This window comes from Alcaligenes sp. Me129 (assembly GCF_050487245.1).
Taxonomy (GTDB): Bacteria; Pseudomonadota; Gammaproteobacteria; order Burkholderiales; family Burkholderiaceae_B; genus Alcaligenes; species Alcaligenes phenolicus.
The window spans coordinates 57,372-114,301 of sequence record NZ_JBKQGX010000015.1 but is presented as its reverse complement, the minus strand read 5'-3'; the positions used below and the strand labels follow the sequence as shown (position 1 = coordinate 114,301).

Below are 56,930 nucleotides of genomic sequence, written 5' to 3'. Positions count from 1 at the left end.
CAGCAAGGTACGCAGCAAGGTGGACTTACCGCTGCCGTTGGGCCCGAGCAAACAAACGACCTGCCCGGTCTGTACGCGCAGATTCAAATTACTGGCGACTTGCTTGCGCCCGTAGCCTACAGCCAGATCAATCGCTTCCAAGCCTTGTTCGCTCATCGCTGCCTCGCACCACGAGCCAGCAACAGCAAGAAGCCGGGAGCACCCACCAAGGCTGTCAGCACGCCCAAGGGCAGCTCCAATGTGCCTATGCTGCGTGCCAAGGTATCGGTTAACAAGAGGAAGGCGGCGCCCACCAACAAGCAAACGGGCAATAGACGGGAGAAATCCGGGCCAACCAATAAACGGGCCGCGTGCGGGATCAGCAAACCGACCCAACCGATAATTCCTGCCAGAGCCACGCACACCGCCGTCATCAAGGTCGCGCAAACGATCAGCAGACAACGCAAGGCAGAGACGGGCATGCCCAAGGAGCGGGCCTCCTCATCTTGCAGCGCCAGGACATTGATACGCCAGCGCAAAAGCCAGACAGGGACGATGCACGCCAATACCATCAGCGCAGCCGGCCACACTTCGTAGGAACGTACGGCGCTCAAACCTCCCAATAACCAGAAGGTCATGGAGGGCAATTGAGAGTAGGGGTCGGCCAGGATCTTGATCAGCGACAGGGCGGCACCCAGCAAGGTGCCCACCGCCATCCCGGCCAGGACTAGAATCAGAATGGGTGGATGATGCCGCAGCATGCGCGCCAGACTCCAGACAATGCCCACCGCCAGAAGGCCGCCAACAAAGGCCGCCATCTGTACGCCGAACAAGGAAAAATTCAAATAAATAGCCAGAATCGCCCCCAGACCTGCACCCGAGGACACACCCAGGATATCGGGTGAAACCAGTGGATTGCGAAACATGGTTTGATACGCCGCGCCTGCGGTCGAGAGTGCCGCCCCCACCAGCAAGGCCGCTGCAATACGTGGCAGACGCAAATCCCAGACCACGCGTACGGCCTGACTCTGCCCCGCTTCTGGATCGCTACCAAAACCGGCGACCAGGGCGCGCAGCACTTCTGTTCCGGACAAGGGATACGCCCCCTGCCCCAGGGCAAACACCACCAATACGGCCAGAACCAGCCCCAGCAAAAGCAGCAATAGCCCGTAGGACAAACCTGACTTCATGCGCCTTGCTGCGAACCCAGCGGGTCCAGCCCTTGTACCAATCGCTTGACCTGCTCGTCGCTCAAGGACATGCCGTAAAAAGCCGAGTAAAACTCCTGCAACTCCGAATACATGCGTGGCATGGCAGAACTGCCTTCCAGCAGGGCATTAAGCCAGATCACCCCGGCCAGGCGATTGATACCCGGCGGGCCATCCAGCCAGCCAAAGGGCAAGGCGGGTACGCGGTACAAGCGTCCTTCCTTCACTGCCTTGAGCTGATTCCAGGGAGCCTGAGTACGGGCCAGCTCAAAGAAAGCATCATCCTGAGCAAACAGCATGTCCGGGTCCCAGGCCAATAATTGTTCGTAGGAAATACGGCCCAGGCGATTATCGGTTTTCTCGTCCCCCATCACCGTCAAACCGCAAAGCCGCAGCACCTCGGTATGAATGGATTGACCCATGCCGGTTTCCAGACCATCGTTACCGCGTGCCAAATAGGCTTTCAAGCCTTTGGCTCGGGGTCTGGCAGCTTGATGTGCGCTGTCCAGAATTGCCTGTGCACGCAAGGCCAATTGCTGGCCGCGTTCGGCCTGCCCCAGGATATGACCTGCCTGACGCAACTGCGCCGGACTGTCGTTCAGACGACCATCCAGCAAGACATAGGGCACACCCGTCTGCTCCTGCACGGACTTGGCGGCAGATTCGTAATAGGGATTCACATCACCTATATCCACGACCATATCGGGCTTCAAGGCCAGCAGGCTTTCCAGGGACAAGGTACTGCCCCGACCGGCCAGACGGCCAAGATACGGCAAGGAAAAACCAGCGGCCTGCATCATGCTGCGTGCAGCAGAAGCCAGCTGAAAAGGCCAACCTAAAAGCGCGTGGGGTGCCAGGCAATACACCAGCACCGAAGCGGGCGGACCGGCTGCCACCACCCGGCCAACATGGGCCGGATCGGGCAATTTGCCCGCCACGCTGATATGCAGATTGATCGGGGCGCTGGCTCCCGCCTGCTCAGGCCGGGCCAGCAAACGGGCATGAGGCGCCAAAACCGGCAGTGCCGCCAAGGCACGCAATATGTCACGACGCTTCATCCCGCCCTTCCTCTTTTAACTGCCAATAACAGCACGGCTTTAGAAACGATAGCTTCCGCCCACAAACCAGACACGTCCGGGCATGGGGTAGCCTTCTTTGTATTGATACAGCTTGTCGCCCAGGTTACGCACACCGGCTTCCAGGGTGATGTCCGAGTTCGGACGCCAGATACCCTTCAGGCCCAACAAGGCAAAGCCCGGTGTTTTTTCGTAGATCTGATCACCCTTATTGTTTGCATAGGAGTAGTAACGGCCACTTTCGGTTTCCACCGAACCCATCACTTCCCACTGCGCAGTGGGCTTCCAGCTCAGGTGAGCAAACAGGCGGTGATTGGGTGTATCCACCAGTTTGACGTCCGGGTCAGACTGGTTGCGACGATTCAAATATGTGTACGCCAGGCCTGCCGACCAATGAGCAGACAACTCCTGCTGCAAAGACAGCTCCAGACCCATTTGACGAGCCTTGCCGACGTTGGTGGCCTGATCACAAAAACCCACTGGACGGTACTTGTCACAACCGGGAGCCTGAATAACCGTGCTTTGAATCATGTCACGCACCTGGCTCAAGAACAGCGCCGATTCCAGCTGTGCACCTTCCCATGGCTGACCGCGCAAGCCCAGTTCATAGTGAATGGCGTGCTCGGGTTTCAGATCCGGATTAGGTTGGGCGTAGCCCATGCGGCTGGAGTAGCGATCTTTAATCGTGGGGAAACGAGTCTTGTAAGCCACGCTACCGTAGACCTGCATGGCATCGCTCCAGTCGTAACCCAGCTCCAGCAAACCGTTGGTGGCATCGGTATCGCCGGTTTCAAAGTTGTGCGCTTCTTTGGCTTTGCGACGTTCGTGGCTGGCACCCACGCGCAACTGCCACAGCTCACCCAAAGCAATACGGTCTTCAAACGCCAGAGACGTGGTCACGTCCTTATAGTGCTCAGTGCCCGATGGCTTGGGATCACGGTGCTGATCTTCCTTGTAGTGCAAGGCAAAATGCAGCTCGTGATTGTCCAGGCTGGTGTTGACCCACTCCAGAGCAGCACCACGGGTACGGTCCGTGTACTCGCTGGTCGGGCCAGTCAGGGTCGCGTATTGACCATCGCTATACATATCCAGACCGTTCTTGTACTTGTCTTCGTACACGCGGGTCTTGATCGTGTTGCTCTCGCCAATCTGGGTGGAGCTCAGGAAGTACAGGCTTTCCTTGTCCCAGTATGGCCAGCGCCAGTAGCGTTGACCCAGCTTGGCATCGTTCACGCCGGTGTAGACCGGATTGTCTTTCTGACCTTTCTGGTTCACGTAACCAATAACGTACTCATCCGTCGCATTGGGCGTGATACCCAATTTAAAAGACGCTTTCTTGTCCATTTGCGAGGCATTACTGCGCATGCCGCCGGTATCGGTAGGACGTGCTTTTTGATCTTCAAAGCCACGACCCAAGGGGAAGCTGCGTTCGCCTGACCAGGACAAGCCTGCCTGCATGTACCAGGAACCCTGATTGGTGCCAACGTTCAAGGCACTGTAGCGTTGATCGCCCGTAGCGTAACCGGCGCGGAACTCGCCTTCAAACTCTTTGACGGGTTTACGGGTCACCAAGTTGATGGCACCACCCATGATGTTGGGACCATACAGTAAGGAAGCTGCTCCCTTGGCCACGCGAATTTCGCTCAGGTCCATGGTGGTGAAACGGGTAAAGTCCACATAGCCGTCGTACGGCACGTACTGTGGAATACCGTCCAGGAACAAAGGTACCTGACGCGAATCGAAGCCACGCACATAGACCATCTGTTCGTTACGGGCACCGCCCGCCGACACAGTCACGCCGGGTTGCACACTAACGGCGGCACCCACATCGCGCAAATCAAAAGCCTGCATTTCTTTCTGGCTGACTGCGCTCTCCCCCAACGGAGCCTCGCGATCCAGGCTGGACTGAACAACCACTTTGCCCAGCTGAAACACGCGGTCATTGTTTTCCTGAGCCTGAGCCTGGCTAACTGCCAAGGCCCCCATCATGCTCAAGACCAATGCGCGCGGCACAAAACAGACGGACTGATGACGCGCTGCTGTGGCGCGTTTGGACTGATGTCTCATTCCCCTTCCCTATTCGATCTTTCTAATTGATTTATGAACTGACGCCACACAAAGATGCGGCACAAAAAAAAACGGACCCCAGGGGGCCCGTAAATAGAACCCATCATCGAGCGATGAGTGATGGTTCTTTCGAAAACACCGCTATATAGTAAAGCATATAGCGAAGAACAACAACTAGCCAGAAACTTTAAGGTTCAGGTTTTCCCGTCTTCCCAATTTGCGGCTTCTCGCCAACAATACGGCTGTACTGAGCATTTACATCAAAATGCTGCCAGCAAGGTGCCTGCACAAACGGGCACCCAAACGATCCCAAGACATCAGGACCCGCGCAAATACTGGCGCAAATCCACAGGAGCACAATTTATGTTTAAAGCCATGACGCGCGGTTCGGTCCGCCTGGTTGAACGCTATCTACCCGATCCGTATATTTTCGTCATCCTGCTCACACTGATTGCCGGTATTGCGGCCATGGCGTTTGAGCAACGCTCTCCCATGGAGATCATCCAATATTGGGGTAATGGCTTTTGGGGCCTGCTGACCTTTGCCATGCAAATGCTGCTGGTCTTGCTGACCGGTCACATGCTGGCCAGCACGCCACTGGTAAAAAGCTGGTTGCGTGGCCTGGCCTCGCTGGCCCGTTCGGCTGGTTCCGCCATCATTCTGGTGACCCTGGTGTCACTGGCGGCCAGCTGGATCAACTGGGGTTTCGGCCTGGTGGTCGGTGCCCTGTTCGCCAAAGAGCTGGCCCGTCAGGTCCGCGTGGACTACCGCTTGCTGGTTGCCAGTGCCTACTCCGGCTTTCTGGTCTGGCACGGTGGCCTGGCCGGTTCTGTACCACTGACCATTGCCACCTCGGGCCACTTTTCTGAAGACAAGATCGGCATCATCGGGACCTCCGACACCATCTTCGCCTTCTTTAACCTGGCCATTGTGATCGCCCTGTTCATTCTGGTGCCACTGATTAACCGTTTGATGTTGCCCAGTGACAAGGAAAGTATTTACGTCGACCCCAAGCTGCTGGAAGACACGCCAGACGACGTCAACCAGACCACCGATCGTCCAGCAGACCGTCTGGAAAACAGCCGTCTGATCTCCATCGTGATTGGTGTCGCTGGCCTGGCCTACCTGTTTGACTACTACGTGTTGCGCGGTGCGACCCTGAATCTGAACGTGATCAACTTCACCTTCCTGATTCTGGCCATCTTGCTGCATGGCACCCCTCGCCGCCTGCTGAAAAGCCTGGATGAAGCCATCCGCGGCGGTGCCGGGATTGTGATTCAGTTCCCCTTCTACGCAGGCATCATGGCCATCATGATCGACTCCGGTCTGGCTGCCAGCCTGTCCGAGTGGATGGTGTCCTTTGCCACGGCGACCACCCTGCCCTTCTGGACCTTCATGAGCGCCGGTCTGGTCAATATCTTTGTGCCCTCGGGCGGTGGCCAGTGGGCCGTACAAAGCCCGGTCGTGATTGCTGCCACACAGGCTCTGGATGCGGACATGGCGCGCACCGCCATGGCCGTTGCCTGGGGCGACTCCTGGACCAATATGCTGCAGCCTTTCTGGGCCTTGCCGGTATTGGCTATTGCCGGTCTGAAAGCCAAGGACATCATGGGCTTTTGCCTGATTCAGTTGATTGTCTCGGGTATTGTGATCTCGATTGGTTTGACCTGGTTGTAAGACAGGCTGGGATGCTTTCATCACACATCGCATCCTGACTGGCAACAAAAAACGCCCCGTGAATATCCATGGGGCGTTTTGCATTGAGCAGGCTGCAATCAGCCCAAGCATAAGCAAGACGCAAACAAGCCGCCACAAAGAAGGGCAATGACGATATGAGGGGGAATGAAATGAAGGTGGAGATGGTGGGCGGTACAAGGTTCGAACTTGTGACTTCCACCGTGTGAAGGTGGCACTCTACCACTGAGTTAACCGCCCGGAGCTTTAAAGAACTACAAAAGCTGCGAAGAAAAAAACTATAGCATGGCCCTGATTGATTTACAAGTTCAGGGCCAGCTCTTTTCTTAAATAATTACTCCGTTGCCGGGTTGAGCATCTCACGCCACATGGGCGGCTTCTTGTTCTGCTTTTCCAGCACGTCCATGTATTTCTCGTGCTCGGCCTGATCGGCTTCGGATGCGCGCAGCACTTTCAGCACGCTGGCGTCAAACTTGCCCAGGCTCAGATTGCTGCCATCCCCACCTTGCCCATCAGACTCGTCAAAGTCCATCAGCAAGGCGTCCTGGCCACGGGTCATGGCCAGCCAGACATCAGCCAGCAATTCCGAGTCCAGCAAAGCGCCGTGCAAGGTACGGTGAGAGTTGGAAATACCGTAGCGTTCGCATAGGGCATCCAGGGAGTTACGCTTGCCGGGGTGCATTTCCCGCGCCACCAACAAGGAGTCGGTGATGCTGTCGCAGTACTGCGAGAATGGGCCTTTACCTACCTTTTGCAGCTCGGCGTCCAAAAAGCGCGTATCAAAGGAGGCGTTATGAATAATGACCTCCGCACCCTGTACAAAATCCAGCACCTGATCCACCACATCCTTGAAACGTGGGTGGCCGGACAGAAATTCCGTGGTCAGGCCGTGAATTGCCAAAGCTTCAGGATCAGAGTCCCGGTCCGGGTTTAGATACAAGTGCAGATGGCGGCCCGTCAATTTACGATTGAACAGCTCTACCCCACCCACTTCAACAATGCGGTGCCCTTCACGAGGCTCCAGACCGGTGGTTTCAGTATCCAGAATAATTTGACGCATTCACTTTCCCTACAAATTCAATCACAGTAATGGCACTCGACAAGGAGGCTATACAAACAGCTTCCCCGCAGACGAGCACTACAGGTTTAGACAGAGGCCTCGGGCTTATCAATCAATTCCAGTTGCTTGTCCTGCCCTTCTTTCTTGCCCGCAATCAGCGTATAGGCCACCGGCACCACAAACAAGGTCAACAAAGTTCCCAGGGACAAGCCGCCCACCAGCACCCAACCAATCTGCTGACGGGATTCGGCACCCGCCCCAGAGGCATAGGCCAGCGGCAAGACCCCCAGCACCATGGCGCCGGTTGTCATCAAGATGGGGCGCAGGCGCATCTCGCAAGCGCGCACCACGGCATTGTACAAACTGGCCCCCGCTTCGCGTTGTTGAGTGGCAAATTCCACAATCAAGATACCGTGCTTGGTAATGAGCCCCACCAGGGTAATCAAACCAATCTGACTGTAAATGGACAAGGTCCCGCCCGACAGCCATAGGGCCAGCAAGGCCCCTGTCATGGACAAGGGCACGGACAGCATGATGATGAGCGGGTTGCGCCAACTTTCAAACTGCGCGGCCAGCACCAGATAAATAAAGGCCAGTGCCATCAGGAAGACCAGATAGATACTGCCCGAGGAATCCCGGAACTCGCGCGACTGGCCATCCAGGTCAGTCTGCACCGTTTCCGGCAAGGTCTTGCGAGCCACCTCATTCATGTGTTCGAGCACCTCACCCAAGGCATAGCCAGGGGCCACCGATGCTTCCACAATGACCGCCCGCAAGCGGTTGAAGTGGTTCAGCGATTGCGGCGATACGCTCTCGCGCACATTCAGGAAGTTGGAGGCCTGCACCATGCCACCATCTTTAGTGCGCACGTAAATATCCAGAATGTTTTGCGGGCTGGAACGAGCCTGCTTGTCTACCTGCACAATCACGTCGTACTGCTCGCCATCGCTCTTGTAGCGCGTGACCTGACGCCCACCCAGCATGGATTCCAGAGTGCGGCCTACCGCTTCCACCGATACGCCGGTATCGGCCAGCTTGTCGCGGTCTACATCAATACGGATTTCTGGTGTGTTCAAGCGCAAGTCCGTGTCCACGTTCAACAGCCCTGGATAGTCTCGCAGCTCAGCCAGAAAACCGTCCACGATCTTGGCCAGCTCCGGATACGGTGCCTGGCTCATGATCACAAACTCCACCGGCTTGGAAGTAGCCCGCTGTCCCAACGACGGCGGGTTAGTGGGGAAAGCACGCGCACCGGGAATGGCGGAGAAATGTGGTTGCAGTTCACGCGCAATGGATTGCTGGTTACGTGTGCGCTCCTCCCACGGCTTCAAGCGCAAAATTGCAAAGGAATCGGTGACGGTAGGGAAACCAATAATGGACTGGTACCCCTCTGTCTCCGGTATGCCGCGATATAGCTCTTCCACCCGCTCCACATTGCGCAGGGTGTAATCCAGCGTAGCGCCTTCGGGCGAATTCACAATCCCGAAAATCACACCTCGGTCTTCAATCGGAGCCAGTTCACTTTTGATGACCGTAAACAGCAGCCCACTGGTCGCGGCAACGGCCACACCAATGAACAGGACCAGAAAACGCCAGCGCAAGGCGCGAATCAGGATACGGCGGTAGCCTCGTGTCAGCCAGACCAGGAAATTCTCGATACCCTGGCTGACGCGGCCCACTTTCGCACCATGTGGACGCAGCATGCGCGAGCACATCATGGGCGTCAGGGTCAGGGCCACGAAACCGGACACCAGCACGGCAGCCGCCAAGGTCAGGGCAAACTCAATGAATAATCGCCCGGTACGGCCTGTGGCAAAAGCCAGTGGGGCATACACCGCCACCAGGGTTAGCGTCATGGCAATCACAGCGAAGGCAATTTCACGCACACCCAAAAAGGCAGCCTGCATAGCCGTCTTGCCCTCTTCGATATGGCGGTACACGTTCTCCAGCACCACAATCGCATCGTCCACCACCAGGCCAATCGCCAGCACCATGGCCAGCAAGGTCAGCGTGTTGATAGAAAAGCCCAGCATGTACATGATGGCGAAGGCCCCGATCAGGGAAATCGGAATCGTCACAATGGGAATCACACTGGCGCGGAAACTGCGCAGAAAAAACACAATCACCAGCACCACCAGCAAGATGGCCTCGGCAATGGTGGTGTACACCGAATCAATGGATTTCTGAATGAAGATGGAGCTGTCGTAAGACACGGACAACTTCATATTGCCCGGCAGGCTTTCGTTGATGCGCTCCACTTCTGCTCGTACGGATTTGGACAGATCCAGCGGGTTGGCGGTGGACTGTTTAGTCACGCCAATGTTCAAACTGTTTTGCCCATTGAATCGGGCCAGTACCCGTTCCTCGGCAGGCCCGATACGCACGTCGGCAATATCGGAGATGCGCACCGGATAACCGGCTGCCTGACTGATGATGATGTTGCGAAATTCCTCGGGCGTTTCCAGGTCGGTGGAGGAAACCACGGAAAACTCGCGGGCATCGGACTCGATACGACCAGCTGGAATCAGCACGTTCTGTTTGCGCAGAGCATCTTCCACATCCTGCACGGTCAGTTGGTAGGCCCCCAGGCGGGTGCGGTCCAGGTCGATACGCATGGCGGGCAAGCGCTCGCCAAACACGCGCACTTCAGCGGCACCAGGCAAGACGGACAAGCGCGTTTTAATGTAGCGGTTGATGTAGTCCGAGGCCTCCAGCATGCTGTAGTCGCCGGTATCCACACCTACATAAATAATCGGGGTGGAGTCTGCTTCCACCTTGTTGATGATGGGCTCGTCCACCTCGTCGGGCAGGAAACGTCGGGCACGCGATACCTTGTCGCGCACATCAGCCGCAGCGGCATCGGGGGCCCGGTCCAAATTGAATTTAATGTTGATCAGGCTGCGCTCGGAACGGCTGCGTGAAGTCATCACGTTCACGCCCTCGATCCCGGACAACTGATCTTCAAGAGGCTTGGTCACCTGGGACTCGATCACCTCTGGTGAGGCCCCTTTATAGTTGGTGATGACGGAGACGACCGGCTCGTCAATAGCGGGGTATTCGCGTACGGTCAGGCGTTCATAGGAAATGAACCCGACCAGCACAATCACCAAAGACAGAACCGTGGCAAATACCGGGCGACGGATACATAAGTCAGAAAGAACCATGATTCCGTCCTATTGCTGCGGCTGTGTTTGGACGTCGATCACTTCCTGAATATCGACCGGCACTCCGTCACGAACCTTTTGCAGCCCGGCCACCAGCACATTGTCACCCGCTTTCAGATCGCCCGTGACTTGTACCCAGCCCTGCTCGCGTACACCAACCTGCACCTGACGACGCTCGGCCCGACCATCTTTCACAATATAGATGTACTGATCCTGTCCCGAAGGAGCCAAGGCGGTTTCAGGCACCATCAAAGCCTGGTAACGCGACAGTTCAAGGCGTACCCGGCTGAACAAACCGGGGCGCAAAGCGCCATCTTCATTCGGGACCTGAGCCCGCAGCAAAATGGAACGGCCAGCCGTATCCACCGCCGGGCTGACAGCCAGTACCGAGCCATGGCGGGTTTCGCCCAGGAAGGCATCAAAGCGCAGTTCGACCGGCATGCCGGCCTTCACATCGGCCAGATATTGTTCAGGGATACGGAAGTCCACGTTCAAGGTCGAAACCGCTTCCAGCTGCACCAGATCCGTACCCGGCCCAACATAGTCACCCACCGAGACATTACGCAAGCCGGTCACACCATCAAAGGGGGCACGGATACGGGTCTTGTCCAGCTGCACACGCGCCAATTGCACTTCGGCTTGCTGAACAGCCAAGCGGCTACCGGACTCGTCTTTGGCCTGCTGGCTGATAAAGCCCTGACGGCTCAACTCCGAAGAACGCTTGTGTTGACTATTGGCCAGATTCAAATTTGCCTGTGCCTGATTCAGTTGCGCCTGCGCCATGGCCGGGTCCAATTGAATCAGGAGCTGGCCTTTCTTGACGGGCTGACCTTCTTCAAAGCTGATCGCTGAAATACGACCACTGATCTCGGGCCGCAGCACGACGGACTCTCTGGCCACCAGGGTTCCCACCGCCGCCACATCACGAATCAACTCACTTTGCCGCACGGGTAAAACTTCCACCCGCGTGGCGTCAGACTGCGCCCAACTGGGGCTGCTACTGGCAAACAGTACAAGAAACAGAGAAAAAATCGTGGGACGCAGCGTGGAAATCATGGGCGGCTTATCCTGACCGGCCAGGCCGGTGAAGCTGTCTGACAAAATATGACGGGTGGCTAATAGTACTATCAGCGGGCTACAACTCTGCCCAAGATCTTACAACTGCCTGGCAATTTCCACCCCTTCATTGGCCAGTTGATCCGCACGCTCGTTACCGGGATCACCCGCATGGCCACGCACCCATAACCAGGTCAGCTCATGTTTTGCGGCCTGCTGCTCCAACTCCTGCCACAGGTCGGCATTCTTGACGGGCTTTTTATCGGCAGTACGCCAGCCGCGGGCTTTCCAGCCGGGCAACCATTCGTTCATGCCTTTTTGTACGTACTGCGAATCGGTGTGTACCCGCACCTGGCAAGGGCGTTTCAAGGCTTTGAGAGCCTCGATCACAGCCATCAGTTCCATGCGGTTATTGGTAGTATTGGCCTCGCCACCGCAAATGGCTTTTTCACGTCCGCCATGACGCAACAAGGCGCCCCAGCCCCCCAAACCGGGGTTGCCCTTGCAGGCACCATCGGTCCAAATATCGACAACATCAGTCATGTCTTGCTAATTCCTTCATCGGCAGCGCGTCCAGCAACCACCATAGGCCGACGCACACGCCGACGGTTTTTCTTCCACTTGGGCCCGACCATACGCAAGGCCGGCGTGCGTTTGACCGCACTAATCATGTAGACGGCCCCCGCAAAGCTCCACCAGCGCGCACCGCTTTGCTCCATCCAGGACCAGCGGTCCAGCCAGGACTGCTGACGGCACAACGGTGCATAACAGCCCATCTGCGTACTTTGCACATCAAAGGACAAAAGCTTTAACCAGTCGCGCAAGCGCGAGGGTGACATCACATCTCCCGGCAAGGTAGGCGTGCCCCGCTCCAGACCCGGAATCCAGTCGTGGGCACCCCACAAACTCAAGGGGTTGAAACCCGTCAGGAGAATGCGCCCTTCTGGCACCAGAACGCGCTCGGCCTCTCGCAACACCTGATGCGGGTCGCTGGCGCTTTCCAATGTATGAGGCAGGATTAAAAGATCAATGCTTTGCGTATCAAAAGGCAGATGCTCGGGTTCGGCATAAACCAGGTTCGTCTGCTGAGCGGGCAAGACGCCGGCCTGAGCCGTACATACCTTGCAGGAGATGCGACTATGCGCCAGGAGGTCCCAATGCGGCAATCCAATTTGTATGGCATGATACCCGAAGGTGTTGACCACCTCCGCATCGATTCCGGCTTGTTCCCAAGCCCGCACATATCGCCCCGGTACGGTTTCCAACCACTGGGCAAATTGATCATTCAAAGTCTGCTCCACTGGCGCTCTCTCCCTCTACCATGATGAATGCATTTACCTGGCCTGTGCCAAGCGATGTTCGCCTGATTCCACTACCAGCCCTGAACGACAACTATATATGGGCTTTAAGTCGAAACGGTCATGCCCTGGTTGTGGACCCCGGCCAGGCCGCCCCGGTTCTGGATTGGCTGGAACGCGAGTCCTTACAACTGGATGCCATTTTACTGACACACCACCACGGTGACCACGTTGGGGGTGTCATGGATATCCTGGCCAAGCACCCGGCTCGCGTCTGGGGCCCCGCCAACGAGCGTCTGCCTGCCTGTGACGTGCGTGTCGGCCAGTCCGATAAGGTCGAGTTACCTACTCTGGAACTGACGCTGGACGTGCTGGACATCCCCGGCCATACCGCCGGACACGTTGCGTACTTTGGTCAAAATGAGGTAAAACAGCCCTTTGTTTTCTGTGGTGATACCTTGTTTGCTGCTGGTTGCGGACGCCTGTTTGAAGGCACCCCGGCACAAATGACGGATTCCCTGGGCAAGTTGGCAAAACTGCCATCGGACACCCTGATCTGCTGTGCGCACGAATACACTTTATCCAATTTACGCTGGGCTCTACAGGTAGAGCCGGACAATCCCCAACTGCATGAACGTTGGGAACAGGATAATCTCAAGCGTCAGCAAAACTTGCCTACGGTGCCCTCCACCTTGAAAACAGAATTGGCTACCAATCCATTTCTGCGTTGCGAGACGACTGCTGTTATCAAGGCTGCCGAGCACCATGCTGCCCAGTCCCTTAATAATCCTGTCGAGGTATTTGCCAGCCTGCGCGACTGGAAAAACAATTTCTGAAGATTCCGCAATGAACCTAATGAGACTTTTTGCGCTGCTATGCGCTTTCGTGCTGGCAGGCTGCGCCACAGGCCCCAAGGTCAGCCCTCAAAAAGCCGCCAAGACCTCCACCAGCATTGCCGCCGATACGTCTCGCACCATTGATCTGACCCACCCACCCAAAGACGCGTGGGACCGGATGCGCCGGGGTTTCTCCATCCCCAACCTGCATACCGATCTGGTTGATTACTGGACCAACTACTACGCTTCGCACCCCGAATCCATCCGTACCATGAGCCAGCGCGCCTCGCGCTATCTGTACCACATCATGGACGAGCTCGATGCCCGTGGCCTGCCTTCCGAACTGGCCTTGCTGCCTTTTGTGGAAAGTGCCTATAACCCCGTCGCCTATTCGCGCTCCCATGCGTCCGGTCTTTGGCAGTTCATCCCCAGCACCGGCACACAATACAAGCTGGAGCAGAACTGGTGGGTAGATCAGCGCCGTGACCCGGTCGAGTCCACTCGCGCTGCTTTGGACTATCTGTCTTACTTGTACGAGTTCCAGGGCGACTGGTATTTGGCCCTGGCCTCCTACAACTGGGGTGAAGGTTCGGTACGCCGCGCCATGGAGCGTAATGAACAGGCCAACCTGGATGTTGACTACTTATCGCTGAAGATGCCGGACGAAACACGTAATTACGTCCCCAAACTGCAAGCGATCAAAAACATTGTGGCTAACCCGGAGCGTTATGGCATCACCCTGCCTCCAGTCAGCAATACACCGTACTTCACAGCCGTACGCAAGAACAAGGACATTGACGTCGCGCTTGCCGCCGAGCTGGCTGAAATCTCCGTGGATGAGTTCAAAGCCTTGAACGCTGCCCACAATCGCCCCACAATCCCTGCCGATCGCGGCACCTTGCTGCTGCCCGCCAACAAGGTGGATATCTTCAATGCCAATCTGGCGGCCTACCAGGGCAAGCTCAGTAACTGGAAGGCCTACCAATCCAAGCGCGGCGAAAGCTATCTGTCCATTGCCCAGCGTCACGGCATTACCTTGTCGCAGCTGCGCTCCATCAACGGTTTGGGTAGCAAGAGTACCAAGGCCGTTGCCCAGACACTATTGGTGCCCAGCACCACCTTGGGTGAAGGCAGCCTGCAACTGGCTTCTCTGACCAATACACCTGCCGCCCCGGTAGCGCAAAGCACACGCCGTGCTCGTACGCAATCGGCCAGCGTCAACCGCAAGAATGACACTGTTGTTTTGCGTCGCGGCGCCAATGTGCGCACCCATACGGTTCGACAGGGCGATACACTTTACGCCTTGGCCAAACGGTACGACACTTCGGTGGCAGAACTGCGACGCCTGAACAATATCAAAGGCAGCTCTCTTTCCAGGGGGACACGTTTGCGTGTTCCCGGTTCCAATATTCGTGGCTAAGTCCACCCACTAATTACATAAAGGATTTTCAGCATGGGTTTCCTGCAAGGAAAACGCATCCTGGTCACAGGCGTCCTCTCGAATCGCTCTATTGCTTACGGGATTGCGCAAGCATGTCGCCAACAAGGTGCTGATATTGCCCTGACCTATGTGGGCGAGCGTTTTAAAGAACGTGTTGAAGGCTTTGCCAAAGAACTGGGCACGGATATCGTGCTGCCCTGTGATGTGTCTGAAGACGATCAGATCGAACAGGCCATGGCCTCGCTGGGCGAGCGCTGGGACGGTCTGGACGGTTTGGTGCACTCCATTGGTTTTGCACCCCGTGAAGCCATTGCCGGCAACTTCCTGGACGGCCTGTCGCGCGAATCGTTCCGCGTCGCTCATGACATTTCCGCCTACAGCTTTCCCGCACTGGCCAAGGCTGCCCTGCCCTTGCTGAAGGGCCGCAAGAGTTCGGTGCTGACCCTGACCTACCTGGGCGCTGAAAAAGCCATCCCTAACTACAACACCATGGGCGTGGCCAAAGCTGCGTTGGAAGCCTCCGTGCGTTACCTGGCGGTGGCGCTGGGCGAGTACGGCATTCGTGCCAACGCCATCTCGGCCGGTCCTATCAAGACCCTGGCGGCCAGCGGCATCAAGGACTTCTCCACCATTCTGAAATTCGTAGAGACGCACGCTCCCTTGCAGCGCAACGTCACCATTGAAGAAGTGGGCAATGTGGCCTCCTTCCTGATGTCCGAATTGGCCAGCGGTATCACAGGCGAAATCACGCACGTTGACGCCGGCTTTAACTGCATCGTTCCGGGTATGCAGGAGTAAAGGCCAGCATCAGATGCCTACAAGCATCCTGATGACAAAAAGGAACAGGCTTTTGCACTGTTCCTTTTTTTTGGCCCTGGATCAGCTGCAATTTGCGCTACTGGCTTCTTATATAAGCAATAAAAAACATAAATAAATCAGTACACTGACTTTCTCGTTTTCCCTAGTAGGATATAAAAAATAATCTGTGAATAATATTTATGTCAGTGCACTGACTATTAAAGCATAAAAAATCAATCACAGAACTCGATTCTCGAGGAGACACAATGTTCCAACGCCAACCGCGTCTGCTGGCCCTGGCTGGGCTTTTGCTGAGCTGTGCAATGCTGGCCCCCGCCACCGCCAGTGCTAATAAACCGATCGAAATTATCGTCACCTTCCCACCAGGAGGGGGCACGGATTTACTGGCCCGTCTGATCGGGAATTACTTCAACGAACAACTTGGCCAGCCCGCGATTGTGGACAACCGCCCCGGTGCCAGCGGCAATATTGGCGCTCGTATGGTGGCCCAGCGCCCGGCCGACGGTCAGTCACTACTGATGGTCAACAGCTCCTTTGCTGTCAATCCGGCCGTGTTCGACAAGCTGCCGTTCGATCCCAAGAATGACTTCACAGCTGTCTCCAACTTCGCCTTTGTTCCATCGGTCGTTATCGTGCCGGCCAACTCCCCCTACAAGACACTGAAAGACATGCTAACGGCTGCCAAAGAGAAACCGGGCGAAGTGTTCTTTGGCTCTTGCGGCAACGGTACTCCGCAACATCTGGCTGGCGAAATGCTCAACGAAGCAGCGGGCGTGGAAATGGCGCATATCCCCTACAAAGGTTGCGGTGGCGCTCTGAACGATGTGATGGGTGATCAGGTGGGCTCGGCCTTCGTCACTGCCTCCAGCACCCTGCCCTTCATTGAAAGCGGGAAGGTACGTGCCTTGGCTGTGACCTCGGCAGAGCGCAGTCCCCTGTTGGCCGATGTGCCTTCGATCGCCGAGCTTGGCTACCCAGGCTACGAGCTGAACCAGTGGCACGGCTTACTGGCTCCCGCTGGCACTCCCGAGCCTGTCGTGCAAAGACTGCATGAAGCAGTAGAAAAAATAATTGCGCGCGAAGACGTGCAAGCCAAGCTGACAAGCCTGGGCTACACCGTTGCCCACGACGGCCCCGCCCAGTTCCAGGCGATGATCAATGCCGACATCGATCGGTTTCGCGAACTGGCACAAAAAATTGGACTGACAATCAACTAAGGACCCACCATGAGCAAACTGAAGTTAAGCGTATCGATTGGCAATTACGACCGTACCCTGGCCTTGAAAGACGGACGTGTCGGCATTGAGGGCTGTGACATCAATGTCGTATCCCTGGAGCCCGAGGAAGCATTTCACCGTGCTTTTCGCTACGAGGAGTTCGACGTTACGGAAATCTCCATGAGCAGCCACATGATGACTACTGCGCGTGGCGACAATCAGTACGTAGGTATTCCAGCCTTTCTGTCACGCGTTTTCCGCCATTCCGGCATCTATGTGCGTACCGACCGTATCCGCAAGCCCGAAGATCTGAAAGGCAAAATCATTGGTGTGCCCGAATACCAGATCACAGCTAACGTCTGGATCCGGGGCATCTTGCAAGATGAGTTCGGTATCCGCCCCAATCAGATCAAATGGGTACGCGGAGGGATCGAAGAACCAGGCCGGGGCGAGCGCGCTCCCATTGATCTGCCAGATGACATCAGCCTGGAGCAGATCCCGGATGACCGCACCTTGTCGGACATGTTGGAAAAAGGCGAAATCGACGGATACATCGGAGCACGAGCACCTTCATGCTTTCTGCGTAACGCCCCCAATGTGGGCCGTCTGTTCGGAGATGAGTACGTGGAAGTAGAAAAAGACTATTTCCGCCGCACGGGCATCTTCCCGATCATGCATATGGTTGGCATCCGCAAGTCTCTGGTACAGGACAACCCCTGGCTGCCGGTCAGTGTGTACAAGTCCTTTCTGAAGGCCAAAGAGCTGGCCGTGCATGAACTGAACGAGTTGTGCCATCTGGCTGTCACCCTGCCGTGGATGGTGCACCATCACAATGAAGCCAAAGCCTTGATGGGAGAGGACTACTGGCCCTATGGCCTGGAGGCAAATCGCCACACCATCCAGACCTTTGCGCAGTACCACCACGATCAGGGCATGTCGCAACGCCTGGTCAAGCCCGAGGAACTGTTCGCGGCCTCCTCGCTGGACCTCTCCAAGATATAAGGCAAAACCGGCATGAAGGCTCCCGTTTTCAATTACTACGCCCCCGAAACGCTGGCTCAGGCACTGGGCTTGTTGGCCAATCAGGAAAACGCCCGTGTATTGGCTGGAGGCCAGTCCTTGCTGGCCATGCTCAATATGCGCTTTGCATTTCCGGACACGCTGGTCGATATCAACCAGTTGCCCGAACTGTCCTACCTGCAAGAGCAAGAGAATGGCGATATCGCGATGGGTGCCATGACACGCCAGCGCGACATTGAATTTTCCGAGCTGGTGGCAACACGTCTGCCGCTCTGGAAGGATGCAATCCTCAACGTCGGGCATCGCCAGACCCGTAACCGAGGAACAGTGGGCGGCAGCCTTTGTCAGCTGGACCCTTCTGCCGAAATACCGACAGTCAGCATGGCGATGGATGCTGTGTTGACCGTCGCCAGCATACGTGGAGAACGAACACTTTCAATGGCCGATTTCCCGGCAGCCTACATGACCCCCAACATGCAGGCTGACGAGCTGTTGATCCGCGTCCAGGTGCAGCCGTGGCCCGCCAGTCACGGCTGGGCTTTTCTGGAGTTCTCCCGTCGGCATGGCGATTTCGCCATCGTGTCCTGCGCTGCCTTGCTGTTGCTGGATGAAGCCGGCTTGGTGAGTCGCGTCAGCATCACCCTGGGCGGAGTAGGTGCATTTCCCCTTCGCATGACCGAGGCAGAAAACGCCCTGCTGGGCACCCCGGCCAGCCCCTCAGATATCGAACGGGCCGCCGAACTATGTGGCCAGGTCGATGCTTCCAGCGATTGTTATGTCCAGGGCTGGTATCGCCAGCGGCTGGCCAAAGAATATACGGCGCGCGCCCTGCGGCTAGCGCTCTCTCGTACAGGACAACGGCATGAATAACCCCCTTCCTTCGGGCAGTCGCCCCATCACCCTGTGTGTCAATGGCCAGAACCTGACAGCCCATGCCGAGCCTCGTGTCAATCTGGCCGATTTCCTGCGCCACGATCTGGGTTTGACAGGGACCCATGTGGGCTGTGAGCACGGCGTCTGCGGCGCCTGCACCGTGCAGATTGACGGCCACTCAGCCCGTAGTTGCCTGATGCTGGCAGTACAGGCCCAAGGCAAGCATATCCGCACCATTGAAGGCCTTGCCAACGAGCAAGGCTGCTGGCATCCCATCCAGGAAGCCTTTCGCGAGCTGCATGCCCTGCAATGCGGTTTCTGTACGCCGGGCATCCTGATGTCCGTCGTTGAGCTGCTGGAGAACCACAGCGATCCCAGCCCCGAACTGATACGCGACGTGCTGTCCGGTCATCTATGCCGCTGTACCGGCTACCAGAATATTGTGCGTGCGGTACAGAAAGCCGCTGCTGCGTTGAGGGCCCGCCATGCTCATGAATGATCCTCACCAGCAGGAACAAGCCGCCTGCGGTCTGGGGCACTCCTTTCTGCGCCTGGAAGATGAAGCCTTGTTAACCGGGCAGGCCCAGTTTCTGGATGACATCCCCATGGAGGGTGTATTGCATGCGTGCTTTGTACGTAGTCCTCACGCGCACGCACGCATTCGTTCCATAGACCTGTCGGCAGCCCGAGCCTTACCTGGCGTACACGGAGTATTTACCGCGCAAGACCTGATGGGCGAATTAACTCATTGGCGTATGCCATTGGGCTTTGCCTTTGCCGTACTTCCAGAAAATACCGTCCCCTTCGTCCTGGCACGCGAAGAAGTCGCCTTCGTTGGCGAAGCGATTGCCGTGATCGTCGCCCAGTCCCGTCACATAGCCGAGGATGCTGCTGCACTGGTGGCTATCGACTTCGAAGTCCTGCCAGCGATTTCTGACCTGCGTCTGGCTCTGGAACCGAACGCAGCGGTGGTACGCACCGAGCTACAAAGCAATAGCCTGCAAAACTACACGCTGGCCTATGGCGATATCGATGCCGCCTTCCTTGATGCAGACATCCTCATCGAGGAGTCATTTTCAGCCCACCGCGGCTGTGCTCATCCCATCGAAGGGCGAGGCGTGCTTGCACGACTGGACCCCGCCGGCAACGAGTTGACCGTTTGGTCATCCACCCAGATGGCACACGAACTGCACTACACCCTGGCCCTGATGCTGGGCCATCGCGAAGATCAATTACGTGTGATCACCCCCGACGTAGGCGGCGGTTTTGGGGCAAAGTTCATGATCTACCCCGAAGAAATCGTCATTCCAGCTGTCGCCCGCCTGCTACGTCGTCCCATCAAATGGGTAGAAGACAGACGCGAGAACTTCCTGACCTCTATTCAGGAGCGCGACCAGGTATGGTCAGTATCTCTGGCGGCCGATAAAAACGGGCGCATACGCGGCCTGCGTGGCAGTTTCATCCATGACCACGGAGCCTACACGCCGCAGGGCACCAACGTCCCCTACAACGCAGCCTCATCCATGACGGGCCCCTATGTCGTTCCAGCTTTCAGTCTGACTGCTGACGTGGTCTACACCAACAAGGTGCCAGTGGCTACCGTACGCGGCGCAGGCTATCCGCAAGCCGCTTTCGTCATGGACAGATTAATGGACCGGCTCGCGCAACAGATCGGCATGGACCCCATCCGCTGCCGCGAACTGAACCTGATTCCTGCCGCCAAAATCCCCTACACCAAGCCGCTGAAATCCAGGGCGGGTATACCACTGGTTATCGACAGCGGAGACTTTCCCCGCATGCAAGCCATGGCAGAGCAGGCGATGGACCGCGACGGTTTTGAACAACGACGACAGGCGGCCCTTGCTCAAGGCCGTTATCTGGGCCAAAGCCTGGCTAATGCCGTCAAACCAACCGGTCGCGGCCCCTATGAGTCGGCCACCGTCAAGATTTTCCCATCCGGTCGAATTGCCGTGTTCACGGGAGCCCTGGCCATGGGCCAAGGCATCAAGACCTCGCTGGCGCAGATTTGCGCAGCACATTTCGGCGTGGAACCCGCAGGCATAGACGTTCATGCCGGCGATACACGTCACATCGGTGTGGGGATGGGCGGTTTCGCAAGTCGCCAGGCGATTATGGCGGGTACAGCCGTTGAACAGGCCTCCCGGCAACTACGTCATAAAGTGCTGCTGGCAGCAGCGGCCGTGCTGAAAGTTCCTCAAGAAACCCTGAACATTTCTTACGGCATCGTGCGTAGCAGCGCAACTGACACAACCATCAGCCTGGCTCGACTGGCCATGGAGCTCAAAGGTGTGCCGGGCTACAGCCTGCCTATCAAGACAGACCCTGGTTTGGAGAGCACCGCTCATTTTCACTGCGACGAGCAAACCTACGCCGGATCCACGCACGCCTGTGAAGTGGAGGTAGATGCCAGCACTGGCGCTATCCACATCACACGCTATCTGGCTGTGCAAGATTGCGGCACGCTCATCAACCCGATGATCGTGGAAGGTCAGGTCGTTGGCGGGGTCGTCCATGGTCTGGGCAATGCCTTGTTCGAACAGATGGCCTACGACGCCGAAGGTCAGCCCTTGTCCACCACTTGTGCAGAATATCTTCTGCCCACCGCCCCGGAAGTACCAAATATCGAGGTGTTGTTCTGCCCCTCCCCCACGCACTTGAATCCGCTAGGAGTCAAAGGCGTGGGCGAATGCTCCACCATCGCCGTCGCCGCCGTCGTGATCTCAGCCGTGGAGCAAGCACTGTCACCGCTGAATGTGCGCATCAACGAGTTCCCACTCAGCCCTATGCGGCTACTGGAACTGATCGATCAGGCCACGCAACCGACACAATAAAACAGGAAAGCTGCCATGAATTTCAAAAACCGGTTTCACATTCCTCTACCACTGGATCAGGCATGGACGCTCATGCTGGATGTACCGCGCATCATGCCTTGCCTGCCCGGAGCCAAACTGACTGATGTCTTGGACGGCAACAAGTACCAGGGTTCGGTTTCAGTCAAACTCGGGCCGATCAAACTTTCTTTTGATGGCACTGCGGAGCTGGTCAACACCGATGAGGAAAATCATATTGCCTATCTGCGTGGCGCCGGTCTGGACCCCAAGGGACGCGGTTCAGCCAGCTCGGACTTCAGCTTTGCGCTGACACCGTCACCAGAAGGAGGGACCGACGTGGAGGTCAGCACAGAACTGACCTTGTCAGGAGCTGTGGCCCAATATGGACGCGGCAGCGGCATGATCGCCGAAGTGGCCGGGCAGATCCTGGGCCAGTTCGAGCGCAACCTTGCGCGCATGGTGCAGGGTGACGCCAATCCTGCACAGGGCTCTGACGCCCCCGCCTTCCCCAGCAGCCAGGGCATGACAGCCGCAGCTGGCGCTGCGGTTGCCAACATGCCCTCAACAGCTGCCACGCCAGTTTCCACTATCGAAGCCCAAGCCATCCTTTATCAATCCCAAGCCGTACTCGCTCAAACCCAGCAGCTACAGGCCCAGATGCAACAAACCCTGCTAAGGCTGCAAGCACGTGGCCGACAGGATGATGACTCTGCAGGCGAGCTCAATATGCTATCTATCGGTCTCAAAGCCTTCTGGTCGCAGATACGTTATCGAGTGGGAAGACTGTTCGGGCGCAAGGACCCCGCGTAAAGCTTACGAGGAAACTAAGCGCCTTGTACCCGGCGCTTAGACTGCCCCTGAAAATGCCAATCAGGTATCAATCGGCTGCCAACACGCAGTTATTAAAATCGCCTGACAAACTCTTGATTTAAAACAGAGAAACTTTCACCAAGAAAAAGCGATAAAGCAGCACACTGATTATATTTTTCAGCAAGTCGGGAAATAACTGAGAGATTGAGCATGGACAGCACCAGGTGGAAACGAATACAAAATAAGAATGCAGCGCCTACCTTTCCAAGTCTGGCGCTGTCCTCCCTATAATCGCCGACCTTGTTACTACCGCCCCGTTGGGGCTTATCCTGCCATCAAGCTGTGGCCTCACCAGTCACAGCTAATTGGTCACACTCTTGATGTCTGGCTTAAGCATGAAGAATCACACCGAGTTAAAGCAAGAGAAAGGACCGAAATCCGGCGAGGCCGAATCCCTCGGCCCAGTAAAAGAAGAAAATGCCGAATTATTTCGGCAAAAGCTGTGGTCGCGTTCCGGCTTTCTGGTTCGACGTCTGAACCAAATCCATTACGCCATGTTCTACGAAGAATGCAAAAGCGATATCACCCCTGTCCAGCACGGGGTACTGTCCGTCTTGATGGGCTCACCCTGGCTAGACCAAACTACCATAGGCTATGAGCTTGGTCTGGACCGCACGACCTCCGCAGAAGTTATCCGCCGTCTGGAAGAAAAAGGACTGCTGGGACGACGCGTCAACCCTGATGACCGCCGCTCGCGCCAAACCTACATTACCGAGGCCGGCCTGGCCGTCATGCAAGGACTGAGCGCTGGCATGAACAAGGCACAGGAGCGTCTGCTGGACCCACTGACGGCAAAGCAACGTCAGGTATTCATGGATATGCTGACCCGCATTGTGGAGCACAACAATCAATATGGGCGCGCTGCCCTGAGGAATATGTAGCCTGGTCGTAAATTTGAGCAAAACCCCGATATAGCTCACTTTTACTCCAGCCTTTATTCACCCTGCGCCCCCTCTCCCACAAAGTCGCTACGCAAAATGCCATGCCGCTGCAACTTGTCGTAAAAGGTTTTGCGCGGGATACGCAGATCCTGCAAGGTCGCCTTGATATCGCCACGATGGCGTGCCAGCGCCTGACGTATCTGCTGCGACTCGAACTGCTCCATGCGGGCGGGCAGGCTCAAGTCCTCGTTTTCCAGCTCCTTGATCTCCGGGTGCTGCACACCCAGCACTTCACGTTGCGCAAAGTGTGCCAGCTCGCGCACATTGCCCGGCCAGTGATGTGACTGCATATAGGCCAGACTGCGCGCATCGGGCATCTTTTGCGGCATACCGTACTTCTTGGCAGCCAGCGCCGCAAAGTGAGCGAACAGCATGGGGATATCCTCCTTGCGCTCCCGCAAAGGCGGCAGGCGCAAGGTAACCACGTTGAGTCGGTAATACAAATCGGCGCGGAAGTTCGCACGCTGGGCGGGGTCGGACAAATCCACCTTGCTGGCGGCAACGACGCGGATATCTACCGGGTGCTCTTCGTTGGAACCCAAAGGAGTTACGCAACGGGTTTCCAGCACACGCAGCAAGCGCACCTGTGCAATCATGGGCATGCTTTCGATTTCATCCAGAAACAGCGTGCCACGGTGTGCATGTTCAACACTGCCTACACGTCTGCGCTGCGCGCCCGTGAATGCTCCGGCTTCGTGGCCGAACAGCTCGCTTTCAATAATGGTTTCAGGCAAGGCACCACAATTCAGCGCCACAAAACGATGCTGTGCTCGGGCGCTCCAGCGGTGCAGCAACATGGCCACCACTTCCTTGCCTGTGCCGGTTTCCCCTTCCACCAGCACATCCACATCGGACTGTGCCAGATGCCGCAAGGTAGTGCGTAAATTGACCATGACCTCGGAATTACCCAGGAGCGCCGGGCCTTGACCATCCTCGTCCAGTTCTTCGCGCAAGGCACGGTTTTGCAGAACCAGACTGCGCTGCATGGCGGCATGACGTATTACCGTCAGCAGGCGTTCGGCCTGATAGGGCTTGGTCAGAAAATCAAAGGCGCCATCGTGCATGGCCTGTACGGCCATATCAATATCGCCGTGGCCGGTAATCAGCACGACGGGCTGCTCGGGATCGCGAGCATGCAAGGCTTGCATCAGCGCCAGACCATCCATGCCCGGCATGCGAATGTCCGTCACCACCACACCCGGATAATCCTTGGGCAAGCGACTCAGGGCCTCCTGCCCGCTGGCACAGGCCACCACTTTCAGGCCCGCCAGTTCCAGACTTTGCACCACGGCGGCACGCAGGTCCGCATCATCATCAACAAACGCGACTTCCATTCTTATCTCTCTCCCTGGCCCAGCTCGCTATCGGCATTGCGCAGCACGATATGGAACGTGGCGCCACCCAGGCGCGAAGGCCCTTCTTCCAAACGGCCACCCAGGGCCGCCACAATATCGTGCGAGATCACCAGCCCCAAGCCCACACCTTGACGGCGGCTGGAGCTAAAGGGCGTAAACAGGCGCTGGCGGATTTCCGGACTCAGGCCGGGGCCGTTGTCAGAAACCACAATGCGCACATGCTGCTGCTCGCTCATCACTTCAATACGAATGCGCCCCTGACGGCTCCCTTCCAGAGCATCAAGCGCATTACGCAGTAAATTCACAAGAACCTGTTCCAGGCGTACCGGCAAAGCCCATACACGCACAGATTCGTTCACGCCTTCCAGCTCCAGATCTACACCCTGTGCCCTTGCCCGGTGTTCCAATAATTGCCAGGCGCTATCCACGGCCGAGCGTACCCGTACCGGGCCTTCCTGCTCTTTGGGCTTGCGAGCGTAATGGCACAGCTGAGAGGTAATGCTGCCGATGCGTTGGGTCAACGTCTGGATGCGGGACAGGTTCTGCCGTGCCGTTTCCGTCTGGCCCTGATCCAGCAAACGCAAGGTGTTGTCGGCATAGACCTCAATCGCCGCCACGGGCTGGTTGATCTCGTGAGCCACCCCCGCCGTCACCTGCCCCAGAAAGGACAGCTTCTCGGCCTGCTCCAACTGTTCACGCAGATCACGTGCACGCGAACGGGCTTCCTGCAGGGCCTGCATCTCCTGTTCCAGGCGGCGACGCGCCACCTGCAACTGGGCGGTGCGGGACTCCACCGCTTCTTCAAGGGCATCACGCAGCAACTCCTGCCGCGCCTGGGCTTCCCGGCGCTGTTGATTGCGTTGCAGCGCCAAGGCCGTCAGCACCAGCGCCGCAAACAACAGCCCCATCACCGTCAGACGGGATTGAAAGGCCTGGGTCTGCAACGCAGCATCCATGGGAGCCATCGCGTGCAAAACCCAATCACTGCCTAAAACAGGCTGCTGCACATGCAAAAAGCGCTCCTGCCCCAGTGTCCAGAAGGAGGCCCGTTCGCCGGAATCCGACATATTCAAGCCCACTGACTCCAAGGGCTCATTACCAAACTGCTGACTGGCCCGCAGCTTGACCAGTTGCTCGGGCGCGGCTTGATCCAGACTATGCAAACGCCAGTCCGGTTCACCACTTAGCAGGATCACGCCATTGGGATCGCTTACAAACATGCGATCGCCATAACCTTCCCATTCTTTTTCCAGCAGATCGAATACCAGCTTGATGACGACCACACCAACCGGCTTGCCGTCCTGATCTTGCACCATGCGTGAAATGTACAAACCCGCCTTGCCGCTGGCAGTCCCCAAGGCAAAGTATTCCGCATGCCCCTGCTCCAGGGCTTTGGTGAAGTAAGGGCGGAAACCGTAATGATTGCCCACGAAGCTGTCGGGCTCCTGCCAGTTACTGGACACCAGCGTCTGCGAATGAATATCCAGCAGGTACAGAACAGGAGCGCCCGTATCTTCGGCCAATTGCTGGAACTTGCGATTCAAAGCCTCGGCATCACCATAGGCAGGATTGCCCATCAGGTATTGGCGCAGAGCCTCGTCCTGTGCAAGAGCAAAGGACAAGGTGCGGAATTTGTCTCGGATAGTCCTGATCCAGCCGGCATTACCGCGCATCAAGGAATCAAGCCGCTGTTCGCTTTGTGTCAGCAGACGAGCCGTGCCCAAATCGGCCGAACGCCAGAAGGCAAACAGCCCCAGTACGACGGCCAAGCTCAGCAGCAGCAACCATTCGAGCCTGAAGCGCCGCCGCATGCCCGAAGAAACCGGAATGGAGTTCATGAAACCTGTGCGAAATATCGCCAAAAATTAGTAATAGCTGTGCGGATTTTCGCACACATAAGCAGATAGCGGGGAAGTTTCCTGTCCGCAAGCCGCTTATTTACTGGTTTTCTGCCGGTGAACAGATTGGCACGGATGTTGCTTTAGTCATGAGCTTATGGGCCGGGACAAGGATTCCGGCGAGCTTAAACCGCCTGCCCACACACAATTCCAAGCAGGCCACCAGCTGACTGCCAGGTCGGCTACATCAAGTCACGGAGACGACATCATGATGGATATAAGCACAGGAGACCGTTCGGTACCGCAGATCGTCAAAATCAAGTGGTATCGAATTTTGTACGTACAGGTCATCATCGCCATCACTATCGGGATTTTGCTGGGCCATTTTTACCCCTCGCTGGGCGAGGGCATGAAGCCTTTGGGCGATGCCTTCATCAAGCTGGTCAAAATGATTATTGCGCCCGTCATTTTCCTGACGGTAGCCACCGGCATTGCCGCCATGACAGACCTGCAAAAAGTGGGCCGTGTGGTGGGCAAGGCCATGATTTACTTTCTGACTTTCTCCACGCTGGCCCTGATTGTAGGCTTGGTGGTCAGCAATATCGTGCAGCCCGGCCATGGCATGAACATTGACCCCAGCACCCTGGACCCCAGCTCTATCCAGGGCTACGTGCAGCAAGCCCATGACAGCACGCTGACGGGCTTTTTGATGAACATCATCCCCGCCACCCTGATCAGCCCCTTTACCGGCGGCGACATTCTGCAGGTGCTGTTTGTGGCCGTGCTGTTTGGTATTGCCCTGGCCGCTGTGGGCGATCACGGCAAACCCGTGCTGAAACTGCTGCAAGCCTTGATGACGCCTGTTTTCAAGCTGGTTGCCATCCTGATGAAAGCCGCTCCCATCGGGGCCTTCGGTGCCATCTCTTTCACCATCGGCAAATACGGGATTGAATCCGTGTCCAGCCTGGCGCTGCTGGTGGTGACTTTCTACGTCACCTCCGTGCTTTTTGTGCTGATCATTCTGGGTGCCGTGGCCCGCTACAACGGCTTTTCCATCACCAAGCTGATCCGCTACATTCGTGAAGAACTGCTGCTGGTGCTGGGTACCAGCTCCTCGGAAGCGGCTTTGCCTACCTTGATGCAGAAGATGGAACGCGCCGGGTGTGGCAAGTCGGTTGTGGGCCTGGTTGTACCTACCGGCTACTCCTTCAACCTGGACGGCACCAATATCTACATGACCATGGCGGCCCTGTTCATCGCCCAGGCTTGTGATATTCCACTAACCTTGCAGCAGCAGGTTCTGCTATTGCTGGTTGCCATGCTCAGCTCCAAAGGCGCGGCGGGTGTGACGGGGGCCGGTTTCATTACCTTGGCGGCCACCCTGTCCGTGGTGCCTTCAGTGCCTATCGCTGGCATGACTCTGATCCTGGGGATTGACCGCTTCATGTCCGAATGCCGTGCGCTGACCAATCTGGTGGGCAATGCGGTTGCCACCATTGTGGTTGCCCGCTGGGAAGGCGAACTGGATGCCGATCAACTTAACAGCGCCATGAATGGCGAGCTGCCACCACTGGATACCAGTGTCACCTTGCATCAGCGTGGTGACATGGAGATTCCCGCTCAAGAGGCCAGCGAGCCGCGCGCGACTGTTGCAGCCTGATTCGGGCACTTGAAAAGAAAGGCCGGTTTTCAATTGAGAACCGGCCTTTTGCTTGTCTGCATGTTCTGGCCAAGCTGCTCCCGCTCGTATTGCTTTGGGCAGGTCGTTAGCGACTCAGTCAGACCGAAGGAAACTGCACAATCTCGCTGTCTGGCGTCCAGGCAGGGTATTTATCCATGATGCTCAGGAACAAAGGGCTGGACTGAAAGTTCAGCAACCAGGTCGACAAGGCCGTCCAAGGCTGCGCATCAAACCAGCCCCTGTTCACTTGTGCGAATTGCCGCACAAAGGGGGCAATCGCCAAATCTGCCAGACAAGGACGCTGTCCCATCAGGTAGCCCTGCTGTTCGATGCGGGCATTCAGGCCCATCAATAATTCACTGGCTTGGGCTCTATGCAGGGCCGAAAAACTGGCTGCATCCGTGAATTGTTCATCCTCGGTATGGCGATCCGGGTATTTATAGCAATCCAGATGCCGCTTGAAAGGCCCGTCATTGGCCGCAATCAGGGCCAGCATTTGCTCGACATCGCCCTGCTCAGGCTGCAAATACTGCTTGGGATCTTGAATCGCCAAAGCCCAACGCATGATGTCCAGGCTTTCATCAATAACCTTGCCATCGGGCAAGACCAGCACCGGGACGGTGGCTTTGGGAGAGGCCAGGCGCAGGGCCTCGGGTTTGTCGCGCAGTACGACTTCGCGCAACTGACAAGTTACGCCGCTGGCCGCAATAGCCAGCCGTGCCCGCATGGCATAGGGGCAACGGCGAAAGGAATACAAAATGGGCAGATCAGATAAGGACATGCTCAATCCCGTTAAAAAGCCGCGCCACAGGCACGGACTTAAAGCGCTGGCGTTTATGCAAAGCGCCCTTCTGTAGCAGAAGGGCGGACTATAAACGACGCAGCGCCAGAATCAAGCTAGTAGAGGTAACACAGTGGCCCGATCAGGGCTAGGCGTCCTTGCCGTGCTGAGCCAGCAGGCGTTGCTCTTCCGCCTTGCGGCGGGCGGCTTCACGGCGCTCGGTCAACTCGTCCATGCTGACGCCAATGTGACGCTCTTCACGCTCGCGCGCCAAAGCCACTTGCTTTTGACGCTCACGGAAACGCTCGATTTGCTCGGGGGAACTGTGGCCGTGGCAGTAGGGACAGCTGACGCCTTCTTCGAACTGGGGCGAGGCTTTTTCCTCTTCGCTGATAGGCATGCGACAGGCACGGCAGAAATCATAATCGCCGGGTTCCAGACCGTGACGCACCGATACGCGCTCGTCGAACACAAAGCAGTCACCATCCCACAGGCTTTCTGCCGCTGGAATCTCTTCCAGATATTTCAAAATGCCGCCTTGCAGGTGGTAAACCTGATCAAAGCCTTGCGAACGCATGAAGGCCGTGGATTTTTCACAGCGGATACCGCCGGTACAGAACATGGCCACGCGCGGTTTGCCATGCAAGACACCGCCTTCCTTGGACTGCTCGGCCACCCACTGAGGAAACTCGGTAAAGCTTTGGGTCTTGGGGTTGATGGCACGGTTAAAAGTGCCAATACCCACTTCGTAATCGTTGCGGGTATCCACCACCACCACGTCCGGATCGCTGATCAGGGCATTCCAGTCTTCGGGAGCAACATACTCGCCCACCATTTCGGCGGTTTTCAGATCCGGTACGCCCAGGGTAACGATCTCTTTTTTCAGCTTCACCTTGAGGCGGTAAAACGGAGCCTTGTCGGCATAGGATTCTTTATGCACCAGGCCAGAAATACGTGGATCGGAGTTCAGATATGCCAAGACGGCACGAATACCCTCCTGAGGGCCGGCAATCGTGCCGTTAATCCCTTCGCGCGCCAGCAACAGCGTGCCCTTGACCTCGTGCTGCTCGCAAAAAGCAAACAAGGGGTCGCGCATTTGGGCGAAATCGGGCAATTCCACGAACTTATATAAAGCCGCGATCAGGTAGGTAGACATAGGTAAACGAATTCTCTGGATAGAAGCGGTGGCGCAGCCCGCAGGCGGTAGGACAGCGTAGGCCGTCGTACACTATACGCGACTGATACCCCTTGGGCCTTTGACGCCCGTCAAAAAAATAGGGCGGGCCGGGGATTCAACTTTAAAATCATAACGCTAAAGCCGTCAGGCCGCATCTGGCCCCGGTCCCTGTTTCACTTTGCACGAGAGCTATGGATTCCGTAACACAAGCAGTCCTCGGTGCCAGCATCTGCGGCTCCCTCCTCGGGCGGCAGTATGGCCGCAAGGCGGTCCTGTCCGGTGCCATCATCGCCACCCTGCCCGATCTGGATGTCTTCATTCAATATGGGGACCCGATTACCTCCATGGTCAGTCATCGGGGTTTCTCGCACTCTTTGTTTGTGTTGAGCGCGGCAGGCATCCTGGTCACCCTTTTATGGCGACTGCTGTTTCCACAAGCACGTGCCTCTGCGGGGAGGCTGGGGCTGGCGGTCTGGCTGGCGCTGATTACCCACCCTCTTCTGGATGCCTTTACCAGTTACGGAACGCAATTGCTGTGGCCTTTGGCCGCTACCCCGGCAACCTGGTCCAGCATCTTCATTATTGACCCGCTCTATACCGTGCCCTTACTGATCGCCACGATCATAGGCTTGATACGTGGGCCGGTACCCGCAACGATACGGGCCTGCAACTGGGCCTTGCTCTTGAGCAGCCTGTATCTGGCAGCCTCGGTAGGTGCCAAGTTCTGGGCCGAGCAACAGGCAACCGCACAGCTCAAACAAGAGCAGGTGGAAATCGCGCGGGTATACTCCGCCGCCCAACCCATGAACATCCTGCTCTGGCGTGTACTGGTGCGCGACACACAGGACCGGGAATGCGAAGTCATGGTGGGCCTGCTGGACCGGCTGCGTGCACCCAAGGGGCATCAATACGAATCCCTGTGCCTGCCCGTTCATAGCGACTACACCCAGCTGTTCCCCCCCTTGAAACAGCTGGAGCAACTGCGCTGGTTTTCGGACGATTGGCTGCGCTACGACATCATCGATGACCTGCTGGTGGTCAGTGATATACGCATGAGCCTGGGCCCTGGCCAGTACAGTTTCCGCTTTGTCGTAGCCGAACGCATTGCCGACGACACCTGGTTGCCGGTGATTCCGTATCGTTGGGCCAGTGGCCACAATATTGCTTTGCTAAAGCCCGTTCTGCGTCGTATTTGGGAGCCGACTCCACCGCTACCGCTACAAGAATGGGCCAAACGCATTGATGCCGGCGTGCCTATTCCCAGGGCAAGCCCAGACTTCCAGGACATGGATTAAGCAAGGCCAAAAACCAGAGACGGAGACGGGCCTGTGCAGGGTGGGCATAGCCAACTGTTGCTAGCCCGCCCGGCCGCGTGTAGCACGCACTCCTGAAACATAAGGTCCTAGCTTGATACAAAATACGAAGTGGTGAAGCTATAAAATTGCGTCCTGCCCGATAGGGGTTTTAACGTATTGCCAACGCATCAAAAGCACCAATCACTTTCATCATGAATTTAAAAAAACTATCTGTTTTCGCCACGCTGGGCCTTTGCATCGCTATTGCGGGCTGCAACAGCGAAGAAGCGACAGAAGCACCATCTCAAGCGGTCTCGTCCGAGCAAGGCTTTATCCAGAAATACAATGCCTATGTTGAAGTCGCCAATAGCTTGCATACGCCTTTCTACCGTGCGCTTTCCGATTATCAAACCGTCTACGAGCCTGCCGTGCGCTCGGGCAAGAAACTGGATAACTATTCCGTTGTTTCACTGGTAAGCATCAAGAACACCCAGGAAAAACTGAAATCCGCCTTGGCACTGGAAGCCAACATGCCGGAAATAGATGGACCAGCAAAGCAGTTTGATGACTCCTTGACCAAGCTGGCACCTCTCAATTCCGAGTTGAACAACTATGCCGAATCAAAAGAGTTTCTGACGGATGGCGGCAAAAAGGCAGCCGACAATAACGAGGCGTTCGTCAGCGCCCTGACAGAAGTCGTACAGGCAGAGGCTGCATTTCTCCAAGGTATTCAGAAACAGGATGAGATAAACATCCAGACCTCTTTCGATAAAGCTCCCAAGGACTCAATGGAGCATTACCGTTTGGGTGCCGTGCTGTTCAGCAAGCAGGCCATGAACAAGGTCGATGCTATTTTCGAGCAGCAGGGAGCAAAAGAGAGCATTCCCCCCTTCCAGGAAAGTCTTGACCAGGCAGCCGCGATGATCAGCAACTGGGATAAAAAATTCAAGGAAGAAACGCCACAAGGATGCCCAAGAATCATGTCGAAGATGAATGAATTCCTGGCTCAGGGCAGAAGCGTCATCCAGCATGCCTCTGAAGGCAATTACGTACCTCAGCAAGGCTCGATCAGCTGGCAGATCAATAACCCCATAAAAAATGACGCCAGCAGCTTGCAATTGAAATTCAATGCAATGATCGGGGCGCTTAACTATCCCCGCTGCTAATGGCGCCCAGAGACTGAGCTTGAAGCCGTAAATCTGGCGTCAGGCTCCAGTCTCAATGCAGGCAGTCATGCCGGCTCTGGCCGGCACGCTTTGTATTGAAGCGACCTACACAATCAGCACCCACGCTGCGCCTTTGGCTTAGTGCCTCCGAGGGGGCTTTTTACCGGGGGCGCCAAGCTTTGGGGCAGCACGGCGACAAAAAAAACCCTGGACGATTACGTCCAGGGTTTAAATTTACCCACTACGGTCACTACAAAATGACACCCGGCGCTCTGTCAAACCCGAGGATCACAAACAAGCCTTACTTCAGCATCCCTTCAACACGCTGGCGCAAGGCCGGGTCCTGCTGAATCGCCAGACTGATACCGTTGTAGTCCGCCAGATCCATGCCATTAGCACTGACCACGCCTACCAGGCGCTGGTCGGCTTCCTGAACAATAGCCTGACGCTCTGCATCACTTTTGGCCGCATCCAGACGCGGCTGATATTCCGAAGCAGTTTGAGCGACCTTCTTGTAGGTGCGCGCATATTGCTCCAGCTGAGAATCCGTAGGTTTAACGACCTGGGTGGCAGCAGGGGCTGCCGAGTTGGCCGGAGCCGCATTGCCCTGGGCCATCGCAAAAGGGCTGTACATGCCAAATGCGACTGCGGTAGCAGCAAGAAAAGCTTTAACTGAGGGCTGCATGGATAGAACCTCCTAAACAGAGTCAATGAACGACCATCATGACAAGAGCGGCAGCAGCTTACAAGTTTCTCAATGTAGTTTCGTGTATCTGCATGCCACCCTTCCCGTTACAGACTTCAGTCGCGCGAGTAAGGACGTCCGTTAAAGTCCACGGTTACCAAATTGCCGTCCATCTGGCCCATGCCGGGTGAATTGGCGGGCATGCCTGGCGCGGCCACTCCACGCACACTGCCATCATTCATCATGCGTTTGACGACCTTGGCAGGCACATGGCCTTCAATCAATTGCCCCGTCTCTTCAATCATCGCGGTGTGGCAGGACGCCAGGTTCTCCGGCACTCTCAAAAGCCGCTTCACGTCTTGAATCTTCACGACCTTGACCTCTTTGACCTCAAAGCCTTCATCGCGCATGTGCTGTGCCCAGCCCCCACAACAACCACAGTTAGGATCCTGGTACATCGTAATAACGGGACCCTCTGCCAACGCCATGGAACTGAAGGCCATCAGGCTGGCCGTCAACAATAAAGGTTTAATCACAATTACATTCCTGTTTTGCAGCGCCACGGCGCTCTGGTTGACACTCTCATGCACTTGACTAAGACTAGGCACTCGCAAAAAAGTTTAACAAAACACACTAATCCGTCCTGATCCGCTATGAGTCTTGATTCCGTCAAACAGTTTTTTAACGAACACGCTGCCGATATTCAGGTAATTGAAACCACCGAAAGCACAGCCACCGTCGTGCTGGCTGCTCAAGTGCACCAAGTCGAGCCGGGACAAATTGCCAAGACGCTTAGCTTGAAAGTGGGCGATAAAGTAGTGCTGCTGGTCGCTCGAGGTGATGCCCGTCTGGACAACAAGAAGCTGCGTACCGCCTTCGGTACGCGCGTAAAAATGCTGGACCTGGAAAGCACTGAAGCCTTGACGGGTCACCCGGTTGGCGGGGTCTGCCCCTTTGGTCTGGCTACCCCGCTGGAGATTTACTGCGATCTGTCCTTGCAGGACTACGACACGGTCTTGCCCGCAGCAGGCTCTATTAATTCTGCGGTACGCATCACCCCGCAGCGCCTGGCCGAGCTGACCAGCGCGCAATGGATTGATGTGACTCAGCCGCCCCCAGCTCAGTCCTGACCCCCACCTGCGATTGGATCAGAGGTTGACCTGCTGCCTTGTGCTCCCCAGGCACAGGCAAGCCTGCCCGTCGCTGACAGGTAAACAGATGTGTAAGTTGAATACGTACATGACCAGGCGACAAAAAACGCCATAAGAGCCCAGGGCATGGGGACGCGGCCATAAGGTATTTTCAGAAAATAAGCGGGTTCGTCCTTGCCATATCTGGTAACGAATGCCCTTTCTATCCTGATTAGGATAAGACATCGGATTTCAAATTAACTTTGTCTATCCCAGAGGAAAAAATGCCCCACCTATTATTGCTGGAGACAGATTCAGCTTTTATAAGCCTTTTTTTGGCACTGGCGCGGCAGATGAACTTTTCCGCCATCGCTGCAAATACGCCAGAAGATGTTCTGATCCGTTATCACCAGAAAACTCCTGATGCCCTGCTGTTTGGCCCCAGTGTCAGCGCCCTGCAGGCCCAGGAGTTGAGCCGTCGCATCGGACTGGATGCGGTGGAAAGCTATACCTTGCACGCCTACAGTGGCTCGACCCGGCAAGACCAGGCGCAATTGCGCACCTTGCTGGAGCAATTAAAAGCCAAGTATCAAAACGGTGCCTGTGCTTTTCAAGCCGAGCAGCATCATGACTTTGGCGAGTTTGTAGGCTGTTCCGCCCCCATGAAAAAACTCTATGAAGAAATCAGCAAAGTGGCCAGCACCGACCTGCCTGTGCTGCTGATTGGCGAGAGTGGTACCGGCAAGGAACTGGCGGCCCGGGCTATTCACCGCTGCAGCGCTCGCAAGGAGCAGGCGTATGTGCCCATCAACTGTTCAGCCATTTCAGAACAACTGATCGAAAGCGAGCTGTTCGGCCACGAAAAAGGCAGCTTTACCGGAGCCGAACGTAATCGGCAGGGCTACTTTGAACTGGCGGACCAGGGCACGCTGTTCCTGGACGAAATCACCGAAATGCCCATAGACGCCCAAACCAAGCTGCTGCGCGCATTGGAAAATGGCGAATACATGAAGGTAGGTGGCGACAAGTTGATCAAACATGATGCCCGCATCATCGCTGCGACCAATCGCCCGCCCATGCGCGCTATTGAGGACAAGAAACTGCGCGAAGATCTGTATTACCGCCTGGGGGTCTTTCCGATTCAAATTTCCCCCCTGCGTGAACGCGGCGACGATGCCGTCCTGATCGCCAAGCACTTGGTAGAACAGCTGAATCAGGAGCATCAGCAGAACCGCTCACTGAGCCTGGCCAGCATGAAGGAGATCGAGCGCTATCACTGGCCGGGCAATATACGCCAGCTACGCAATGCGGTACTGCGCAGCTATGTAATGAGCAACAGCGATCAAGTGGAAATCAATATGGAGGCCGACCCCATGGAATAAATGCTTGCCCAGTGTGGAACTGAGCAAGCTTGGCAAAAACTTACTGGGCAACGGCAGGCTTCATGGAGTCTGCCAGCGCATGAGCATGCCGCAAGTGTTGCTGCAGCATGGGCAAAGCGTCCTGAGCAAAACCCATGACTTCCTTGTCTTTACCATCCTTGATGTAGTCCTCAAAGAGCTTGATGGTGTCCTCATGCGCTTTGACTGCCGCTTCGTTGGCATAGTCCGCATCGAACTGTTCACCCTCCGCGCCCTCAAGCATGGAGATCTTGCCGCGCTGCATCAGGCTGGGCTCGGTGGGCAGCTCCACCTTGCGGGCCTGTGCCAGCGTCTGCAGTTCCTTGGCCAGCTGCTCGTGGTCGTCGATCATCATTTGTGCAAATTCGACCACTCTATCGTTGTTGCTGCGCTCCAGAGCCAGCTTGGCTGCCTTCACTTCAAAATGTCCCGATTGTGCCGCATCTCTCAAGAACCCTTTATCCGGAGAAAACAGCTCAATGGCAGAAGCACTGCGAACACTCAAACCCAATACCAGACCCGCCGCCAGCGCCAAACACATCAGATGTCTTACTCGCATCGCACACCTCCAAAAACGTCAGTCATTGCCTGAAACCAGAACATCTTTGCTGACCTGAGGCCAATCAGCATGGCCAGCAAAGCCTTGACGGTGTCCTAGCAAGGACCGTACCCGCGCCTTGAACCTTGGGGCAGGAACGGAACTTGCTATGTAGATAGCACAGGGCCTGGATCATCCCGGCAACTGTGTCCGAAGAACTGTCGGTTCTCATCACCAACCACAAGGAGACGCCACCATGAAGCTGGAAATGGTTCCGCAGCTGCACATGCAGCAAACCCTCTCGCAGCGACTGCAACAGTCCGCACAAATCCTGCAGCTCTCGGCGCAGGAGCTGCAAACGCTGGTACAAGACAGCCTGCAAGACAATCCCCTACTGGAACCCGCTCCAGAACCCGCCGCCCCCGTACGAGAGGGCCTGTCCCATCCTGTGTCCAGCCAAAGCGCTCACCTGATCGATAAGCACGACATAAGCCCGGCTCCGCGCAGCCGTGACGAACAGATCCTGGAGCATGTACGTTTGAGTCACGCCAGTGAGCGCTGCAAGGCCTTATGTGCCCTGATCGTGAACGCACTGGATGACAACGGTTACTTGCGCGATCACTTTGAAGACCTGCTCCCCGCCGGCTACGAAGACATCCCCCTTGCCGAATGGCAAACCGCGCTGGCGCTGGTCCAGTCCCTGTCTGTTCCCGGCACAGGCGCCCACTGCCTGTCCGACGCGTTGCGCTTGCAGATCCAGGCGCGTCAGTCTCTTGACCCGGTTCTGAAACAGAGACTGCTCAAGTTAGTGGCTACCGAGCTGCCTGCGCTGGCGCAAGCCGAGTGGTCACAAGTGCAGAGCCGCCTGAATCTGTCCGATGCAGACTTTCATCAGGCGCTGCGCGAACTGCAAAGCCTGGACCCCAACCCCGGTCTGGCTTATCTGGAGCCGTTCCGCCAAGCCATTACGCCAGACGTCCACGTCTACCGCGATGGCAAGCATTGGCGTGTGCTCGCGGACCCTCGCAGCCTGCCACGCGTTCAGGTGCATCAAGAATATGCCGCCACCCTGGAGCAACAGGCACGCACGCAACAGAACCGCCCTTTGCACAGCGCCCTGACTCAGGCTCGCTGGCTGGCCGAGAGTCTGGCGATGCGACGCAGTACGGTGTGCCGTGTCGCTGAATTCATCGTCCGGCACCAGATCCTTTTTTTCGAGCTAGGTGAGCAAGGCCTGCAACCCCTGCGCATCAGCGATCTGGCCAAGGAGCTGGATCTGCATCAATCCACCATCTCCAGAGCGACTGCCAACAAGTACATGAGCACTCCTTTTGGCACCTTGAGCTTCAGGCATTTTTTCTCCGGCGAGCTGGAGACTGATTTCGGTGGCAGTTGCTCCACCGCCCTGGTCAAGGAGCAGATACGCCGGCTGATTGCCAGTGAACCAGAGCGTCAGCCTTTAAGCGATGTCGACTTGCATCAGGCGCTGCGTCAGAACAGTGTGGAGCTATCCAAACGAACCGTCACCAAGTACCGCCTGCAACTGGGTATTCCCAATGCCCGCGAACGTTTGCAACGGGCACGCTTGCGTGCTGTCAGCGGGCAGGATGTGCACCCCTTGAACTGAGCGGGTACGCAATTTGCTGATTCTCCAACGAAGATCCCTTAATAAAACAAAGCGAGAATCAGCATGAGCAAAATCATTGTGGTGTCCGTACGCGTGGCCAGTTCCGATCAACCTTGCACAGGCGGGCTGGCCGTCGCGGTAGATCAATTGTTAAAGCACCCGCAGACCCAGGGCATCTGGCTGGGGTGGAACGGCCAATGTGATCCACAGCCGGGGGCGTTGCGTACCGAAGATCGGGGCACCTACCAAGCCGTCACCTTCTCCTTCACCCAGGAGCAATACGAACAGTTTTATTGCGGTTACGCGAACACCTGCCTTTGGCCCGCCTTTCACTACCGCCTGGACCTGATGGACTTCCAGACCCACCACTTCCAGCAATACCTGGAGATCAACCGGCAAATTGCCACTTACTTGCACCATATTGCCGAAGAGGACGACTTGATCTGGGTTCATGACTACCACCTGATGCCATTAGCCCATTTTTGCCGAGAGCAAGGAATGCAGCAGGCTATTGGGCTGTTCTTTCACACCCCCTTTCCGTGCCCGGAGATTCTGCGCTCCATTCCCCGCTATGAACAATGGCTGCCCATGCTGCACCATTACGACCAGATTGGCGTCCAGAGCCGTGGCGACCATCATGCGCTGACAGCCGCACTCCAGACCTTAGTGCCACCGCGTACGAGCGAGTCAGGCGCCCGTACCGTCAGCACAGACGTCTATCCCATCAGTATCGATGTGGATCTGGTTCAGGCTCTGGCCAAGGCCCCCTCATGGACCGACAGCGCCACACCAATCGAGCCAGTCAACGGGCCTGACACCATTATCAGTGTCGACAGGCTGGATTACACCAAGGGTCTGGCCTATCGGCTGCGCACCCTGGATACGCTGCACGGGCAAACAACGTATGTCCAAATCGCCCCCTCTACCCGCGGCGATATTCACGATTATCAAGTCATGCGTGAAGAGCTGGAAAGTCTGGCTGGGCAGATTAACGGTCAATTTGCCACGCCAGGCTGGAGTCCGGTGGTGTACATGAACCGCGCCTTTCCGGCCGGCCAGCTGATGCGCATGTTGCGCCGCGCCCGCGTCGGTTTTATCGCACCCTTGCGTGACGGAATGAATCTGGTGGCCAAAGAATATATCGCTGCCCAGGACCCCGCCGACCCCGGTGTCCTGGTTCTGTCCACCTTTACGGGCGCGGCACAATCCCTGCAAGGCGGCTACCTGCCCGTCAACCCATTTGATGCGGACGCCACCGCACGCAGCCTGTATCAAGCCTTGAACATGCCGCTAGAGGAACGACGCCGACGCCACCAGCATTTAATGATGCAACTGCGACAGCAGGACCTGAGGCAGTGGTGCGAACAGTTCCTGCATGATCTTGGCATCAGCTCGGGCTTGAATCAGGCCCATGACCCTCTGGCTGAGCTTCCAGCATCCTGACGCGTACAAATGCATCCGGTTGGTGCTGACCCAGATAGGCCACCAAGCGCTCGCGCAACAAACAGCGCAAGTCGAACAAACGGCCCGAGTCGGCGGCACTGACCAGAAAGCGCAACTGCATCCCCCACTCATTGGTATCGGTCACCTGCAACACCTGAACGCGCCCATCCCACAATTCAGAGGACTCGCACAAGTCCTTGAATGCCGCGTTCAAGCCCTGCATTTCAACCTTGTAGTCCACCCATAGAAATACCGTGCCCAGCAAAGAGGCGCTGCGACGGGTCCAGTTCTGGAAGACAGTTTCTACAAACCATTGCAAGGGAACGATCAGACGGCGCTCGTCCCACACACGTACCACCACATAAGTGGCCGTGATTTCCTCTATCCGGCCCCACTCCCCTTCCACAATCACCACATCGTCAATGCGTATGGGCTGGGTGAATGCGATCTGCAAACCGGCAATAAAGTTACCCAGCACCGGCCGGGCAGCAATACCGGCTACCAGCCCCGCTACCCCGGCCGATGCCAGCAGGCTGGTGCCCAGTTGCCGTGCGCCGGGTAGAACCATCAAAGCAAAGGACAAGCCCAGCAAGACCAGCAAGAAATGCACACTGCGTGCCAGCACGCGCGCCTGGGTGTAGATCTGACGCGAACGCAGATTGTCGGACACATTCAAGGGGTGACGCACCACCACAAGCTGGAACAGAGATTCAACTGCACTCATCAGCATCCAGGTCGTGCAGATAATCAGCACCAGCATGTCCCCAACGATCAGATAGGACTGCCACTTGGCCGAAATGGGGGCCAGCGGAATACATATCCGCAAAAATACGGCCAGAAAAAACAGCCGCGACGGCCAGCGTATCCGTTCGCTGAAAAACCGCAGAAAGTGCTCTGGCGAGGCCAGTCTTTCAATAATCTTGCCACCCAGAAAATGCACCAGCAGCAGTATCGCCCAGCCGCCCAGCAATAACAGCAGCCACATCCACCACGTCATTGACATCATGATTGCTCTCCTGAAAACCATGTCTCCAGATACAGCAACTTGTGTGCCGCGCCCCGCCCCCAGGCAGTCAGGCACGCTTTGTGCTGGGTCAGTCATAACCAATCACGTGATTGGTGTTCTTTCTCAAGGAGAGTTATATGACCCAGCACACAAACAAACAGGATCATAAAGATCAACGTGGCTTTGCCTCCATGGACGACAAAAAGCAGCGCGAGATTGCTGCTGAAGGTGGGCGTGCCTCGCACGAAAAAGGCACCGCGCACGAGTTCACCCCGGAAGAGGCCCGTGAGGCTGGCGCTAAAGGCGGCCGTGTAGCCCATGAACGCGGTACGGCGCACGAGTTCAACTCTGAAGAAGCTCGCGAAGCCGGCGCCAAGGGCGGTCGCGCCGCTCATGAAAAGGGCACAGCTCACGAGTTCACTTCCGAAGAAGCCCGTGAAGCCGGTGCCAAGGGTGGCCGGGCAGCCCATGAAAAGGGCACGGCCCATGAGTTCGACTCCGAGGAGGCCCGCAAGGCCGGCGCCAAAGGTGGCAAGGCCACCCAGGACCAGCGATGCTAAGCCTTAACCAAGCCCCAGTTGGACGCGGCGCACCCACCAGGGCCGCCGCGCCCTGTCCCATTCTTTGTCTATTTCAGGAGCCGTCATGACAACGCGTCAAACAGTGAAAGAGCAACGTCACCTGCAAGAACAGCAGGACCAGAAAGACAAGAACGGGGTCGGCCAGAACGAGCCCGTCACGCACGATAAGAGCCACCCAGGCAGCGACTACCCCACTCCCCCCCTGCCGCAACAACACCTGGAAAAGCCTGGGTGTGAAAGTGACCTGGACCCGGCCCCCCGCTACGAAGCCTCCAGCTACAAGGGCAGCGGCAAGCTGGAAGGAAAAGTCGCCGTGATTACTGGGGGTGACTCGGGCATAGGTCGAGCCGTTGCCGTGCTCTATGCCCGAGAAGGTGCCGATGTAGCGATTGTGTATTTGCACGAGGATGAAGATGCCGGACGCACTCGTCTGGCCGTCGAGGCCGAAGGCCGCCAATGCCTGACACTGCGCGGCGATGTGAAAGACCCTGAATTTTGCCGACAAGCGATTGAGCAGGTACTGGACCACTTCGGTCACCTGAATATTCTGGTCAACAATGCCGGCTTTCAGGAACATGCCCAATCCTTGCTGGACCTGACCCCGGAGCGACTCAATGAAACCTTCCACACCAATATCTATGGCTATATCTACATGGCCCAGGCCTGCCTGCCGCACCTTCACGCGGGCGATGCCATCGTCAATACCAGCTCGGTCACAGCCTTGCGCGGGGCCGCTCATCTGCTGGACTACTCCAGCACCAAGGGCGCCATTATTGCCTTCACGTACTCCCTGGCGGCCAACCTGGCGCCCAAAGGTATACGTGTAAACGCGGTCGCTCCCGGACCCGTCTGGACCCCCTTGAACCCCGCCGACTCCCCGGCCGAAAAAATCCCCGAGTTTGGTGCCGATACGGCCTTTGGCCGCCCCGCCCAGCCGGAAGAACTGGCGCCTGCCTATGTCTACCTGGCCAGCCCGATCACCGCCAGCTACATCACCGGCACCGTGCTCCCCATCACGGGTTACCCAGGAAGCTGATATGAATAACGCTCTGCATTTGGATCAGACCGCCTTGTTTCTGGATCTGGACGGTACCCTGGTCCCCTTGGCTGCGCGGCCTGACCAGGTATTTCTTCCCCCGTCCACCGCCGGCCTGCTGCTGAATCTGCACGCCGCCTGCGACGGCGCGGTGGCACTGGTTTCAGGCCGCGACCATGACAGCCTGCATATCGCCTGCACCAAGCTTCCGCTTGCCATGATCAGCAGCCACGGCGCAGCCATGTATGACGCCGAGGGTCAGGAATGCTGGAACATCCCGATCAACCCGGCTGAGCACCACAGCCTGTCCCGCTCTGTCGCCGCCCTGATCCACCCCTACTCACTGGTTTGGATGGAGCGCAAATCGCACGGTGTGGCTGTGCACTTTCGGCAACGCCCTGAAGTTGGCGAGGCCTTGGCCACAGAACTGCACGTGCTGTGCTCGGAATATCCCGGCTTTGATCTGATCCGTGGACATTGTGTCATCGAACTGCGCATGAGCGGCTTTGACAAAGGCCAAGCCCTGGCCCGGGCCCAACGCCTGCCCGCGTTCGCCGACCGCAAGCCCGTCATGATTGGCGACGACTTGACCGATGAGGCCGCCTTTGAGTTTGTGAACCAGAAAGGCGGGCTGAGCATACGCATCGGTCCTCAGGAGCCAGCCAGCGCGGCCCAGCTTTCCTTGCCACACCCCTCTGACCTGCTGACACTTTTGCAAACCAGTCTGCTGGAGACGCGCTTTTTCTCCGAGCTGGCACAGCGAACGCCCTCAGGCGCCAAAACGGTTGCGCCATGACTCGCTGACACTGGCCGCACTCTCTTTACTTAAAAGGATGGCCCCATGAGCAAGATACTTACCTCTACGCCCAAGACCTCCTTGCAAATCAGCCTGCCCAGCAAGGGCTGCAACAAGGGCGCGCTCCAAAGTCTGGAATTCATGGCCAGGGAACTGGCGCAATTCCTGGATCTGCCTCGAGTCCATATTGACTATGAAGACCAGCTAAAGCCCAGCTCCGGAAACACTTACTACCTCCCCCTGCAGACCTTGAGCCTGGAGCAGGCGCGACAACTGGGTATCGAACAGGCCTCCCAACTGTATGGGGGTGTAGTGCCATATGACTTTCTGGCCCATAAAACCGTCGCCCATCCCCTTCCCCATGACGATATGGATCGCCCGGAAGGCTGGAACAATGAGCTGGGCCTGGCGTTACGGCACACGGTCTTGCCAGGCTACAGCGTCTTTTCAAGAAACGACGCGCTACGCACAATGAGCCTTCTGGATGAAGCAGGCCAGACCGGCATACGGGCCAAACTGGCCAGTGCTAATGCAGGCAAAGGCCAGAAGGTGATCTACAGCCGTCAAGAGCTGGAAGAGCTCTTGAACCTGCCGCCGTGGCAGAGTCAACTGGAACAGGGTCTGGTACTGGAGGAGAACCTGCTCGATGGCGAGACCTTCAGCATCGGCCAGACCCAGGTGGGCGAGCATCTTTTTTCCTATATCGGCCAGCAGCACCAGACCACCAACCTGCAGCACGAGTCCGTATATGGCGGCTCCAGCTTGCTACTGGTTCGCGGCGGGTTTCAGCAGTTGCTGCAGCTCTCGGGCATGAAGCGCATTGAGCATCTGCTTGAGCTGACCATAAGCTACGAAAAAAACATCAGGCAGGCCTTTCCTGAACTGTATGCCTCACGTCGCAACTATGACCTCATCGTCGGTAAAAATGCGCGTGGCCACTACAAGGCAGCCGTACTGGAACATTCCTGGCGTTTCGGCGGAGCGTCCATTGCAGAGATTCTGGCCATCCGCACCCTGCAACGCCACCCTGAGCTCCAACATACCCACGCATGGACACGCGAGCGCTATCTGGACGATGCCAGCCTGGTGAAAAACTCCCCTCATCTTTACAGCCTCGACCAAGAAGACGAGGCTTATCTTGCCCGCTTCGGCGGCCCACTGCCATCATGAGTACGGAAATTTTCAACACCACCATCAAAGTGCCCCATCAGCACCTGGATGCACGCCTGCTAGTCCCCCAATCCCCTGTCCCTGGCATTTTGTTCGTGCACGGTTGGGGCGGCAGCCAGCACTTTGACCTGAAACGCGCCCACACCATTGCCGGTATGGGCTGCATTTGCCTGACCTTTGATCTTGCCGGGCACAATGCCAATCAGCACGAGCGCGAGAAAGTCACCCGAGAACAGAACTTTCAGGACATCTGCGCGGCCTTTGACACCTTGAGCAGCCACCCTATGGTGGACTCCAGCTCCATCGCCATTGTGGGGCACAGTTATGGCGCCTATCTGGCCTGCCTGTTAAGTGAATTTCGATCGGTACGCTGGCTCAGCTTGCTGGCTCCTGCCTTGTACCCGGACGACGACTGGCTGTCTCCAAAGGATCAGCTCAACCGAGAGTTGCTGCAGGACTACCGTCTGCATACTCATTCTCCGCAAGAGAACCGCGCCTTGCAGGCCTGCTCCAAATTCACGGGAGATGTTCTGCTGTTTGAAGCGGAATACGATGAGCTGATTCCCCGCCAGACCTTGCTAACGTATCGCCAAGCCTTCAGCCAGGCTCATTCCCTGACACATCGAGTGCTGGAAGGCAGCAACCACGCGCTGGACGAGAAAGTCGCCCAGCGTGATTACTCCGTGCTGCTTTATCGCTGGATTCAGGAAATGATTATTGGCGCCCGTATTGGGCACCTGCCCAACAACACCACTTGACTCACGCAACAGCCGGACGGTTGGCATAGCCGGAGACAAACTCCTTGGCCTGCCCGGTCTGCGGGTCGAAGACGTGACGGCGTACCTTGCCGATATCCGCACCATAAACGTGAATGCTGATGGACACCTGGTCGTCATACATATTGGAGACCTCGTGTATATCACCCACCGTGGGTGACACCACTTCCACCACGCCTGGTTCCAGAGTCTGTGTGTCTTGTTCTGTCATATGGCCGGTATCGGGATCACGGTCAAAAGGTCGGGAGCGTTCCGCGCCACGCAACATACCAATCAAGCCCCACACGGTGTGGTCGTGGATAGGGGTTTGCTGGCCGGGCCCCCACACAAAGCTGACCACGGAAAAGCGTTCCTGCGGACAGCAATACAGCAAGTACTGCTGATAAAACTGGGGATGGGGCTGGGTGTACTCCGGGGCCAGCCAATCGTCCTGGGCCACCAGTTCGCCCAGCAGGACACGGCCATCACGCAGGATATCCGCCTCGGCGACAGCCGGGCGGCCGGTCAATTCATTCATCCCTTGAATAAAACGCTCAAAACGGGGGTGCATAAGGGGATGTCTCCATAGTTGACTGGGCCTTGCGGCCCAATTCGTGAATCAGTTCTTATTTGTTCAGATACACCGGGGCACGTTTTTCTTTGAACGCGTTCATCCCTTCCTTGGCATCATAACTATCCTCGATCGCTTTCAGTTGCCGCATGGTGCGCGCCATCTGCTCGGACGGGCCGCGCGTCAGCACTTCATTATTGATAAAGCGCTTCAAGGTTTGCAAAACACGCGGCGACATCTTGGCCAAGTCCTGCGCCATACGCACAGCAGCCTGGACTTGCTCGCCTACCGGTACCACCTCATTGGCAAAACCCAGATCGTAAGCACGGCGGGCTTCCAGCGTGCGGCACAACAAGATCACTTCCATGGCGGCATGATGCGGAATGCGCGAGGCCAGGCCCGAGATGATGCCGCCAGTAAAGCCCAGCTTGGCTTCAGGGTAAGAAAACTTGGCACTCTCGGACGCTACCAGCAAGTCCGTCATCATGGCCATCACCAGGGCTCCCCCCACGCACCAACCGCTGACGGCCGCAATAATGGGCTTGTCGGTTTCAAAGCCTACCGTGGGAATGGCGCGCCACAACTCGGGCCACTCATTAATATCCGCCCCGGCAGAAAAAGCATCATTGCCTGCCCCGGTCAGCACGGCTACGCGGCGTGTGGGGTCTTCGTCAAAGGCCAGAAACGCCTGCTGCAGTTCCTTGACCACGGTAGCGCTCAAGGCATTGCGGCGATCAGGACGGTTGATCGTGAAGATGGAAACACCGTCATCATGGTTTTCTACAAGAATGCACTGATAATCCGACATGGTTTACTCCTCCTGGGTATTTTTCAAAGAATAGGTTTTGGTTTTATTCGCCTATGGACAGGCGGGCATCGACGGCGTGACAGCGGGTAGCCGCCACGATCAAGGGGTTGATATCCAATTCAAAGTTGGTGTCGCGCAAGTCGTGGGCCAGGAAGCTGACACGCACAATCGCATCGAGCACACCGTCACGATCCAGCATGCGTCCCCGGTACCCCTTCAGCAGCTTGTCGATCATCAAGGTAGATAAAAGTCGATCTGCATCAGCCAGGGTTAAAGGGGCCGCGGCAATCACCCGGTCCGACAGCATTTCCACCAGAATGCCGCCTGCACCAAACACCACGACCGGGCCAAACTGCGCATCCTGACGTGCCCCGATCAGCAGTTCCACATCCCCTTTGGCCATGGCCTGTACCAAAACGCCTTCCAGACGGGCATCTGCTTTATAGGCTTTGGCATTGGCGTAGAGCCGGGCAAAATCGCGTCGCAAGCTGGCGTCGTCGGCCACATCCAGCGCCACCCCACCCGCTTCGGTTTTATGGACGATGTCGGGAGACACAATCTTCATCACCACCGGATAGCCAATCTGTTCGGCCAGCACCACAGCCTGTTCCACGTCCTCGCACACCTGGCCCAGATTCACGGGCAGGCCGTAATGCGCCAGCAGACGTTTGGACTGATCTTCATTCAAAACACCGCGCGGCATGACCGTGGGCGCTTGGCAGGCACTGGGACGCAAGGCTTGCTGGCGCGGCACGAACCGAGCGTGACGCTTCCAGGCGGACAAGGCCAGCGCTGCTTCCAGGCTGGAGCTGGCATACGCATGGCCATGCTGGGCCAGTTTCTGCCGCAAAGGCTCGGATGTTGCGCCCGCATCAAACGCCACCATCACGGGCTTGGCCCAGTGCGGTTCGGGGTGGATGATTTTTTCAATCAGGGCCGCCATCCACTCCTGCGGACACATGGAAGCCGTGATCAATACCGCGTCACTTTGCTGATCCTGCATCAAGGCATCCAAAGTAGCGCGGGCCACTTCTGTGGAGTCCTGCGTCAGACGCGCTCCCAGATCAACCGGGTTATCCGCCTGCCCTGCCGGGTAGTGGGCAGCCAGAGCCTGCTTGGTAGTAGCGGAAAAACTGGACAGTTCCACGCCATGCTCAGCCAAAGCATCTGCAGCCAAGGCCCCACCGCCACCCGAAGGCGTCACAATCGCGACTTTGGAGATCTTGTTGCAGGTAAAGCGCACCATGCTGTTTGCCAGCAAGAGCATGGCCCCCATATCGTCCATCAGGCTGATGCCTTCATCGCGACAGACACTGGCAAACACATCATGGTCGCCCGCTACGCTGGCGGTATGCGAAAAGGCGGCCGCCTTGCCCGCACTGGAGCGCCCTGCCTTGACGGCCAGCCAGGGCTTGCCCGCGGCCTGCGCCCGACGAGCTGCGCGACGCAAAGCCTGGGTATCTTTAATGCCCTCTATATAAGTACAGATCACTTGCGTCTTGGGATCATCAATCAGGAAATCCACAAAGTCGCACAGATCCAGGTCAGCCTGATTACCCACCGAAAAACCGTAGGTAAAGCCACCGCCCATCGCCCAGGCCCGATCAAAATAGGTAGTCATCAAGGCACCGCTTTGGCTGACAAAACCAATAGGCCGTTCCGGCAGGCTGTCTCTGTCCAGCACCGGCGAAGAGCACAGCACCAGACTGCGGCTGGGGCTGATCATGCCCAGGCAATTGGGGCCGATCAGTCGCATGCCCGAGTCACGACAGATACGCAGCAAGGCCTGCTCGCGCTCCAGCCCGCGCTCGCCTGCATCAGCAAAGCCTGCGGAGATCACCAGCAAACCGCGTACCCCCATTTGGGCCGCAATCTGCGCCTGTTCCAGAACGGTATCGGCCCCCACCGTAAACACGGCCAGATCCGGAGCGCTATCCAGTGCAGCCAGACCGGGCACAGCGGGCAAACCAAACAAACTGCTGCGGCTGGGATTGATAGGCAGGACCTTGCCGCCATAACCGTGCTTGAGCAGCATACGGAACAGTCGCCCGCCAAACTTGGACTGATCTTCCGAGGCGCCGACCAAAGCTATGGATGCCGGGTCCAGCAAAGCGTCCAGCGTGCTGGCGCAAGTGACGGTTTCCATCACGTTTGTCTCCTGTTGGTGTTTCTGTGAGCGTTTAGTCATCGCTCATCTTGATGGTCTTGAGCAGCTCGCTGTAATAAGCCCGACTCTGCTCCAGATCCTTGGCATACGCATCGCCGTCTTTCCAGCTGGCACTGACACTGATGCGGTGGAAACGCTCTTGAGTCTGCGGCTCGGCCAGAATTTCTTCGGTAGCCTTGGCCAGCTTCTTCATGACATCGTCAGGGGTGCCAGCCGGCACCGCCAGCCCCCAGAACCCTTCAAAAGGCAGGGCCAGATCAAAACCGGCTTCTTTCGGTGTGGGCACATCCGGCAGTTCGGGATGACGCACGCTGGCATAGGTCACCAGGGCTTTGGCCTTGCCGCTTTTCACCAGCTCCAGCCCGACTCCATCAATAAAGAAATCGATGTGATTGCCCATCAAAGCCGTCATGGTGTCTGCCGAGCCTTTGAACGGCACATGCAGCAAGTCCAGTTTCTCGGCGTTTTCCAGAATCTCTCCAGCCAGGTGGCCGCCAGACGCAATACCTGCCGAACCATAGGTCAAGGTGCCGGGCTCCTTACGGGCCAGCTCGACAAACTCTTTCAGATTGGAGACGGGCAAATCATTGCGCACCGTCATGATGGGCAGGTAACCGGCCAGACTGCCTACAAAATCAAAGCCCTTGATCGGGTCATAAGGCACGTCGCGTATATAGGGCAGCACGGTAAAGGCGGTGCTGGTGGCCAGCAACAAGGTGTAGCCATCAGGTTTGGCGCGACCGACGATCGACGTGCCCAGCGAGGTGGTGCCGCCGGGCCGGTTTTCAATCACGATGGGAACGCCAAGCTTGACGCGCAGACGGTCGGCAAACAGACGCGCCAGATTGTCGCTGTTACCGCCTGGGGGATAGGGAACCACAAAGGTCACTTCACGGCTGGGATAGGTATCGGCCGCGATGGCCGCCGGGGCAGAAAAGCTGCTGACTGCCGCCAGTCCCGAGACCAGCACTGTGCGTAGAAACCCTGTGCGCGAAAAAAAAGAACTGAACATGATCCTTGCCTCCTGTGTGAGAGTTTTTCTCTCTTGGTGTTCCAATATATAGAACGCTGTTCTTGTTTTTGATATTAAAAATGCCGTGAGAACGGCTTGAATACAACAGACAGCAACAACACAAGCAACTTAGGACAACGGTTCAAATAGTGGGATATTTGATTTCAGGTGTCAACTATTAAACCCCTTCGGGATTTCCCCAGTTCGATCATCTGGTCGCATTGGGCTTGACCGCAACGAGCTTCTGGATAAAATGAAAACACTGCTTTTCCATGTCAATTTGAAGAACGCTGTTCCAAATATCAGAACACAAACCCTTAACTGATCGAAGGAATTCACTCATGTTCTCTGCCATCGTCATCGACAAAACCGACGGCCAATACAAAGCCAGCCTGCAATCCCTGGACGAGTCCGCCCTGCCCGAAGGCCAGGTTACCGTCCGCATCGACTACTCCACCCTGAATTTCAAAGACGGCCTGGCCATGACGGGTAAATCCCCCGTAGTGCGCCAGTTCCCCATGGTGCCCGGCATCGACTTTGCTGGCACGGTGACGGACAGCAGCGACCCGAATTTCAAGTCCGGCCAGAAAGTGGTGCTTAACGGCTGGGGCTTGGGTGAGGTCCATTGGGGCGGTCTGGCACAGCAAGCACGCGTGAAAGGCGATTGGCTGATTCCCCTGCCCGACGCTTTCTCCACCCAGCAAGCCATGATGATAGGCACCGCCGGCTATACCGCTGCACTGTGCGTGCGTGCCTTGCAGCGCCAAGGCGTCACGCCTGACAAGGGCCCGATTCTGGTGACAGGTGCCGCGGGTGGCGTGGGCAGTGTCAGCGTGGCCCTGCTGCATGCCCTGGGCTACACCGTCATGGCCAGCACAGGCCGACCTCAGGAAGAAAGCTATCTGAAGGCGCTGGGCGCCAGCGAGATTGTGGACCGCAACACCTTGAGCGAACCGGGCAAGCCACTGGGCAAGGAGCGCTGGGCCGGAGCCATCGACAGCGTAGGCAGCCATACCCTGGCCAATGTCTGCGCAGGCACGCAATACCTGGGCGCAGTCGCCGCTTGCGGTCTGGCCCAAGGCATGGATTTCCCCGCTTCCGTGGCCCCCTTCATTCTGCGTGGTGTGCAATTGATTGGGGTGGACAGCGTCCATTGCCCCAAACCCGAGCGCCTGGCGGCCTGGGACTTGCTGGCCAAGCATTTGTCTATCGAAGCCCTGGAGCGCATCGGCGCCAGCACCATCACACTTTCCCAAGCCATTGATCAAGCCGGCCAGTTACTGGAAGGCAAGGTACGCGGCCGCATCGTGGTTGATGTGAACGCATAAGGCCCTGTCGGCCCCCATCTACCTATCATGCTCTGGAGCTGATTCATGGATACGACATTGCCCCTGAACGGGGTTCGGATACTGGAATTTTGCAATGTGGCCGCAGGCCCGTACTGCGGTATGTTGTTGGCCGATATGGGGGCCGACGTCATCAAGATCGAACACCCCAAAGGGGGTGACACCTTGCGTAGCTGGCCGCCCATCAACCAAGGATATAGCGAGAACTTTGCTTCGCTGAACCGCAACAAGCGCTCGGTAACGCTGGATCTGAAGAACCCCGAAGATGTAGCCAAGGCACGTCAACTGGTACAGGATGCAGACGTCTTGCTGGAAAACAATCGGCCCGGCGTCATGCAGCGCTTGGGGCTGGATTATGAAAGCCTTAAGGCCCTGAATCCCAGACTGCTGTACTGCTCAATTTCTGCCTACGGACAAAGCGGCCCCCGCTCGCAGGAAGGCGGTTTTGACCTGACGATTCAGGCCATGAGCGGCGTGATGAGCGTGACGGGCGAAGCAGGTGGCGCCCCCGTCAAATGCGGTGTTCCACTGGCGGACTTTGCGGCCGGTTTGTATGCGGCGTTTGCCATCAGTGCCGCCTTGCCTCAAGCCCGCGCCACCGGTCAGGGCGCACATATCGATGTGCCCATGTTGGGGACCACCCTGGCCATCGCCGCACTGCAAACCTCAGAGTATTTCGGCAGTGGTCGCGACCCGGACAAGCTGGGCTCCGCCCACCCCCGTAATGCCCCCTACCAGGCGTTCCAGTGCAAAGGCGGTTACTTCGCCATGGCAGCGGGCAACGATGCGCTGTGGCGCTCCGTCTGTCAGGTTGTAGAACGCCCGGACCTGACCGAGGACGAGCGTTTCACCAGCACCACCCTGCGCGCCAAACATCAAGACGCCTTGCGTGAACTGCTGGAAGCCATTTTTGCGCAGCACGACTCCGAACATTGGCTGACGCAATTCCGTGCCCAAGGCGTACCCTGCAGTCCCATCAACCGCTATTCCGACGTGCTGCGAGACCCGCAGGTCGAGCACATGGAGTGGGTGCAAAACATTCGCCTGCCGGGCACAGACACCGAGACGCGCACCTTTGTCTCGCCCCTGCGTATCAATGGAGTGGGCTTGCCCGTCCGTATGGCCCCCCCGGCATTGGGCGAACATAACGACAGCATCTTGCACGGAGTTACCCCATGACAGAGCCGTATTGCAGCAGCAGTCCCGGCCTGAACGTGGACTGCGCGGGCAAAGTCTGGACACTGACGCTGAACCGGCCTGACAAGCGCAATGCCTTGTCGGCCGATCTGGTCGAAGCCTTGATCGCGGCCGTGCAGGCCGCGGAAAAGGCCCAGGCGGATCTGCTGATATTGCGTGGTGAGGGCCGCAATTTCAGTGCCGGTTTTGACTTCAGCGACTACGAGCAACAAAGCGAAGGGGACCTGGTACTGCGCTTTATCCGCATCGAAACCCTGCTGCAAATGCTGGCCCATACGCCTTGCGCCACGCTGGCCCTGGCGCATGGGCAGAACTTCGGCGCCGGGGTGGATTTGATTGCTGTTTGTCGTCAACGTATCGCCAGTGCCGATGCCCGCTTTCGCATGCCTGGATTGCAGTTTGGTCTGGCACTGGGAACAGGCAGACTGGCTGCCCTGATCGGCGGCCAGCAGGCTCATCAACTTCTGGCAGGAAGCCAGATTTTTGATGCTGCCAAAGCGGAGCAACTGGGTTTTATTAACGGCATACAAGAGCCCGATACATGGCCTGCTGTCATCGAGCAGGTTCAACAGACTGCGGGCTTGCTGGACGCCACCAGTCGCACCTATCTGCATCAGTTAACGGGCTGCCCACAACAAGCTGATCGGGATATGACAGCCTTGGTACGCTCTGCTTCCGCACCCGGCCTCAAACAAAGAATTGCGGCCTTCCGGCAAGCCGCAAAACCTTGAACTTTCTTTCCTGAATGGAACTGCCCCCAAAAACTGGAGACGCATCCAGATTTTGGGGGCAATTTGCATCCGGGCGGCTTCTTGCAGCCCGGACAAGCTGACTGGGGCTGTAGCAGCTTAACGGCCGCTATAGCCCAAACGGCGCGAGATCTGTGCCGCTGCCGTCATCAAGGTTTTACCGGCCTGAACCAGCCGGGCTTCCTCCAGACGTTCCGCAGGCCCGGAAATACCCAAAGCCGCCACCACCATTCCACGACTATCGTAAATAGGCGCAGCCGCCCCCACGACCTGCTCACGCCATTCGCCACGGTTAATGGCATAGCCCTGATCACGCACCTGCTCCAGCTCTCGGCGCAAATCACCAAACTTGACCAAACTGCGAGGCGTATAAGGCTTGAGGCGGTTCTTGACCAGATTCAAGGTGTCTTCACTGGCCCATGCCAGCATGGCCTTGCCGGTTGCAACACATTGCGCAGGCGAGCGCCCGCCTACCGTGGTGTAGGCACGCACGGGCTGCGGGCTGTCTATCTTTTCGATATACAGCACCTCGACCCCGTCCAGCAGCGACAAATGCACCGTTTCCTGGGTTTGCTCGGCCAGCTCTTTCATGAAAGACAAGGCTTCCACCCGCACATCCAGACGATTGGCCAGGCCCGAGCCCAGCTCCCAGAGCTTCATGGTCAGCTCGTAGCGACCCGTATCTTCATTCTTGCGTGCAAAGCCCTGGTGAACCAGGGCCTGCAACAGGCGATGCACATTGCTTTTATTGAGCATCAATTGATTGGCCAGTTCGGTGACACCCGAACCGCGTTCGTGCTTGGCCAGGGCTTCCAGGAGCACCAGGCCCTTAACAAAAGTCTTGTCCAATCGAATATCCCATCAGTCACTAAAAGTGCATGAATTGTCTCATGGAACAGAACCACGCCATAGCCAGACAAGCCCGTATAGCAAAGCAGCAAGCGGCTTTCGCAACAGTTCCATCCGCTTTTCAAGCAGACAGGCTTCAAGACTTGAACCTTAAACAACAAGCCTGCTACCCACCAAGGCCAAACACCGGCCAGCAGCACAGAGGTTTTTCCGCTTTCCAGCCCAGGCCAAATGCGTGTACAAAGAGCCTTGCCTTCTCTTTCTACTGCCCGGAGCCACATCCCGATGGACACCACTTCCCCGCCTCTTGCCCTTGCGGCCATCGTGCACGCAGGCAAAGGCAGTGCCGACGCCTTGCTACTGGAATTCGTGCAGGAATTGCGCGCGAAGAACTATCGCGTCTGTGGTCTGGTGCAAGGTCCGGAAATTCAGAAGGAAGACCATAGCCTGCGCACGGTGCAGGATCTGGACAAGGGCACGCTGTATCCCATTACCCAGAACCTGGGGGCGGAATCCACCGCCTGTTGCCTGGACATTGGTGCCTTGCTGGAAGCCAGCGAAGTACTGCGGCAGGCGCTGGAAAGCCCAGCTGATCTGGTGATTGTGAATCGCTTTGGAATCATGGAAGCGGACGGCCAGGGCTTTAACAACGAGATCATGGCCTTGATCGACCAGGGCTACCCGGTGCTGACTGTTGTGGCCCACACCTACCTGCCTGCATGGCGTGAGTTTACGGGTGGCCTGGCGGTGGAACTGGAGCCGGAGCGTCAGGCACTGTGGGACTGGTTCGAGAACAGCCGTCAGGCCGCCTGAAGGCCTCCAACGGGGCTAGCGTGATCCAATTTACGGAGCTGCCAGAATCAATCCGGCAGTTCCCTATCAAATTATCATGGCTAACAAATAGCCCTTCAAAACCCCGGCTAACCCCGCCTAGAACGCCCAGTTCAGCGACACATTCCCCGAAATATCTGCCCGGCTATTGCCCAGCAAACGGGTCCCTGCGGACACACCCAAACGCAAACGCTCGGAGCTTTGCAGCGTCAAGCCCGCCCGCAAAGCCAGCGCATGGCTATCGACACGCGCATAGCGACCATCAAAACCTGTCTGTGGTGAAGCCTCAAACTGTGCATATTGTGTCTGCTTGCGGCCCAGCAAAGCCTGCTCCCAGGAAGCGGAGACCCCGGTCTGTAAACGACGGCCCTGCTTCAACTCCCAAACCTGACTGACAGCCAGACCCAGCGACGCTTGCAAGGAATGGGCACGGGTCGAATCCAGCTGCAAGAGGCTACCCGCATCCCCCTCTTCACGTAAACCAGGGCGGCTGTAACGCAGATAGTCCAAAGCCAGAACCGGACCTATGCTGCCTGCCTCGCCCAAGGGCCAGCTATAGGCAGTCTGAAGACCCGCTGCAAAGGTATGGCCAGTCCAGTCAGATTTGGGATTGGCCTGATAGTCAGAAAACGCGATACGTCGGTTCAATTTGCCCTGTTCCAAGCCCATACGAACTTGCGCCAGACCTTGCCAGCCCTCACGAGCATCAGCACGGTACAAGGCATGCACACCGGCACCCAACCCCGTCAGCGTGCTCTTGGCCTGATAAGGGGCATCTATATTCAAGCTTTGCTCATTGGCGGTTGCATGGGCACCCAAGCTCCAATCGCTGCCTGCAGCGCGATGTTCCGCACCGAACACGACACCATAAGTCTGGCTGCGGTGGTCTACATCATTGCTGCTTAACTGCCAGTGATAACGGCCACCAAAAGGCTGGATGAAAGTCTGCCAGCCATCCTTGCCCAGGCCAGGGCGCTGACGCAGTTGCTCGGATACCAACTGCTCGCGACGCAAGCTGGCCGCCAATTGAGCCCCATAAGCACCAGCACTTAACTGATTGAGTGCGTCACCAATCTCGCTGCCATCCGCTGCGGAGAAGTCCAAAGCCTGGTAGACAGAGGCCAAGGGACGCTGTTTGTCAGTCGAAGCCTGCTCCAGACTGCGGCCCACGGCACCCGCATTCGGATTGCCTGCGTAGGGCGAATAAGCCGTTGCCTGACGGCTGACCGACCAGCCAGCGTTATTCACGTGCACGCTCAGGCTGGGCGAATTCAGGCTGGCAGTCAGCAGATCAAAACCACCCTGGGTCTGTGTGGCCTGAAAGACCGTGTTCTGGCTCAAGGACCAGCCATCGGCATACCAGTCAGGCTGCAATTGCAGCTTCAATTCACCAGCCAGTTGAGCCAGACCTTGCACTTCAATCCGGTCATGCTGACGCGTGTCGGCTTCGATCAATACCCGGCCTTCAGGAGCCTGAACAAAATCGCCTTGAATCGTCATCTGACCAAAGGAGTTACCCGGACTCAAGGTGCCGTGATTACTGAAATTACCTTCCGGATTGATGGCGTAACTGCTATTGCCGCTTAAGGTAGCACCCGCATCCACACGCAGGCCGAGCAGCTGATGCTGGCCATTGAGCGAGCTTTCGCCCCCTGCAATCACCACGGCCAAGTTGTCCGCGCCCTGAATATTGCCGTCATAACGCAGGCGGAAATCAGGATCGGCCTCTAGCGTGGCACGCCCTTGCTCACCTGCTTTCTGCCCAAAATTCACATGGGTGACAAACAGCTCGCCGTTGCTTTGACGAGTGGAATAGTCAGACAGGATATCGCCCTGAATCCGGGCACCTTGCATGACGTTGATATTCTCAACCTGTGCATTGCTGGAAATCTGGATAGCGGCTTTCTTGCCCGACAAGAGCCCGGCTAAATGGTAGTCCTTGATGAGTGCGCCCTGCAAAATCTCGGGCACATAGCCAAGCGGCTTGTTCTCCAACGGCGAGAACCATTGCCATGAACCATGATAACCATCCTGATTGCCCCTGGCGTTATTGCCAAAATCAAACAAGGCCGCCACCCCGTCCTCACCCTCCGCACGCACTTCGCCCTGCTGCACGATCGTGTGATTACGACCATAGCTGAACTGCAGACCACGACCAACCCAACCCTGGGCATGGATACGTGTGGAGGCCGGAATAATCAGTGTGTTTTCACTACCGTCCACCCGCACGCCTATACCGCCAGGGCCGGCGCCAAGCAAATCCGCCGCTTGGGTAATCGTATTGCGCTGGCCATAAATGTGCAGGCCCAAGCCCTGAGTCGCGGTGTTGTACTGCCCCGGCAGATACGCTGTACCCTCGGCATTACGCGCAAAGAAACCATTCTGATTGACCAGAGTGACGTCATCCCCGTAAACCGAATAACCATAGAAATTACGCCGGTCGATCTGCAAGCCCAGATCCTGCATCA

General features: G+C 57.0%; 50 protein-coding genes and 1 tRNA gene (2 of these 51 cut by a window edge). 27 read left to right on the top strand and 24 right to left on the bottom strand.

Annotation, left to right across the window (positions count from 1 at the left end):
* The 4 genes in view from ACLPGZ_RS15200 to ACLPGZ_RS15185 are tightly spaced (at most 39 nt apart) and all read right to left on the bottom strand, a layout consistent with a single transcriptional unit that may run on beyond the window.
* Positions 1 to 156, bottom strand: partial view of an ABC transporter ATP-binding protein gene (locus tag ACLPGZ_RS15200; RefSeq protein WP_060186721.1) — the 5' end (the start) only. Its footprint begins 612 nt before the window's first position; only the first 156 of its 768 coding nucleotides appear in the window; it begins with the start codon at positions 154 to 156; its stop codon lies off the left edge, out of view.
* Positions 153 to 1,169, bottom strand: coding sequence for a FecCD family ABC transporter permease (locus tag ACLPGZ_RS15195; protein WP_115634387.1), 1,017 nt, complete (start codon positions 1,167 to 1,169; stop codon positions 153 to 155). Before ACLPGZ_RS15195 ends, ACLPGZ_RS15200 begins: the two co-directional genes overlap by 4 nt.
* Positions 1,166 to 2,245, bottom strand: coding sequence for an ABC transporter substrate-binding protein (locus ACLPGZ_RS15190; protein ID WP_268379170.1), 1,080 nt, complete (start codon positions 2,243 to 2,245; stop codon positions 1,166 to 1,168). The genes ACLPGZ_RS15195 and ACLPGZ_RS15190 overlap by 4 nt, the downstream gene beginning before the upstream one ends.
* 39 nt (positions 2,246 to 2,284) lie before the next feature.
* Entirely contained in the window at positions 2,285 to 4,330 is a 2,046-nt protein-coding gene (locus ACLPGZ_RS15185; RefSeq protein ID WP_060186718.1) for a TonB-dependent receptor plug domain-containing protein, read from the bottom strand.
* Between the two features lie 363 nt (positions 4,331 to 4,693).
* Between ACLPGZ_RS15185 and ACLPGZ_RS15180 the strand changes: the two genes are divergently transcribed.
* Positions 4,694 to 6,007, top strand: a complete 1,314-nt coding sequence (locus ACLPGZ_RS15180) for a short-chain fatty acid transporter (protein WP_035273510.1) — start codon at positions 4,694 to 4,696, stop codon at positions 6,005 to 6,007.
* Between the two features lie 183 nt (positions 6,008 to 6,190).
* Here the strand turns inward: ACLPGZ_RS15180 and ACLPGZ_RS15175 are convergent.
* The 6 genes from ACLPGZ_RS15175 to ACLPGZ_RS15150 form a co-directional block, all read right to left on the bottom strand.
* Positions 6,191 to 6,265 (bottom strand) — tRNA-Val (locus ACLPGZ_RS15175).
* A gap of 94 nt (positions 6,266 to 6,359) precedes the next feature.
* Positions 6,360 to 7,085 (bottom strand): DNA polymerase III subunit epsilon, encoded by a 726-nt coding sequence (dnaQ, locus tag ACLPGZ_RS15170; protein ID WP_009460833.1) that lies wholly within the window; start codon positions 7,083 to 7,085, stop codon positions 6,360 to 6,362.
* An 86-nt stretch (positions 7,086 to 7,171) separates the two neighbouring features.
* Positions 7,172 to 10,249, bottom strand: coding sequence for an efflux RND transporter permease subunit (locus ACLPGZ_RS15165; RefSeq protein ID WP_009460831.1), 3,078 nt, complete (start codon positions 10,247 to 10,249; stop codon positions 7,172 to 7,174).
* A 9-nt stretch (positions 10,250 to 10,258) separates the two neighbouring features.
* Positions 10,259 to 11,305 (bottom strand): efflux RND transporter periplasmic adaptor subunit, encoded by a 1,047-nt coding sequence (locus ACLPGZ_RS15160; protein ID WP_009460829.1) that lies wholly within the window; start codon positions 11,303 to 11,305, stop codon positions 10,259 to 10,261.
* Between the two features lie 99 nt (positions 11,306 to 11,404).
* A complete protein-coding gene (rnhA, locus tag ACLPGZ_RS15155; protein WP_022983314.1) occupies positions 11,405 to 11,848 on the bottom strand; it encodes a ribonuclease HI in 444 nt (147 codons plus the stop codon).
* Positions 11,845 to 12,606, bottom strand: a complete 762-nt coding sequence (locus ACLPGZ_RS15150; protein WP_060186713.1) for a class I SAM-dependent methyltransferase — start codon at positions 12,604 to 12,606, stop codon at positions 11,845 to 11,847. The genes rnhA and ACLPGZ_RS15150 overlap by 4 nt, the downstream gene beginning before the upstream one ends.
* A gap of 23 nt (positions 12,607 to 12,629) precedes the next feature.
* On the opposite strand from ACLPGZ_RS15150, the gene gloB reads away from it, so the two are divergent.
* The 10 genes from gloB (at position 12,630) to ACLPGZ_RS15100 (ending at position 23,412) form a co-directional block, all read left to right on the top strand.
* The gene (gene gloB / locus ACLPGZ_RS15145; protein WP_035273550.1) at positions 12,630 to 13,439 is read left to right on the top strand and encodes a hydroxyacylglutathione hydrolase; all 810 of its coding nucleotides are present in this window, start codon (positions 12,630 to 12,632) and stop codon (positions 13,437 to 13,439) included.
* Positions 13,440 to 13,449: 10 nt separating this feature from the next.
* Positions 13,450 to 14,859: a transglycosylase SLT domain-containing protein gene (locus tag ACLPGZ_RS15140; protein WP_060186712.1), complete on the top strand. Its 1,410-nt coding sequence runs from the start codon at positions 13,450 to 13,452 to the stop codon at positions 14,857 to 14,859.
* 33 nt (positions 14,860 to 14,892) lie between these two features.
* Positions 14,893 to 15,678: an enoyl-ACP reductase FabI gene (gene fabI, locus ACLPGZ_RS15135; protein WP_009460819.1), complete on the top strand. Its 786-nt coding sequence runs from the start codon at positions 14,893 to 14,895 to the stop codon at positions 15,676 to 15,678.
* 266 nt (positions 15,679 to 15,944) lie between these two features.
* Complete coding sequence (locus tag ACLPGZ_RS15130) at positions 15,945 to 16,916, top strand: tripartite tricarboxylate transporter substrate binding protein (RefSeq protein WP_060186711.1); 972 nt, start codon at positions 15,945 to 15,947, stop codon at positions 16,914 to 16,916.
* Between the two features lie 9 nt (positions 16,917 to 16,925).
* Entirely contained in the window at positions 16,926 to 17,918 is a 993-nt protein-coding gene (locus ACLPGZ_RS15125; protein WP_035273485.1) for a substrate-binding domain-containing protein, read from the top strand.
* Between the two features lie 12 nt (positions 17,919 to 17,930).
* A complete protein-coding gene (locus ACLPGZ_RS15120; protein WP_429641626.1) occupies positions 17,931 to 18,806 on the top strand; it encodes an FAD binding domain-containing protein in 876 nt (291 codons plus the stop codon).
* A complete protein-coding gene (locus ACLPGZ_RS15115) occupies positions 18,799 to 19,308 on the top strand; it encodes a (2Fe-2S)-binding protein (protein ID WP_060186709.1) in 510 nt (169 codons plus the stop codon). Before ACLPGZ_RS15120 ends, ACLPGZ_RS15115 begins: the two co-directional genes overlap by 8 nt.
* On the top strand, positions 19,301 to 21,661 hold the full coding sequence (locus ACLPGZ_RS15110) for a xanthine dehydrogenase family protein molybdopterin-binding subunit (RefSeq protein WP_230940658.1): 2,361 nt from the start codon (positions 19,301 to 19,303) through the stop codon (positions 21,659 to 21,661). The genes ACLPGZ_RS15115 and ACLPGZ_RS15110 overlap by 8 nt, the downstream gene beginning before the upstream one ends.
* Positions 21,662 to 21,676: 15 nt before the next feature.
* Entirely contained in the window at positions 21,677 to 22,471 is a 795-nt protein-coding gene (locus ACLPGZ_RS15105) for an SRPBCC family protein (RefSeq protein ID WP_081055450.1), read from the top strand.
* A 380-nt stretch (positions 22,472 to 22,851) separates the two neighbouring features.
* Entirely contained in the window at positions 22,852 to 23,412 is a 561-nt protein-coding gene (locus ACLPGZ_RS15100) for a MarR family winged helix-turn-helix transcriptional regulator (protein ID WP_060186707.1), read from the top strand.
* A 53-nt stretch (positions 23,413 to 23,465) separates the two neighbouring features.
* Here ACLPGZ_RS15100 and ACLPGZ_RS15095 read toward each other — a convergent pair whose 3' ends face one another.
* Positions 23,466 to 24,806 (bottom strand): sigma-54-dependent transcriptional regulator, encoded by a 1,341-nt coding sequence (locus ACLPGZ_RS15095; protein WP_060186706.1) that lies wholly within the window; start codon positions 24,804 to 24,806, stop codon positions 23,466 to 23,468.
* A gap of 2 nt (positions 24,807 to 24,808) precedes the next feature.
* On the bottom strand, positions 24,809 to 26,665 hold the full coding sequence (locus ACLPGZ_RS15090) for a sensor histidine kinase (RefSeq protein ID WP_230940657.1): 1,857 nt from the start codon (positions 26,663 to 26,665) through the stop codon (positions 24,809 to 24,811).
* 268 nt (positions 26,666 to 26,933) lie between these two features.
* Here ACLPGZ_RS15090 and ACLPGZ_RS15085 point away from each other — a divergent pair, with 268 nt between their 5' ends.
* Complete coding sequence (locus tag ACLPGZ_RS15085; RefSeq protein ID WP_060186704.1) at positions 26,934 to 28,325, top strand: dicarboxylate/amino acid:cation symporter; 1,392 nt, start codon at positions 26,934 to 26,936, stop codon at positions 28,323 to 28,325.
* A 118-nt stretch (positions 28,326 to 28,443) separates the two neighbouring features.
* Here ACLPGZ_RS15085 and ACLPGZ_RS15080 read toward each other — a convergent pair whose 3' ends face one another.
* Together ACLPGZ_RS15080 and trhO are read right to left on the bottom strand one after the other, a co-directional pair.
* On the bottom strand, positions 28,444 to 29,127 hold the full coding sequence (locus ACLPGZ_RS15080; RefSeq protein ID WP_060186703.1) for a glutathione S-transferase: 684 nt from the start codon (positions 29,125 to 29,127) through the stop codon (positions 28,444 to 28,446).
* Positions 29,128 to 29,275: 148 nt separating this feature from the next.
* The gene (gene trhO / locus ACLPGZ_RS15075; protein ID WP_060186702.1) at positions 29,276 to 30,283 is read right to left on the bottom strand and encodes an oxygen-dependent tRNA uridine(34) hydroxylase TrhO; all 1,008 of its coding nucleotides are present in this window, start codon (positions 30,281 to 30,283) and stop codon (positions 29,276 to 29,278) included.
* A 212-nt stretch (positions 30,284 to 30,495) separates the two neighbouring features.
* On the opposite strand from trhO, the gene ACLPGZ_RS15070 reads away from it, so the two are divergent.
* Both ACLPGZ_RS15070 and ACLPGZ_RS15065 read left to right on the top strand, forming a co-directional pair.
* Positions 30,496 to 31,599, top strand: a complete 1,104-nt coding sequence (locus ACLPGZ_RS15070; protein WP_035273464.1) for a metal-dependent hydrolase — start codon at positions 30,496 to 30,498, stop codon at positions 31,597 to 31,599.
* A 212-nt stretch (positions 31,600 to 31,811) separates the two neighbouring features.
* The gene (locus tag ACLPGZ_RS15065) at positions 31,812 to 32,765 is read left to right on the top strand and encodes a DUF3829 domain-containing protein (protein ID WP_035273463.1); all 954 of its coding nucleotides are present in this window, start codon (positions 31,812 to 31,814) and stop codon (positions 32,763 to 32,765) included.
* A gap of 301 nt (positions 32,766 to 33,066) precedes the next feature.
* Here the strand turns inward: ACLPGZ_RS15065 and ACLPGZ_RS15060 are convergent, their stop codons facing one another.
* Both ACLPGZ_RS15060 and ACLPGZ_RS15055 read right to left on the bottom strand, forming a co-directional pair.
* Positions 33,067 to 33,450 carry a DUF4168 domain-containing protein gene (locus ACLPGZ_RS15060; protein ID WP_035273462.1) on the bottom strand — a complete coding sequence of 128 codons (384 nt, stop codon included), beginning with the start codon at positions 33,448 to 33,450 and terminating at the stop codon, positions 33,067 to 33,069.
* A 116-nt stretch (positions 33,451 to 33,566) separates the two neighbouring features.
* A complete protein-coding gene (locus ACLPGZ_RS15055; RefSeq protein WP_096917395.1) occupies positions 33,567 to 33,986 on the bottom strand; it encodes a DUF411 domain-containing protein in 420 nt (139 codons plus the stop codon).
* A gap of 117 nt (positions 33,987 to 34,103) precedes the next feature.
* On the opposite strand from ACLPGZ_RS15055, the gene ACLPGZ_RS15050 reads away from it, so the two are divergent.
* On the top strand, positions 34,104 to 34,580 hold the full coding sequence (locus tag ACLPGZ_RS15050) for a YbaK/EbsC family protein (protein ID WP_060186701.1): 477 nt from the start codon (positions 34,104 to 34,106) through the stop codon (positions 34,578 to 34,580).
* Between the two features lie 353 nt (positions 34,581 to 34,933).
* Positions 34,934 to 35,962 carry a sigma-54 interaction domain-containing protein gene (locus tag ACLPGZ_RS15045; RefSeq protein WP_239054640.1) on the top strand — a complete coding sequence of 343 codons (1,029 nt, stop codon included), beginning with the start codon at positions 34,934 to 34,936 and terminating at the stop codon, positions 35,960 to 35,962.
* A 40-nt stretch (positions 35,963 to 36,002) separates the two neighbouring features.
* Here ACLPGZ_RS15045 and ACLPGZ_RS15040 read toward each other — a convergent pair whose 3' ends face one another.
* Positions 36,003 to 36,539 carry a DUF4142 domain-containing protein gene (locus ACLPGZ_RS15040; RefSeq protein ID WP_226348433.1) on the bottom strand — a complete coding sequence of 179 codons (537 nt, stop codon included), beginning with the start codon at positions 36,537 to 36,539 and terminating at the stop codon, positions 36,003 to 36,005.
* Between the two features lie 235 nt (positions 36,540 to 36,774).
* Between ACLPGZ_RS15040 and rpoN the strand changes: the two genes are divergently transcribed.
* Together rpoN and ACLPGZ_RS15030 are read left to right on the top strand one after the other, a co-directional pair.
* Positions 36,775 to 38,145 carry an RNA polymerase factor sigma-54 gene (gene rpoN / locus ACLPGZ_RS15035; RefSeq protein ID WP_429641621.1) on the top strand — a complete coding sequence of 457 codons (1,371 nt, stop codon included), beginning with the start codon at positions 36,775 to 36,777 and terminating at the stop codon, positions 38,143 to 38,145.
* Positions 38,146 to 38,208: 63 nt separating this feature from the next.
* Positions 38,209 to 39,588, top strand: a complete 1,380-nt coding sequence (locus ACLPGZ_RS15030; RefSeq protein WP_429641619.1) for an alpha,alpha-trehalose-phosphate synthase (UDP-forming) — start codon at positions 38,209 to 38,211, stop codon at positions 39,586 to 39,588.
* Here the strand turns inward: ACLPGZ_RS15030 and ACLPGZ_RS15025 are convergent.
* Entirely contained in the window at positions 39,533 to 40,594 is a 1,062-nt protein-coding gene (locus ACLPGZ_RS15025; protein WP_035273455.1) for a mechanosensitive ion channel family protein, read from the bottom strand. The genes ACLPGZ_RS15030 and ACLPGZ_RS15025 overlap by 56 nt on opposite strands.
* 137 nt (positions 40,595 to 40,731) lie before the next feature.
* Here ACLPGZ_RS15025 and ACLPGZ_RS15020 point away from each other — a divergent pair, with 137 nt between their 5' ends.
* The 5 genes from ACLPGZ_RS15020 (at position 40,732) to ACLPGZ_RS15000 (ending at position 44,935) form a co-directional block, all read left to right on the top strand.
* Complete coding sequence (locus ACLPGZ_RS15020; RefSeq protein ID WP_429641617.1) at positions 40,732 to 41,154, top strand: KGG domain-containing protein; 423 nt, start codon at positions 40,732 to 40,734, stop codon at positions 41,152 to 41,154.
* An 85-nt stretch (positions 41,155 to 41,239) separates the two neighbouring features.
* Positions 41,240 to 42,211 (top strand): SDR family oxidoreductase, encoded by a 972-nt coding sequence (locus ACLPGZ_RS15015; protein WP_088452160.1) that lies wholly within the window; start codon positions 41,240 to 41,242, stop codon positions 42,209 to 42,211.
* A 1-nt stretch (position 42,212) separates the two neighbouring features.
* The gene (gene otsB / locus ACLPGZ_RS15010; protein ID WP_022983322.1) at positions 42,213 to 43,007 is read left to right on the top strand and encodes a trehalose-phosphatase; all 795 of its coding nucleotides are present in this window, start codon (positions 42,213 to 42,215) and stop codon (positions 43,005 to 43,007) included.
* A 45-nt stretch (positions 43,008 to 43,052) separates the two neighbouring features.
* Positions 43,053 to 44,177: a DUF3182 family protein gene (locus ACLPGZ_RS15005; protein ID WP_429641615.1), complete on the top strand. Its 1,125-nt coding sequence runs from the start codon at positions 43,053 to 43,055 to the stop codon at positions 44,175 to 44,177.
* Positions 44,174 to 44,935 (top strand): alpha/beta hydrolase family protein, encoded by a 762-nt coding sequence (locus ACLPGZ_RS15000; RefSeq protein ID WP_035273449.1) that lies wholly within the window; start codon positions 44,174 to 44,176, stop codon positions 44,933 to 44,935. The genes ACLPGZ_RS15005 and ACLPGZ_RS15000 overlap by 4 nt, the downstream gene beginning before the upstream one ends.
* Before the next feature lies 1 nt (position 44,936).
* On the opposite strand, the gene ACLPGZ_RS14995 is transcribed toward ACLPGZ_RS15000, so the two are convergent.
* The 4 genes from ACLPGZ_RS14995 to ACLPGZ_RS14980 are packed head-to-tail and all read right to left on the bottom strand — an operon-like array spanning position 44,937 to position 49,490.
* Positions 44,937 to 45,503: a cysteine dioxygenase family protein gene (locus ACLPGZ_RS14995; RefSeq protein ID WP_429641613.1), complete on the bottom strand. Its 567-nt coding sequence runs from the start codon at positions 45,501 to 45,503 to the stop codon at positions 44,937 to 44,939.
* Between the two features lie 55 nt (positions 45,504 to 45,558).
* Positions 45,559 to 46,311, bottom strand: coding sequence for an enoyl-CoA hydratase/isomerase family protein (locus ACLPGZ_RS14990; RefSeq protein WP_035273445.1), 753 nt, complete (start codon positions 46,309 to 46,311; stop codon positions 45,559 to 45,561).
* Positions 46,312 to 46,354: 43 nt separating this feature from the next.
* Entirely contained in the window at positions 46,355 to 48,457 is a 2,103-nt protein-coding gene (locus tag ACLPGZ_RS14985) for an acetate--CoA ligase family protein (RefSeq protein WP_429641611.1), read from the bottom strand.
* A 34-nt stretch (positions 48,458 to 48,491) separates the two neighbouring features.
* A complete protein-coding gene (locus tag ACLPGZ_RS14980) occupies positions 48,492 to 49,490 on the bottom strand; it encodes a Bug family tripartite tricarboxylate transporter substrate binding protein (RefSeq protein ID WP_051316466.1) in 999 nt (332 codons plus the stop codon).
* A 341-nt stretch (positions 49,491 to 49,831) separates the two neighbouring features.
* Here ACLPGZ_RS14980 and acuI point away from each other — a divergent pair, with 341 nt between their 5' ends.
* The 3 genes from acuI to ACLPGZ_RS14965 are packed head-to-tail and all read left to right on the top strand — an operon-like array spanning position 49,832 to position 52,764.
* Complete coding sequence (gene acuI, locus ACLPGZ_RS14975) at positions 49,832 to 50,818, top strand: acrylyl-CoA reductase (NADPH) (RefSeq protein ID WP_035273442.1); 987 nt, start codon at positions 49,832 to 49,834, stop codon at positions 50,816 to 50,818.
* 45 nt (positions 50,819 to 50,863) lie between these two features.
* Positions 50,864 to 52,015, top strand: a complete 1,152-nt coding sequence (locus ACLPGZ_RS14970) for a CaiB/BaiF CoA transferase family protein (RefSeq protein WP_060186692.1) — start codon at positions 50,864 to 50,866, stop codon at positions 52,013 to 52,015.
* Positions 52,012 to 52,764, top strand: coding sequence for an enoyl-CoA hydratase/isomerase family protein (locus ACLPGZ_RS14965; protein WP_060186691.1), 753 nt, complete (start codon positions 52,012 to 52,014; stop codon positions 52,762 to 52,764). Before ACLPGZ_RS14970 ends, ACLPGZ_RS14965 begins: the two co-directional genes overlap by 4 nt.
* A gap of 117 nt (positions 52,765 to 52,881) precedes the next feature.
* On the opposite strand, the gene ACLPGZ_RS14960 is transcribed toward ACLPGZ_RS14965, so the two are convergent.
* Entirely contained in the window at positions 52,882 to 53,631 is a 750-nt protein-coding gene (locus ACLPGZ_RS14960) for an IclR family transcriptional regulator (protein ID WP_035273436.1), read from the bottom strand.
* Positions 53,632 to 53,916: 285 nt separating this feature from the next.
* Here ACLPGZ_RS14960 and ACLPGZ_RS14955 point away from each other — a divergent pair, with 285 nt between their 5' ends.
* Entirely contained in the window at positions 53,917 to 54,444 is a 528-nt protein-coding gene (locus tag ACLPGZ_RS14955; RefSeq protein WP_060186690.1) for a DUF2478 domain-containing protein, read from the top strand.
* A gap of 117 nt (positions 54,445 to 54,561) precedes the next feature.
* On the opposite strand, the gene ACLPGZ_RS14950 is transcribed toward ACLPGZ_RS14955, so the two are convergent.
* Positions 54,562 to 56,930, bottom strand: partial view of an autotransporter outer membrane beta-barrel domain-containing protein gene (locus tag ACLPGZ_RS14950; protein WP_060186689.1) — the 3' portion only. Its footprint extends 919 nt past the window's final position; 2,369 of the gene's 3,288 nt are visible here — the last part of the coding sequence; its start codon lies beyond the right edge, outside the window; the stop codon is at positions 54,562 to 54,564.

Excerpts from the sequence above, each read along its gene's own strand:
- ACLPGZ_RS15005 (WP_429641615.1), top strand. The coding sequence starts at position 43,053 with ATGAGCAAGATACTTACCTCTACGCCCAAGACCTCCTTGCAAATCAGC.
- ACLPGZ_RS15090 (WP_230940657.1), bottom strand. The coding sequence starts at position 26,665 with ATGAACTCCATTCCGGTTTCTTCGGGCATGCGGCGGCGCTTCAGGCTC.
- ACLPGZ_RS15015 (WP_088452160.1), top strand. The coding sequence starts at position 41,240 with ATGACAACGCGTCAAACAGTGAAAGAGCAACGTCACCTGCAAGAACAG.
- ACLPGZ_RS15115 (WP_060186709.1), top strand. The coding sequence starts at position 18,799 with ATGAATAACCCCCTTCCTTCGGGCAGTCGCCCCATCACCCTGTGTGTC.
- ACLPGZ_RS15140 (WP_060186712.1), top strand. The coding sequence starts at position 13,450 with ATGAACCTAATGAGACTTTTTGCGCTGCTATGCGCTTTCGTGCTGGCA.
- ACLPGZ_RS15030 (WP_429641619.1), top strand. The coding sequence starts at position 38,209 with ATGAGCAAAATCATTGTGGTGTCCGTACGCGTGGCCAGTTCCGATCAA.
- ACLPGZ_RS15050 (WP_060186701.1), top strand. The coding sequence starts at position 34,104 with ATGAGTCTTGATTCCGTCAAACAGTTTTTTAACGAACACGCTGCCGAT.
- ACLPGZ_RS15165 (WP_009460831.1), bottom strand. The coding sequence starts at position 10,249 with ATGGTTCTTTCTGACTTATGTATCCGTCGCCCGGTATTTGCCACGGTT.
- ACLPGZ_RS15000 (WP_035273449.1), top strand. The coding sequence starts at position 44,174 with ATGAGTACGGAAATTTTCAACACCACCATCAAAGTGCCCCATCAGCAC.
- ACLPGZ_RS15160 (WP_009460829.1), bottom strand. The coding sequence starts at position 11,305 with ATGATTTCCACGCTGCGTCCCACGATTTTTTCTCTGTTTCTTGTACTG.
- ACLPGZ_RS14985 (WP_429641611.1), bottom strand. The coding sequence starts at position 48,457 with ATGGAAACCGTCACTTGCGCCAGCACGCTGGACGCTTTGCTGGACCCG.
- ACLPGZ_RS15120 (WP_429641626.1), top strand. The coding sequence starts at position 17,931 with ATGAAGGCTCCCGTTTTCAATTACTACGCCCCCGAAACGCTGGCTCAG.
- ACLPGZ_RS14995 (WP_429641613.1), bottom strand. The coding sequence starts at position 45,503 with ATGCACCCCCGTTTTGAGCGTTTTATTCAAGGGATGAATGAATTGACC.
- ACLPGZ_RS15195 (WP_115634387.1), bottom strand. The coding sequence starts at position 1,169 with ATGAAGTCAGGTTTGTCCTACGGGCTATTGCTGCTTTTGCTGGGGCTG.
- ACLPGZ_RS15180 (WP_035273510.1), top strand. The coding sequence starts at position 4,694 with ATGTTTAAAGCCATGACGCGCGGTTCGGTCCGCCTGGTTGAACGCTAT.
- ACLPGZ_RS15105 (WP_081055450.1), top strand. The coding sequence starts at position 21,677 with ATGAATTTCAAAAACCGGTTTCACATTCCTCTACCACTGGATCAGGCA.
- ACLPGZ_RS15025 (WP_035273455.1), bottom strand. The coding sequence starts at position 40,594 with ATGATGTCAATGACGTGGTGGATGTGGCTGCTGTTATTGCTGGGCGGC.
- ACLPGZ_RS15125 (WP_035273485.1), top strand. The coding sequence starts at position 16,926 with ATGAGCAAACTGAAGTTAAGCGTATCGATTGGCAATTACGACCGTACC.
- ACLPGZ_RS15020 (WP_429641617.1), top strand. The coding sequence starts at position 40,732 with ATGACCCAGCACACAAACAAACAGGATCATAAAGATCAACGTGGCTTT.
- ACLPGZ_RS14980 (WP_051316466.1), bottom strand. The coding sequence starts at position 49,490 with ATGTTCAGTTCTTTTTTTTCGCGCACAGGGTTTCTACGCACAGTGCTG.
- ACLPGZ_RS15130 (WP_060186711.1), top strand. The coding sequence starts at position 15,945 with ATGTTCCAACGCCAACCGCGTCTGCTGGCCCTGGCTGGGCTTTTGCTG.
- ACLPGZ_RS15040 (WP_226348433.1), bottom strand. The coding sequence starts at position 36,539 with ATGCGAGTAAGACATCTGATGTGTTTGGCGCTGGCGGCGGGTCTGGTA.
- rnhA (WP_022983314.1), bottom strand. The coding sequence starts at position 11,848 with ATGACTGATGTTGTCGATATTTGGACCGATGGTGCCTGCAAGGGCAAC.
- ACLPGZ_RS14955 (WP_060186690.1), top strand. The coding sequence starts at position 53,917 with ATGGACACCACTTCCCCGCCTCTTGCCCTTGCGGCCATCGTGCACGCA.
- ACLPGZ_RS15065 (WP_035273463.1), top strand. The coding sequence starts at position 31,812 with ATGAATTTAAAAAAACTATCTGTTTTCGCCACGCTGGGCCTTTGCATC.
- ACLPGZ_RS15070 (WP_035273464.1), top strand. The coding sequence starts at position 30,496 with ATGGATTCCGTAACACAAGCAGTCCTCGGTGCCAGCATCTGCGGCTCC.
- ACLPGZ_RS15100 (WP_060186707.1), top strand. The coding sequence starts at position 22,852 with ATGTCTGGCTTAAGCATGAAGAATCACACCGAGTTAAAGCAAGAGAAA.
- ACLPGZ_RS14970 (WP_060186692.1), top strand. The coding sequence starts at position 50,864 with ATGGATACGACATTGCCCCTGAACGGGGTTCGGATACTGGAATTTTGC.
- dnaQ (WP_009460833.1), bottom strand. The coding sequence starts at position 7,085 with ATGCGTCAAATTATTCTGGATACTGAAACCACCGGTCTGGAGCCTCGT.
- ACLPGZ_RS15110 (WP_230940658.1), top strand. The coding sequence starts at position 19,301 with ATGAATGATCCTCACCAGCAGGAACAAGCCGCCTGCGGTCTGGGGCAC.
- ACLPGZ_RS15095 (WP_060186706.1), bottom strand. The coding sequence starts at position 24,806 with ATGGAAGTCGCGTTTGTTGATGATGATGCGGACCTGCGTGCCGCCGTG.
- gloB (WP_035273550.1), top strand. The coding sequence starts at position 12,630 with ATGAATGCATTTACCTGGCCTGTGCCAAGCGATGTTCGCCTGATTCCA.
- ACLPGZ_RS15060 (WP_035273462.1), bottom strand. The coding sequence starts at position 33,450 with ATGCAGCCCTCAGTTAAAGCTTTTCTTGCTGCTACCGCAGTCGCATTT.
- fabI (WP_009460819.1), top strand. The coding sequence starts at position 14,893 with ATGGGTTTCCTGCAAGGAAAACGCATCCTGGTCACAGGCGTCCTCTCG.
- ACLPGZ_RS15080 (WP_060186703.1), bottom strand. The coding sequence starts at position 29,127 with ATGTCCTTATCTGATCTGCCCATTTTGTATTCCTTTCGCCGTTGCCCC.
- ACLPGZ_RS15190 (WP_268379170.1), bottom strand. The coding sequence starts at position 2,245 with ATGAAGCGTCGTGACATATTGCGTGCCTTGGCGGCACTGCCGGTTTTG.
- ACLPGZ_RS15085 (WP_060186704.1), top strand. The coding sequence starts at position 26,934 with ATGATGGATATAAGCACAGGAGACCGTTCGGTACCGCAGATCGTCAAA.
- rpoN (WP_429641621.1), top strand. The coding sequence starts at position 36,775 with ATGAAGCTGGAAATGGTTCCGCAGCTGCACATGCAGCAAACCCTCTCG.
- ACLPGZ_RS15045 (WP_239054640.1), top strand. The coding sequence starts at position 34,934 with ATGAACTTTTCCGCCATCGCTGCAAATACGCCAGAAGATGTTCTGATC.
- ACLPGZ_RS15185 (WP_060186718.1), bottom strand. The coding sequence starts at position 4,330 with ATGAGACATCAGTCCAAACGCGCCACAGCAGCGCGTCATCAGTCCGTC.
- ACLPGZ_RS14965 (WP_060186691.1), top strand. The coding sequence starts at position 52,012 with ATGACAGAGCCGTATTGCAGCAGCAGTCCCGGCCTGAACGTGGACTGC.
- trhO (WP_060186702.1), bottom strand. The coding sequence starts at position 30,283 with ATGTCTACCTACCTGATCGCGGCTTTATATAAGTTCGTGGAATTGCCC.
- ACLPGZ_RS14990 (WP_035273445.1), bottom strand. The coding sequence starts at position 46,311 with ATGTCGGATTATCAGTGCATTCTTGTAGAAAACCATGATGACGGTGTT.
- acuI (WP_035273442.1), top strand. The coding sequence starts at position 49,832 with ATGTTCTCTGCCATCGTCATCGACAAAACCGACGGCCAATACAAAGCC.
- otsB (WP_022983322.1), top strand. The coding sequence starts at position 42,213 with ATGAATAACGCTCTGCATTTGGATCAGACCGCCTTGTTTCTGGATCTG.